Genomic DNA, 56,373 nt, shown 5'->3' on the forward strand with positions numbered 1-56,373 from the left:
CTTCTCCAGGCCCGTGACGTCGCTGAACACCGCGCGATAGGTGTGCTCGGGGGTGAGGGAGATGTTGACGATGGTGGCGGCGAGCAGGGCCGTCGCCAGGATCGTCACCAGGGCGAAGAGGCTGAACTTGATCAGCGGGGCGGCGGCCTGCCGGGCCCCTGACGTCCTCGTGGACCTCGTAGTCCTCGCGGTCTTCATGATCCTCGTGATCCTCATGCGACGCTCACCGCCGTCCCGCGCGCCATCGGTCCGAACAACAGCGTCGCGACCGGCGGTACCTCGTCGGCGGGCACGCCCATGACGGGCGCGACGAGCGAGCCGACGGCGCGCTGCTCGGCCCGGGTGGCGGAGACGCCGCCCGGGCCTGACGAACTGCCCTTCGCCGAACCGTCGTTGAGGTGGACCCCGGGCGCGGGCACCGGCGGATGCGGCAGGTCGCGGCAGTTGGGCCCCGACCGATCGTCGTAGCGCGGATACTCGCCGGGTTCGTACGCCCCCTGCTGGCGGACGACTTCGAGCGTGATGTGCATCTTGCCGCCCCGGAAAGCCTGCTCGGATGCCTGCTCCTCGCGCACCAGGCCGGCGAAGAGGCAGGGGTACTCGGGCGAGTAGCGGGCGAAGAGATCGAGCGTGGGGCGGGAGACCCGGCCCAGGGTGATCAGCCGGTCGCCGTTCGCGTCGAGGAAGTCGTCCGCGGTGCCCGCGGCAGTGGCCGTCGTGGTGAGCGCGGACGCGAGCCGGTCCCGCTGCTCGACCAGGGTGCGGCTGGTGGTGACGGTGTTGCGCAGGATCGCCATCAGGTCGGGAGCCGCGTCGCCGTACACCTCGGCGACATCGGCCAAGCGGGCGAAGTCCTCGGTGAGGGACGGCAGGTGCGGATTGAGCCGGTGCAGATAGTCCTCCACGCGGGTGAGGTTGTCGCCGATCCGGTCGCCGCGCCCCTCGAGGGCGGTGGCGAACGCGGAGAGCGTGGCGTTGAGCTTGCCGGGCTGCACGGTCCGCAGCAGCGGCAGCAGGTCGTTCATCAGCTGCTGGAGCTCGATGCCGACGCGGGTGCGGTCCTGGGTGATGACGTCCCCCGCGCGGATGGGCCGGGCCGAGGAGCGCGCGGGCGCGACCAGGTCGACGTACTTCTCGCCGAACAGGGTCTTGGGCAGCAGGCGTGCGTGGACGTCGGACGGGATGGACGCGACGTACTCCGGCTTGAGCGCGATGTCGAGCGTCGCCTTCGTCCCGTCGGCGTGGACCGCGCGCACCTCGCCGACCAGCAGCCCGCGCAGCTTGACGTCGGCGCGGGGATCGAGTTGGTTGCCGATGCTGTCGGCCTCCAGCTCGATCCGTACGGCCGGGGTGAACACCTGTTGGTACACGGCGACGGACAGGGACAGCAGCAGCGCGAGCACGGCGAGGAACACGACGCCGTACAACCGCAGTCTCAGCACTCTCATACGGCTCACCCCGCAATCCGTACGGTCGTGCTGGCGCCCCAGATCGCGAGCGACAGGAAGAAGTCCAGGACGTTGATCGCGACGATCGAGGTCCGTACCGCGCGGCCCACGGCGACGCCGACGCCCGCCGGGCCGCCGCTCGCGTAGTAGCCGTAGAAGCAGTGCACCAGGATGATCAGGACGGCGAAGACGAGTACCTTCCCGAAGGACCACAGCACGTCGACCGGCGGCAGGTACTGCTGGAAGTAGTGGTCGTAGGTGCCCGCCGACTGCCCGTAGTAGCCGGTGGTGATGGTGCGGGCGGCAAAGTACGAGGACAGCAGCCCGACCACGTACAGCGGGATCACCGCGACGAAACCGGCGATCATCCGGGTGGTCACCAGGAACGGCAGCGAGGGCACGCCCATGACTTCGAGGGCGTCCGTCTCCTCGCTGATCCGCATCGCGCCCAGCTGCGCCGTGAACCCGGCGCCCACCGTCGCGGACAGCGCGAGCCCCGCCACCAGTGGCGCGATCTCCCGGGTGTTGAAGTACGCCGAGAGGAACGCCACGAAGTTCGAGGTGCCGAGCTGGTTGAGCGCGGCGTAGCCCTGGAGGCCCACCTCCGTGCCGGTGAAGAACGACAGGAAGGCGATGACGCCGACCGTGCCGCCCACGACGGCGAGGGCGCCGCGTCCGAAGCTCACCTCGGCGAGCAGCCGCAGGATCTCCTTCTTGTAGCGGCGTACGGTGCGGCCCGTCCACGCCAACGAGCGGCCGTAGAAGGACAGCTGGCTGCCCAGTTCCTCCAGGCGATTCAGCAGCGCCATGACTCAGCCCCTCTGCGGAACGACTTGGAAGTACACGGCGGTCATCACGAAGTTCGTCACGAACAGCAACATGAAGGTGATCACCACCGACTGGTTCACCGCGTCGCCCACACCCTTCGGGCCGCCCTGCGCGTTGAGTCCCTTGTACGAGGCGACGATCGCGGCGATCGCCCCGAACACCAGCGCCTTGATCTCGGCCGCCCACAGGTCGGAGAGCTGGGCGAGCGTGGTGAAGGAGGCGAGATACGCGCCCGGAGTGCCGTTCTGCAGGACGACGTTGAAGAAGTAGCCGCCCGCGACGCCCACCACCGACACCAGGCCGTTGAGCAGCACCGCCACGACCATCGACGCCAGGACCCGCGGGACGACCAACCGGTGGATCGGGTCGATGCCCAGCACCTGCATCGCGTCGATCTCCTCGCGGATCTTCCGCGCCCCGAGATCCGCGCAGATCGCCGTGCCGCCGGCGCCGGCGATCAGCAGCGCGGTGACGATCGGCGAGGCCTCCCGCAGCACCGCGAGGACCGAGGCGGCCCCGGAGAAGGACTGGGCGCCGAGCTGCCGGGTCAGGCTGCCGATCTGCAGCGCGATGACCGCGCCGAAGGGGATGGACACCAGGGCCGTCGGCAGGATGGTGACGCTCGCGACGAACCAGGCCTGCTGGATGAACTCCCGCGCCTGGAACGGCCGTCGGGGGATGGCCCGGACGACGTCCAGCGCCATCGCGAAGAGGTTTCCCGAGTGCCTCAGCGCCCCGGTGGGTGACAGTCTCATGCGCCGGTCACCGCCTTCCGGTGCAGCTCGGCCTCGCGTCTCGCGATCGCCTCCCAGCGGGGTGGACGGGCGATGCTCGGGCCCGGCATCAGGCGCGGTGTCATGTCGTTGCCGACGTGGCGGGGTTTCCGGTCCGCGTCGCCGAGCCGCGCCAGCTCCTGCTCGACCTGCGCGGCGTCCTTTTCCTCCGCCATCCCGATCGGCCCCTGCATCCGGCCGTTCAGAAACTGCCGTACGACGGGCTCGTCGCTGGTCAGCAGCTCCTCACGGGGCCCGAACATGACCAGCTCACGGCGGAACAACAGCCCGATGTTGTCCGGCACCTGGCGGGCCGAGGCGATGTCGTGCGTGACGATCAGGAACGTCGCGTTGATCTGCGCGTTGAGGTCGACGATGAGTTGGTTGAGGTACGCGACGCGCACCGGGTCGAGGCCCGAGTCCGGTTCGTCGAACAGGATGATCTCCGGATCGAGGACCAGCGCTCGTGCCAGCCCGGCCCGTTTGCGCATCCCACCGGAGATCTCGCCGGGCAGTTTCCCCTCCGAACCGATCAGCCCGACCATGTCCATCTTCTCCAGCACGATGCGCCGGATCTGGCTCTCGGACTTGCGGGTGTGCTCGCGCAGCGGGAAAGCGATGTTGTCGTACAGGCTCATCGAGCCGAACAGCGCGCCGTCCTGGAACAACACCCCGAACAGCTTCCGCACCTCGTACAGCTCGTGCTCGCGCAGCTTGGTGATGTCCCGGCCCGCGACCTTCACGGAACCCCGGTCCGGCTTCAGCAGTCCGACGAGCGTCTTGAGGAACACCGACTTGCCCGTGCCCGAGGGGCCGAGCATGACCGAGACCTCCCCGGCGGGCAGCGTCAGCGAGACGTCCTGCCAGATGACCTGGTGACCGAAGGACTTGGTCAGCCCTTCCACACAGATCTCGACACCCATCCGGTCCACCCTTCGGCCGTGGAGCAGCTCCGACATCTGCTCTACGGGGAGGGGCCGGGCGTCCGTCGCGACGGAGGCGGATTTTTTTCGGGGGTCTTGCGGCCAGGTTTCCGGCGGCTCGACGGCCGCCCCTTTTTCGCTGGTTCTACGGCAGTCCTTTTTCCGGCGGTTCTACGGCAGCTTTCCGGCGGGTCTACGGCAGCGCGGTCGGGGTCGGTACGTCGACCGGGGCGGAGGACGTGGCGGGAGCCTCCGGGAGGGCCGGAGGCGTCGTCGGGACCGTGGACGTGGCCGGCAGATCGGGGAGGCCGGGCACGCTCGGCAGGTCGGACACGCCGGGGACGTCGGGGACGGACGGCACTGGTGACAGCGAGGCGTCCGGCAGCGGTGGCACCGACAGCGGCAGCAACGACCGGTTGTCATCGCCGGGCGGCACCGTCGGCGTCGCCGCGTGGGACGCCGAGGCGGCCGACAGATCACGGGCGTTCGGGGCGGCCACCCGGCCGACGCCGTCGGGCCGGACGGTCTGCGTGGTCGCCTGGGCCATGCGGGACACGGAGGGTCGGGGAGCCGTGCCCTGCCTGTCCCCGTCGTGGACGTACGGCAACACGAACCCCGCCACCACCAGGGTCGCGGCCGTCGAGGTCACCGCCACGGCCTGCGCGTGTCCGCCCGCGCGCAGCTTGCCGCGCCCCCACAGGAACAGGGCGAGGCCCAGCGTTCCGGCCAGCGAGTTGCGCAGCGTGCGCCGGGCCCGGGCGAGCAGCGACTCGACGGTGCGATAGCTCAGCCCCATGCGCACGGCGACCTGTCCGACGTCGAGGCCCTCGGACTTCAGCCGGAGCGCCTCGGCCTGGCGCGCGGGCAGCTCCCCGCTGCGGACGGCCAGCCACCTGGCCTCGGCCCGGTCGCACACCGCTTCCTCGACGGGCACCGGACCCGGCGCGGAGAGCGTGGGGCTGCGGTGTACCTCGGCCTCACGGTTGACCTGGCGATACCGATCGACGCACAGCCGCATGGTCACGGTCGTCAGCCAGCCGCCGAGGCGCTCGTCGTCCAGGTCGGGGCGCTCCGCGGCGCGCAGCATGGCCTCGTGCACCGCGTCCTCGGCGTCCTCCGGGCTCATCGACCTGCGCCGGGCCACCTTGAGCAGTTGCTCGCGGTGGCTCCACATGCGCTGCCAACGGTCGTGGGCCGCCTGTATCTCCGCAGGCATGTCCGGCATGTCCGTCGCCATGAGGGCCCCTTTGCGCTCACCCGCCGGTCCTGTGCCGTCCGGCGGGTGGTGACATTACCCCCCGGTAGTCGCGGTTGTGGAGGGGGCGGAGGTCGTCGAGTCCCCGCTGTTACTGGTCAGCGGACCGCCGCTGGGCAGCAGGTCGTCGCCGGGCAGTTCGATGTCCGCGCCGGGCGAGGGGAGTTGGGGCTCCTCCGTCGGAGTGGCCCCGCCCGCCGGACGGGACGTGCCGGGGGTCGGCGAGGGACGTGCGGACGGTGTCGGGGAGGGGGCGGCGCTCGGACGGTCGGACGGTGTCGGCGAGGGCTTCGGCGTGGACGGCGGCCGCGACGGTTCCGGGTGCGCCGAGGACTTCGCGGAGCTGTCCGGCACCACCCGGTACCCTTCCAGGAAGTACGCGTACCAGGCCCTGACCGTGCGCAGATACGCCTCCGAGTGGTTGTAGCCGAGGACCGCCCGGTCCAGCTCGGCCGGGTCGGAGAGGTCTCGTCCGCCCGCACACAGGTAGCGCCCGGCGGCGAGCGCCGCGTCGAAGACGTTGTCCGGGTCGGCCCGCCCGTCGCCGTTGCCGTCCGTGCCCCAGCGGGCCCAGGTCGACGGGATGAACTGCATCGGTCCGACCGCCCGGTCGTAGGCCGCGTCCCCGTCGTACGCGCCGCCGTCGGTGTCCCGCATGACGGCGAAGGCGCCGCCGTCCAGCCGCGGCCCGAGGATGGGCGCCACGGTCGTACCGTCCGCCGTCACCCGACCGCCGCGCGCCTGCCCGGACTCCACCTGGCCGATCGCGGCCAGCAACTGCCACCGCAGCCGGCAGCCGGGCGCGGCGCGTGCGAGTTCCGCCTCGGCGTGCCGGTAGGCGGCGAACACGCTCGCTGGCAGCGCGGCGCCCGCCACCGACGCCTCGCCCTTGCGTTCCCGGGCCCGCGGCAGCGGGAGGTCGGTGCGGTACCGGGTGTCGCCCGACACGCTCGGCCCCTGCTCGGCGGGCGCCTGCCGCGGGGGTACGGAGGCCCGTGCCGGGACCGCCCCCGGCGCCTGTGACGCGGTCAGCGCCGCCATGGCCACCGCCGCGATCGCCGCACTCCTGGCGCCTCTGACTCTGTGCCCTGCCACGTCGCGCTCCCGTCCCTGTGAGCTGATGTCGTCTGCTCTACGGGGCGGGGCGGCGGGTCCGTCGCACGGAGCGGGGCGATTTCGGGAAACGGGGTCCGCACCGCGCGTCCGTCAAGATCTTCCCGAGCGGCCGGGGCGGCGCGGTCTCGAGGATCCGGCGGACGCGTGGGTGCCGACGCGAGGGCTTCGCGGTGTCAGGCCAGTGGTTCCAGGCAGGTCGCAGCGGCCTGCGGACTTCGAGGCAGCGACTGGCGTGTGGGGACTAGGCAGCGACTGGCGTGCAGGGACGAGATGGCGAACGGCGTGCAGGGACGAGGCGGCGGACGGCGTGCAGGGACACGGACCGGTCGGCGGGCCGGAGCGGCTGGACGCGACCGAGCGGCATTCGAACTGGTTGACCCTGGTTGACCGGGTTTGCGTGGCCCGACCGAGGGCTTGACCCCTGCAAGCCGCATCGAGCCCGGCTTGCTCGATGAGATCCTCGGCCGCGCGTCCTTGATCGCGGATCCGCCCTTCCCCATGACGCCTTCCATAATCAGCTTGCTGACTCTGGTGCAGCCCCGGTTGAGGGCTGAGCGGCGGATGCGGAAGCAGTGAGCACAGGGCGTGGAAGACCGATCACCGCCCACACGACCTTGCCGGACGGCGGCCATGGCGCAGTGCCCCACCGGGCCGTGAGCACGTCGACGAGGAGCAGTCCCCGCCCCGTCTCGTCGGTGGAACTCGCGGTACGACGGGCCAGGGGCCGGCGATCGCCTCGCGGGTCGGCCACTTCGATACGGAGCGTGTCCGAGGCCTCGGCACTGAGCGTGAGCCGGAACCCGCGCCCCTTCACCTGCCCGTGTGTGACCGCGTTCGCCGCCAACTCGGCGACGACCAGCGCAGCGGACTCGCTCACCTCGCAGCTGGGCGGCCATCCCCACTCGTCGAGTTGTTGCACCGCCAGCAGCCGCGCTAGGCGGGCGCCGCGAGGCGTGGCGCTGAGCAGTTGGGTGAAATGCCGGGTGGAGATTTCTGACTTCATGTCACTGAGCGTGGCCGCCTCGCTCTACGCTGACCAGGGAATCCCTCGGTACGCAGAGTGTGCGTACCGGTACGGACGGTGTCCTGTACGGGATGTCGGCCGTGACCTGGTGGGGTGCGGGACGGCAGGGCGGGTGTTGGGATGACGGTGACGGAGCCGCAGGAGACGTACGACGACGGCGAGCAGGCCGGCGACCTGAACCGTGCGATCGGCAAGCAGGTCAAGGTACTTCGGGAGCGGGCCGGGCTCACGCAGAAGGAACTGGGGGACCGGCTCGGATACAGCGAGGATCTGGTCTCCTCGCTGGAGCGGGGGAGGCGGACGCCGCAGCGGGAGTTCCTGGAGGCAGCGGATGAACTGCTGGATGCCGGGGGGCTGTTGACGGCCACGATCGAGGACGTGGAGGCCGCCAAGGCAAAGGCGAGGGTTCGGCATCCGGCCTGGTTCAGGGACTATGCGCGGCTGGAGGCGAGCGCGGTTGAGATCAACTTCTTCAGTACCCTCGCGCCGCCCGGGTTGTTGCAGACCGAGGATTTCGTCCGGACCCTGCTGAACGGTCGACAGCCGCTGTTGTCCGAGGAGACCATCGAACAGCGGGTGGTCTCTCGGCTCGCGCGCCAGGAGATCCTGACGCGCTGGCCGCTGCCCATGGTGACGGCCGTCATCGACGAATCCGTACTGCGGCGCAAGCTCGGTGGACGCAAGGTGAGACAAGGACAGTTGGAGCACCTGCTGAAGTCTGGTCGCCTGCGCAACATCACCCTGCAAGTGCTGCCGTTGGACTGCGAGGAGAACTCCGGGGTGGACGGACCGTTCGTGCTGCTGACGCCCAAGGGGAAGCAGCAGCTTGCCTACCTGGAGGTGCAGGGCGTCGGCCAGTTGATCACAGACTCGGAGCAAGTGCGTATCCTGGCCGCGCGCTACGGAAGCATTCGTGGGCAGGCCCTTACCCCACGTGAGTCCCTCGCCCTGATGCAGGAACTGTTGGGAGAGCCATGAGTACTGACGAAGCCTCACCCGAACTCGCCTGGTTCAAGAGCAGCTACAGCGGCGCGGAGGGCGGCGAATGCCTGGAGATCGCCGCAGCTTCCCGCATCGTCCACGTCCGCGATTCCAAAGAACCCACCCGCGCTCAACTCGCCTTCCCTCCCTCGGAGTGGGCCGCGTTCGTGGACTTCGCGGCAGGGCGCTGACGCGCAATGAGGGGCTATGAACGTGCGGTTCGTAGCCCCTCCGTATGTCGGCAGGTCAGCCGAGTACCAACAGTTGGGGCGCACCGTGACTTGCCGCCGCGCGGCACGGGACGCGGTCACGGCCTCGGGAGCTGTGTGCGCAGGTTCGAATCCTGCCGGGGGCACCCTTCATAAGGTGCCCAAAGACCCCGTGACCAGCGGAAACGCTGAGGCCGGGGTCTTCGCGTATGTGCAGGCGTATGCGGCCCGAAGCGGCTCTATGTCGGGGTCTGTGGACGAGGCGTGGACGGGATCTTGGGACATTGCCGCAGGTGAGCCCGGGAAATGGCGACCCGGCCCGGACGATCGTTACGCCGTGGGACACCCGCGGCTCTAGTGGGGAAGGCCGGCACCACACCGTGGCTCACGGGATCAGTCTTGGCGCCAAGCCTGGCGATGACGAGCAACGCTGTCACCTGCTCGACCTGCTCGGCCGTCAGCACGCCTGAGAGCGGCGCCAGTGCCGCTACTTGGCGTTCCCTGTACACCCGCACGGTGGGCTGTGTGGCGACCACCTTCAGATCCCTGACGCCGACGAAGACGAGGACTGGATCCACCGGTACGGGAAAGGCGCAATAGCGCTCAAGCACTCGGACCACGCGATTGGCCTCCGTCCGACTCTTGCGGGCATAGGGCGCCGACTTTCCGTGATCGACTCTCACGGCGTCGTCGCCGACCCACATGGCCTTCTTGTGGTGGTGCTTTGTATTGATGGTGAACACCCCACCCGGCCCGATCAGCAGGTGATCAACGTCGACTTTGTCAGCCAGGGGTATGGAGTGCAGGACACGCCAGCCGTGGCGCGATAAGCGGTTCAACTCGGCTCCCACGCGCCGCCCCCCCGCCAATCCCTTTCGCCACGAGTCCCACTCCGAGGAGCGCCGCAGAAGCCGCGGACCATGACGGCGGTGCCTGCTACCGCCCCCGGCACCTCACCAAGCAAGCGGAACCCCGCACGATGCAGCGCTGCTTCGGCTGCGCAGCACGATGGAGGCCGAGTCGTCGCAGCCACCATCGTCGCGGGCCCAGGCATCCAACTAGCTGGTGCTTGCTCTGTACCAGAACGCGACCGACAGCATTCTCCGCAAGTGTCAATGCCTCAGTCAGGTCCGTGGTCCGTAACACGGGCCAAGCATGCGTGTTCCCCCATGACGGCGTCCTGCCAGGGTGATCGTTTTGCCTGCTGAGAAAAACATCCAACTGAAGCAAGCAGCTCAAGCATCGACCGAGGCCGGACAGCATCCCAGCCGAAGCCTGAGTAACAACTTTCTCTACTGGTTCAAGGCGCCGCGCTCCTCGCGCGGCGAGGCGTCCGCCCTGGGCCGCGCCCCGCCGCTCATGTCTTCGCCCCGTTCCGGCGCACGGTCCCGGGCGGACGCCGGAGCGGGAGAACGGCACGACCTCAAAGCCAGTGGGGCTCCGCCCCAAACCCCGGCACTCCCTCGAAGGAGGCGTCTCCTTTTACCTACCGTTATGAGGTGGTGGCTCACATAGGCGATCGGCTGGGTCCCTTGTCGGTCGGCCACCAGGGGCGCACCAGGAACCCCCGGGGGCCACCAAGACCAAGCGCAAGCGTCACGGAGTGAGCCTTGGTGGCCCCCGGAGAACCCTGGTCCGGCGCAGCTGCCCGACCGAGGAGGGACCCACCCCCTACTGCCTGTGACCGGTATTTACAAAGACGCCCCTCCTAAGCCTGCAACCTGAAACGATGCGGAGGTAACAACACGGCCACCGAAAAGACGAGACAAGGGGACTTACATGAACGAGGGCGAGCTACGGGACGCCGAAACACAGCTTCGAGCACTGGTTTCAGACATTGGGATGCAATGGCTGCTAAACGAGATCGATGAGGCCATAGCTGCCGGAACGGCGGTCGAGAAAGCGCTTAAGCCGAGACGCCGGAGGACCCAATCGCGCGTTCCCGCCGGGACCCCGGAACCGCCCCCTTTCATTACCGAGCGCTTGGAAGATATGCCCGAAGCGGAATCTGATGTTGTTCGCCGCAATCAATCGATTGTCATCTCGACCCGGCCGCTGAGCCGAAGAGAGCGCGTCGCGTTGCTAGTCAGCGCCCTTCGCCGAATCATGATTGTACTGCCTGAAATTGAAGACGCGACCGTGAGAATGCTCCTGGAACCGCCGCGTAGCGAAAATCGTCCGCCTATCCGGAGTATGCAATTTGCGCCAGATCCAGAAAATGAACACCTAAACGAAGAAAGCTACCGAATCGACGGCGATCGCCGCGAGGATCAACAAATTCTCTCCCACCTGTTCGACGATGTATACGGAGAATTGGGCGAATGACGCACATGGACGAACTCATCGCCGAAATCAGGCGCACCGCGCACCATAGAGGAATCTCCTACAACTCAGCTTCGAAAGCTTATGACGTCTACGAAGGCTACCTATTCTCTTTGATTGTTGCTACCGCGGCAAAACATAAGGCAAGAGTGGCGTACGAGGATGTTTACGGCAATAGCGTGCAGGATTTGGTATTTCGCACCAGCCCCGGGCATTTGTTCAACAGAAACGTGCCATACACCCACGCTCTGATGAAATTTCAGGGAGCCCCAGCCTTGGAAGTCCATGTGGGTGTCCGTGTACAAGGACGTTCTGGGGTCCTTCATGAATGCGATGTCCTCGTACTACCCGCGGACGAGGCACACCTTAGCCGATCCGAACATATCGCCCCTCGAGGCAGCAAATGCCTGCTTGCAATCGAATGCAAATACTACGGCTCTAATTTGAAGATTCGAGACGCTCGGAACTTTGAGGGTTTGCACGCCGACTTGGGAGCGACTCACACTCTGTTCGTCTCGAATGTGGGGGCCCCTAACGTCACTAAATATCTAGCGTCTCGAAACCGTTGGGAGGAAAGGGAGGTCGTGCCTAGCAATATGGATCAGGTCGGGTACACAAAGAATAAGATCCGCGAGTCGTTCAAGTGGTATCTAAGTAGACACTCCCCGTCCACGCCAATTTAAGCCCCGACGAAGAGCGAGTCAGCGGAACCATGAGGTAAGCGCACGCGAGAAACTGCCCCAACCAACTACAGGCAGGTCGGGGCAGTTTGTAAGGCGACAGCCACGAGAGGGAACCGCTCCAGAAGTGATACCTCAGGAAGTCCCCGACACATGAGTTAGAGCCTGTGCAAGCGACGAGAAGTACTCCGGCGCCGGCGCCCGATTCTTGCGAGGCCGCGCCACAGTCCAGCCGTCGTTATCAGAGATCGACGACCAGTCGCTCGCGACCTGCCCACGAGCTAGAAGCACGATGCGAGGCTGATCTATCGTCAGTAGCTTACCTCTCACCTTCGCGTTCAGAATGTGCTTGCCGGTGGGGTCCAACGCGAAGCAAGTATCGCCAACCCACCAAAGGAAGTCCGGATAGAAGGTGGCTGAGTCTCCGACTTTCATGGGTAGCTGAATCCCGTACCCAGACCCACGTGAGGGATTGCGTAGCCAAACTCCCTTATCCAGGCTGTCCAGAGTCTTGGCGAACTCCAACTCGTCCGCATTGAACGACCTCGTCGAGTACCGCTCATGTGCACTATTCCGGAAACTGGTCGTCTGGCTGGCGGTTGGCTGGTGTGGACCGGCAACCCACATCTCACCGCCGATAATCTTAACGGGAACCAACTCGACCGTGGTTTCAAACGCTTCGACTACGTGATCAGCTCGCTCGGCCAGAATCCCTTGCGCAACAGATCCACTACAAGAACGTTGGTCGAATGCTGGCCCCGTGAAGATTTCCGGTTCGAGAAGGTGCACGCAATGCCGACTGCGGGTCTGAATTCTTCGATGGAGATACTCTCCGTTTCTCCGGCGGAGACTCGCGGCCAGGATCTCGTAGCGGGTGTCGTCGTCCTCTCCGCGGAGAGAAATTTTCATGACCCGGCGTTGGCCAGGAGCCAATAGATCTTCATCAGCGAATGGCTGTTTCGACAACGCTCGAATCTTTTTAATCTCTCCTTCAAGTTCCGCTTCGCCCAGCTGATAATTCGGAAGTTTCAGCACCCCACCGTAGTTCGGTCTGAGAGGCACCGCAGGCAGAGGATCACCCTTAGTTCGCACGCGCACTGCGATTGAGCCCACTGGGTCGTCGTCATCCGTCGCGTATAGGCTCAGCTCCTGCTTAAGCCCCGCCACTATCTCTTCGAATCGCTTATTCGGCACTCGAACGAAGAGAGTCGCAGTGTTCAATAGGTCGTCGACGAAGTGCTCGGCCCCGGGTTGTCGTAGTGCCCGTCCAATCACCTGGGCGATGCGGACATAAGAGTTTGACTCGTCATCGAAATACTCGATGTATGCCTCAGGATCGTCCCATCCTTCCTGCAGGGCCCGATTGCAGATGATGTGCCGGTGATGAGGTTGCAGCTCAGACAGTGACGAGACCCTGACGGCGTCATCAGGCACGACCTTGGTCTGCGTATAGATCGCAATTTCTTCAGCCGGTACTCCACGAGCTCGCAAGTGCTCCCAGATCGCGACAGGTCTAGCAACGAGTTCGTCCTTAACCGGGTTCGACTTTTCTACAACATACAGGACCTTAGGGTTGATGTTGGCACCGCTGTTTTCGGCCGACTTTACTAGCCGGCGGTGCAGCACGATGCTTGCATCCAACAACTGGTCAGGGTCCGAGTCGAAATTTTCAACTGCGATAGTATGCTTGAGGAGCTGGTTCTCTACTATGTCTTTCGTTGAGATCCGGACACGCGCCTTCTCTGCAATTGGCCGCATCTCAGGATCTGCATCAATAACCTTCGCGAACTCGGCGAACTGAGAACTCATCGGGGGCGTCGCCGAGGCCAGTAGGAACCCGATAGGCTTGAGCCCTATCAGTTGGTCGAGCTGTGCCGGTGTTTGATTGTGGCTCTCGTCGTAAACAACCCAAGTGGGCCGGCGGAGCTCAGTTCGCAGTTGTTCCCACGGCGACATATCCCCACCCCAATCAGGGTGGGGGCGGTGCATATTCAATCGAGCCGACTCGCTACCGCCAGCCGTTGCCGCATCGACTTCGTTCCAGGAGCCTACGGTCGTGACCCAGATGGTGAGGCCACGCTCCGCCTCGATAAGTTGCTCCCACTCGCCCTTAGAAGGCCGCTCACGAAGAATTTGCGTATTGCCTGGCAGTAGATGTCGGTACTTTCCGACCAAATTCCTGTAGGTTTGTTCGACAACCGCACTCGACTTCGACGTCCATAGAACCAGTGCAGGTTCAAGGTTTCCTACCGTCTTGGCGAGAATCGGAGTTTTTCCCGCTCCGGTCACCGCTTTCAGATGAGCTACAAAGGGGATAGGTAATGTGCCGTAGTAGCGGACACGCTTGGAGAATGCGTGAGTCCACTCCTCAGCGGCCTCCGTCAGCCTTGCGGCAGCTTCCTCTTGGAAGTCAAAAAGCGTAATTGATTGTGACACGACTTCCCCTCGAATCAGGTGCCGTACAAGCTGACCACGTCGTCGTCTTCTTCTGGGTCTTCCAGGTTGAGGTTAAGAAGTATCTCATCCGGAATCTGTTTAAACGTGAAGGCCGAAGTTTCGCTAACTGTGCATGTTGTGCCATAAATCTGCAGCTTGGCGCTGAGGCCGATCTCACGAGCTTCCGCAATCGCTGCATTGATTGATTCCACGTCCACCCGACTGTTCGTCGGTCCTTGCCAGACCAAAGCCAGTGCTTCGCCTCTTTGGTTCGCGCCAATAACCCATTGTTTCCCGGAAATTGCCCTGATGCCAGTACGGACGCCAGACCGGTCTGTTTGACAGATGAGGGCAGCGATCTTGTCTCGTTCTAGACCTAGGATTGCCTTGCGATCCAGCTGCTTACCAGTTGCTAGGAAGGTGAATCCCCCCGGCAACCCGTCCACCTCAATAGCACGCCGAAGGCGAGGGACTACTAGAGTACGGGCGTATAGGTCTTCCCCGTTGCCCTCCTCTATCAAGAGGAATTTCCTGGAACCGCCATCGCGCTTGTTAAGCTGCAACACTGCTTCGCCCGTGGTGCCGCTACCCGCGAAGCAGTCGAGGACCAGCGCATCCTTACCTCCCGCCGCCCCGACCAGCATCTCTATAAGCTCCACAGGCTTGGCATTGCGGAAGCCGTCGAAGTCTTTGCCGAAGAGATTCTTCAAGCGGTAAGCACCCGCTCGAGCATCGAGTTCAATTACACTGCGCAGGCTTCCACGGTAATCCACCAAAAAGTCCTTCATTTGGACAATTTGGCCCCGATTCTTCGGGAAGACTATGCGCCCCTCCTGGATATGCCTCTCCATGGTCTCGGGTTTGAATCGATAACCGTTGAGCGGCATGGCGTAGGCGCGAGGATCAGAGGCTGAAACCACCCCATCTTCGCAGACGCCGTAGCGGTATCCACCAGGCTTTGGGTTATGCACGCGGCGAGCCGATTGATAAGGCCCCTTAACGGGATCAAGTTCCGTGTAGTTCCCCAACCGTCCAACAGCTTCTTTGTTGGCCTTCACGAGCTGGGCCCATCGTTTTTTTCGCTCGACGTAAATGTCAGTCTCTAGGCAGATCGCGTCATATTGCTCCAGAAGTGCATCGCGCACGTCATCGTTGGGGGTCGTCCATTGCTTCGCGACCTTCTTGATGCTTTTCGCATAGCAAACAATGTACTCATGTTCAATCGCGATGCGTGATGGATTGTTATCTGCAGACCCCTTCCAGGCGATTACGCCAATTCGATTGCTTTCGTCGAAAACTTCATCCATGAGCATCAGCAATCGGCCAAGCTCAATGTCATTTATGGATACGAAGACGACTCCGTGATCGGCCATCAAGCGCTGAATCGTGACGAGCCGTGGAGCCATATAATTAAGCCACTTAGTGTGTCGCCCGCCATCCTCATTGGTGATGTATACGGCGTCACTCGCATCAGCGTCAGGATCCTTGTAACGCGCGTCGCTATAGCGAAAATCGTTACCACCCCTGTTGTAAGGGGGATCAATATAAACGACATCTACAGTGTCGTTGTACTGCGATTGAAGGGAGACCATCACCTGAAGGTTGTCACCTTCGATCACCAGATTCGGGGATTGCTCCCCATGGCTCAAGTCCGACTCAGGCTCCAGGACGCGAGGAGCGGGTACGAGCGACCGATAGGAACGCCGCCCCTGCCAATGGAGGTGGAGGCCTGCCTCCTCGCGGACGCTTTCGACCCAGTGCCGAGCGGACTTCACGCGATCACCCTGACTACAAAGGGCGCGCCAGACGGCTACGTCAGGGCGCGCATGACGGCTACACGTGCTTCCCGGAGGCGGCGCGTGTTGAACTAGCCTAGGGAGCAGCGAAGTTGGCCTCCCGTCAGCAATGAGCAGCTTACGCACGAGATCAGATACTTCTAGCCCTCTCGGGGCAAGAGGTGGGTGCGATGGTGGGCAACAGCGACTCTCGCAGAGGCGTTTGGCCCGCAGCGCCTTCATCTCTGCCCGCCACGCGGCCCTGATCTGCTGCGACGAGGCCCGGCCTGGAGTGGAGCTAGAGCGTCTCACCGCGAGGGTGTGGACTTCCGACGGCGAGTGGTGCAGCCGCTTGGTCCATCCACTGCATGCGCTGCTCCCCTGCGCGCAGTGCCGTGGCGGGGTGAGGTGAGCCCGATAGGCGGTGATGACACGACAAGAGCGTCAGGGAGCCTGGGCCAGCAGACGGCGTGGACCATTCGTGGACGGGAACCTGCTCTAGGTGCCGATCGAGGCCCCTGACCAGCAGGTTCATGACGGCCCGAAGTGGCCTCCGGGGCCGTGTGCGCAGGTCCACGCAAACCAGTGAGCGCTTCGCTCGCAGAGGGCTCGTGGTCCTGCCCATCCCTAAGCTGACGGCACATCAAGTACGTAACCTGGGCAGGGTGGATAGAACTAGGCGCAGCCTCACCGAGGCGAACCTCAAAGCGCTGGCCGGCGCCCGTTCTTTCGAGCGCGGGCTCGGGTACCTCGACGCAGTGTCCGGGGTCGAAGTAGGTGACGGCTGGGTCACCGCGACCGTCCACGGTACGGAGCGGTACGAGGTGGAGCTGACCTTGGACGGGCCGGGCGGGCTCGGCGGCGAATGTGACTGTCCGTACGGCCTGGAGGGCAACTTCTGCAAGCATTTGGTCGCTCTCGGTCTGACAGTGATCGCCCAGTCGGAGAGCCTGTCGCGGCAGCGCGAGGCGGCCCGGACCCGTGTGCGGGACCTTGACGTCTGGTTGTCCGGCCTCTCCAAGGACGAGTTGCTTTCCCTGGTGCGGGAACAGATCGACGATGACCGGCAGTTGCGGCGTCGGCTGGAGCTGCGGGCCGCGAGTGTGCGTGGGGACCTCGTCGCGGTCCGGGCGCGCATCCGTGAGCTGCTCGACATCGGCCCGTTCGCGCAGTACGGGTACATCGAGTACGGCGATGCCCGCGCCTACGCCGACCAGGCCGGGCAGGCGGTGTCCGCGATCGGGGCGCTCGCCGGCTCGGGGCGGGCCGCCGACGCGATCACGCTGGCGCGGGAAGCGATGCGGCTGCTGGCCGAGGCGGTGGAGAGCGTCGACGACTCCGACGGCGGGCTCGGGCAGGTCGGCGCGGCCCTCGCCGACGTCCATCTCGACGCGTGCCGTGTGGCGCGCCCCGACCCGGAGGAGCTGGCTCGCTGGCTGGTCGGCCATGTGCTCGGCGACTTTGACGGCATCACCGATATCGATCCGCTCGACTACGCGGATGTCCTCGGCGAACACGGGATGAATGTCCTGCGGGAGCTGGCGACGCGGGCGTGGCGGCGCAAGCGCACCGGCTGGGCGGAGAAGTACCTCATGGAGCGGCTGGCCAAGGAGGGAGGCGATGTCGACGCGGTGATCGCCGTGCACGCGGCCGACCTTGCGGCGAACGGCCACACGCATCTGGTCATCGCCCGCGAGCTGGACTCCGCGGGGCGCTCCGACGAGGCGCTGCGCTGGGCGGAACGCGGCATCCGGGAAGCCCGGGACCTCGGCGCCGTCGACACCGCCCTCGTCGACGATCTCTGTGAGCGTTACGCGCGGGCGGCTCGGCTTCCCGACGCCGTCAGCCTGCGCCGCGACCACTTCGGCGCCCGCCGCACCTTGCTGGCTTACCAGCAGCTGCGCGCCGCCGGGCGTGCCGCCGACTGCTGGCCGGCCGAACGCGCGGGTGCGCTGGCGCTGTTGCGCGAGGACGCGGGGCGACGGCACGAGGGCTGGTACGGCGGGCCCGTCCTGGTTGACGCCCTGCTCGACGACGAGGATGTAGAGGCCGCCTGGCAGGCCGCGACCGAAGCCGGTGCTCATGACCGGCAGTGGCTCACCCTCGCCGAGCAGGCCCGTGCAGTCCGTCCCGCCGACGTGCTCGGCGTTTACCTGCGCTTGGCCGAGCCGCTTACGCAGCAGACCGGCAACGCGGTCTACGAGCAGCTCGTCAGCCTGCTGCTCGGCATGCGCGACTGCCATCGCCGTCTGGGCACAGCGGACGAGTTCACCGTGTACGTCACCGCCCTGCGCACCGCCCAGAAACGTAAGCGGAACCTCATGCGCCTGATGGAACAACACGGTCTGTGAGCAGGGACGGCGGTAGCCGCACCGGCAGTACTCGACCAGCCTGGCCGCGCCCTGGGTGGCCTCAGCCCGAGGTGCCCCGGCCGGCCTCCTGGCCCCCCGCCGCCCAGGACGCGAGGAACCGCAGGCCCTCCTGGGTGGGGGTGTCGGGGGCGGCGGTCCAGATGATGAGTTGTTGGTCGGGGTCGGTGCCGGCCGTGAGGGTGTCCCATTCGAGGACGAGGGTGCCGGCGATCGGATGGTTGAGGGTCTTGGTGCCGGTGGTGCGCGCGGCCACGTGGTGGGCGGCCCACCAGCGGCGGAAGTCGGGGTCCTGCTCGGAGAGGTCGTTCACGAGGGTGGTGAGGCGGGGGGAGCCGGCGTTGTGGGCGGCCTCCATGCGGAGTCGGGCGACCGTCGTGCGGGCCGTGGTCTCCCAGTCCGCGTACAGCTTGCGCATGGCGGGGGAGAAGACCATCCGGGCGTAGTTGCGTTGCTCCGCCGGGATCCGGGCGAAGTCGCCCACCAGGGCGGCGGCCAGCGGGTTCCAGGCCAGTACGTCCATCTGGCGGCCCAGGACCATGGCGGGGATGGAGGCGAGGTCGTCGAGCAGCCGCCGCAACTGCGGCTGGACCTGCTGCACGCCTTGCGGGCGCGGGCGCGCGGGTTCCTTGCCGGCCAGTTCGAACACGTACGCGCGCTGGTCCTCGTCCAGGTCCAGGACGCGGGTGATGGCGTCCAGGACGGGCTCGGACGCCTGGATGCGGCCCTGTTCCAGGCGGGTGTAGTGGTCGGTGCTGATCGCGGCCAGCATGGCCACTTCCTCCCGGCGCAGGCCCGGCACCCGCCGGACGGTCCCGCCGGGCAGCCCCACGGAACGGGGGGTGAGCTCCGCACGCCGGGCCCTGAGGAATTCGCCCAGTTCGGTGGATGCGTTGCGCGTCATGGCCCCTATTTTCGCAACTCTCGCAGGAACCCGGGTGGTTCACCCCGGAGGGGGCTTCAGGCGTGGTGTTCGGACAGTGCGTGTGTCGCGGTGGTCAGGAAGTCGTTCAGGTGTCCGTCGCGGCGGCCCTCGAGTACGGCGAGGCAGAACTCGGTCGGCGGGACGTCGGTCATCGGCCGGTGTACGAGGTCGGGGCGCGAGTAGGAGCGCGCGATACTGCGCGGCAGCAGCGCGATGCCCTGCCCGGCCGCGACGAGTTCGAGTTTCTCCTCCACCGTCGCGGTGCGGCGCGCCTGGAAGTCCAGGATCGTCTCGCCTTCGAGCGCGGCCAGGGTCAGCCGGCGGCGGGACGCCAGGGGGTGCGTGGTGGGCAGGCATACGACCTTCGGTTCGCTGCCCACCGGGATGGTGTGGAGCCCGTCCGCGTCGAAGGGGTGTCGCAGGAAGCCGACGTCGGCCCGGCCGTCCCGGAGCGCCTCGCCCTTCTCGTACCAGTTCAGGTGGAGCAGTTCGATCTCGACGTCGGGGTGGGTCCGGGTGAACGCGCGGACCGCGGGGGAGACGCTCAGACCGGGGGCGAAGCCGACGACCAGACGGTCGGCGCGGGCGGCGCCGTGCACCCGGCGGGTGGCGGCCTGCGCGGCGGCGAGTACGCCCGGCGCGTCTTCGTAGAGTTGTCGGCCGGCCGGGGTCAGACGCACGCTGCGGGTCGTACGCACCAGCAGCGCGCAGCCCAACTCCTCTTCGAGCGCGCGGATCTGACGGCTCAGCACGGGCTGTGCGATGTGCAGTTGCCGGGCGGCGCGGCCGAAGTGCTCGTGCTGCGCGACGGCCGCGAAGTACCGCAGTTTGCGCAGGTCCAGATCCATACCCTGAGGGTATCAATGTGCCCGAAGAGGTATTGGACGCGTGACGTCGGGCGAGCGCAGAGTGACGGGGCACGGTGTTCGGGCAGCCCGTTCGCCGGTTGTCAGGAGGTTCCTTTTCGTGATCGTCATTACCGCGCCCACCGGGCAGATCGGCAGTCAGGTCCTGGACCGCGTCCTCGACGGCGGGGAGTCGGTTCGGGTGATCGCGCGCGACCCCTCCCGCCTCTCGCCGCGGGTGCGCGAGCGGGTCGAGGTCGTGGTCGGCTCGCACGGTGACCCCGACGTCGTCGACGCGGCGTTCACCGGAGCGGACAGCGTCTTCTGGCTGGCGCCGCCGAACCCGCGGGCCGAGCGGGTCGAGGACGTCTACGTGGGCTTCAGCCGGCCCGCGTGCGAGGCCTTCAAGAAGCGGGGAGTCCGACGGGTCGTGGGGATCTCGGCCCTGGGGCGCGGAGTGCCCGGGAACGCCGGGCTGGTGTCGGCGTCCCTGGCCATGGACGACCTGATCGCGGGCACGGGCGTGGGTTACCGGGCGCTGACGCTGCCCTCGTTCATGGACAACCTGCTGCGCCAGGTCGAGGCGATCAGGAGTCAGGGCGTGTTCTTCCAGCCCGTCGCCGGGGATCTCAAGGCGCCGACCTGCGCCACCCGCGACATCGCCGCCGTGGCCGCCGGGCTGCTGCTCGACCACTCCTGGAGCGGGCAGGGCGAGGTCCCGGTGCTCGGGCCCGAGGACCTGTCCTTCGAGGACATGGCGCGGATCATGTCCGAGGTACTGGGGAAGCCGGTGCGGTTCCAGTACGTCCCCGTCGAGTCGTTCAGGGACACGCTGACGCGGCGGGGGATGTCCGAGGCGATGGCGCAGGGCATGGCGGACATGGCGACGGCCAAGGACCGTGGCCTCGACAACGCCGAGCCGCGCACCCCAGGGGCCACCACCCCCACCACGTTCCGGCAGTGGTGCGAGGAGATCCTCAAGCCGGCTGTTCTCGCCTGACGGCCGCAACGCACGAGGGTCGCAACGCACGAGGGCCGGACGGCGGCCCCGAGTCTTCGGGCGCGCCGACCGGCCCTCCCGCGTCCGGCGGTCAGGCCTCGCGTACCTCCTCCAGGCGTACGGGACGGTGCTCGGCCAGTGAAAGGGCGCAGGCCTCGGCGATCCAGCCGGCCTCGATGGCGTCGGCGACCGTGCACGGCGAGGTGGCGCGGCCCGCGACGACCTCCGTGAAGGCGGTGAGTTCGGCGCGGTAGGCGGGGGCGAACCGGTCCATGAAGAAGTCGTGCGGCGGGCCCGCCGGGAAGGTGGCGCCCGGCTCGACGGAACGCAGCGGCAGCTTGTCCTCCAGGCCCACGGCGATGCTGTCGCGCATGCCGTGCAGCTCCAGGCGGACGTCGTAACCCCGCGCGTTGTGGCGGGAGTTGGAGACCAGGGCGATGGTGCCGTCGTCGAGGGTGAGGATCGCGGACGCGGTGTCGACGTCACCCGCCTCGGCGATGTACTCGGCACCCCGGTTGCCACCGGCCGCGTACACCTCGACCACCTCGCGGCCCGTGACCCAGCGCACGATGTCGAAGTCGTGCACGCTGCAGTCACGGAAGATGCCCCCGGAGACCGCGACGTACGCGGCGGGCGGCGGCGCCGGGTCCAGCGTGGTGGACCGTACGGTGTGCAGCTTGCCGAGTTCGCCGCTCACCACGGCCTTGCGGGCGGCCACACAGCCCGCGTCGAAACGCCGGTTGTAGCCGATCTGCACCTCGACACCGCTGTCCCGGACGCTTTCCAGCACGTCGAGGCTCTCCTCGACGGTCCGCGCCACCGGCTTCTCGCAGAACACCGGGATACCCGCCTTGACCGCGGCGAGGATGAGCGCGGGATGCGCGTCGGTGGCGGCCGCGATGACGATGCCGTCGACCCCGGAGGCGAGCACCGCTTCGGGGGAGTCCACCGCCGTCGCCCCGAACCGCTCCACCGCCGCCGCGGCGGCCGCCGCCACCGGGTCGCTGACGACCAGGGTGTCCACCGCGTCGAGCCCGGCGAGGGTCGCCGCGTGGAAGGCGCCGATCCGGCCCAGTCCCAGGATGCCGATACGCATGAGATTGCTCCTAAAGCCAGTGAGGGTGTGCCCGCCGAGAGGGAGGGGCGAGAGGGGAGGGGGAGGCGAGAGGGGAGGGGGAGTGCGGCGAGGGACAGGAGATCAGTCGAGTCCGCCGAAGACGATCTGGTCCCAGTCGATCACCGAGCCCGTGACCACGCCACTGCGGTCGGAGAGCAGGAAGACGACGAAGTCGGCGATCTCGTCGACCTGACCCAGCTTGCCCATCGGCTGGGTCTTCGCCGCCTTCTCCCGCCAGTCGTCGCCCGCGCCGTGGAAGGCGCGCTGGATCTCCTCCTCGCCCTCGGTGTCCGTCCAGCCGATGTTGAGGCCGTTGATCCGGACCCGGTCCCAGCGGTGCGCGTGGGCCGCGTTGCGGGTGAGGCCCATGAGCCCTGACTTGGCGGCGACGTACGGGGCGAGGAAGGACTGCCCGCCGTGGGCCGAGGACGTGATGATGTTGACGACGGTCCCCGGCGCCCCACGGTCCACCAGATGCTGGACGGCGGCCTGCATCGCGAAGAACGGGGCCCGCAGGTTGATCGCGATGTGCGCGTCGAACAGTTCCGGCGTGGTGTCCAGGAGTGTGCCGCGTGACGTCAGCCCGGCCGCGTTCACCAGGCAGTCGATCCGCCCGTGGGCGGCCACGACCTGCTCGACACTGCCGCGCGCCTGCGCGGGATCGGTCAGATCGGCCCGTACGAACGTGGCGCCGGTCTCAGCGGCGAACTTCTCGCCGAGCTCGGTGCGGCGCCCGGTGAAGGCGACCGTGGCGCCCTCGCGCAGCGCCGCGCGCACGATGCCCGCGCCGACGCCCTGGCTGCCGCCGTTGACGAGGACGACCTTGTCCTCGAGCAGTTGGTTCATGAGTGTGCTGCCGCCTTCCGGCGCGGTGACATTTCTGCCAGTCTCATGAGGCCGGGACCGTCAATCAATCCGCAGAGAACCATCAAAAACCCCTCATTGATCTCCTCGATCACGGGACGCAGCGAAGGAAGCCATGGGACATCCGTATACGATCCGCGAGATCGCCCGGCAGGCCGGCCTGAGCGAGGCGACGGTCGACCGGGTCCTCAACCATCGCGGCGGCGTGCGCGAGAGCACGGCGCGGGAGGTGCAGCAGGCCATCAAGGACCTGGACCGGCAGCGCACCCAGGTCCGCATCGGCGGCCGCACCTTCATGATCGACATCGTGATGCAGACCCCGGAGCGGTTCTCCTCGGCGGTACGTGACGCCCTGGAGGCCGAACTGCCGTCCCTGCACCCGGCGATCGTCCGCTCACGGTTCCACTTCCGCGAGACGGACCCCGCGGCGGAGCTGGTGAAGGACCTCGACAGGATCGCCGCGCGCGGTTCTCAGGGAGTGATCCTCAAGGCCCCGGAGGTTCCCGAGGTCACCGCCGCGGTCGGCCGGCTGGTGGCGGCCGGCATCCCGGTGGTCACGCTGGTGACGGATCTGCCCAGCAGCCCGCGGCTCGCGTACGTCGGCATCGACAACCGGGCCGCCGGAGCCACCGCCGCCTACCTGATACGCCAGTGGCTCGCCGACCGTCCGGGCCATGTGCTCGTCACGATCAGCCGGGGGTCCTTCCGCAACGAGGAGGAGCGCGAGATGGGTTTCCGCAGCGGGATGCGCGGCGGTGGGCCCATGCGCCGACTGGTCGAGGTCACGGACAGCGACGGGCTGGACTCCACCCAACGGGCCCTGGTCCTGGCGGCTCTGGAGCGGGATCCGGAGATCAACGCCGTCTACTCCATCGGCGGCGGCAACACCGCGACCATCGACGCCTTCGCGGCGCTCGGCCGGGGAGTGCTGGCCTTCGTCGCGCACGACCTGGACCACGACAACACCCGGCTGCTGGCGGAGGGAAAACTGTCCGCGGTGCTCCACCACGACCTGCGCCAGGACATGCGGCGCGCCTGCCAGACCATCATGCGGGCCCAGCAGGCGCTGCCGGACGAGGGCCCGTTCCTGCCGTCGGCGATCCAGGTCGTGACGCCGTACAACATGCCGCCGTACAACGTGCCACCGGTGTGAGAATCCCGTACCCGCGGGGGGCGGATCCCGCATCCGCGGGGCGACGGATCCCGCACCCGCGGGGGACAGGCGGGCGTCTACGCGGTCGTCGGGCCCAACGGCTGCCCCGCGGGGCCGCTCTCCCGCGCGTGCGCCGCGCCGCCGATGTCCGTGCCCGCCCAGGACAGCGCCGTCCAGCCCTCCTCGGGGGAGCCCTCCAGGATCACGATGTCGGTGTTGTCCAGCCGGTGTTCGGCCGCGAAGGACATGTCGACGTTGTGCGCCCGAGCCGCCGTCCACACCCGGATCGCGGCGCCGTGGCTGACCATGGCGACACCGCCCGCGCCGGTCGCCGCGGCCTCCGCGACCACCGCGTCGAACCGGCCCAGCGCCTCGATGCCGTTCTCGCCGCCCGGCATCCGCAGCCCGGTGTCCCCGTCCACCCAGGCGAACGCCGTCGTGAAGTACGTCCTGGCCGCCTCGGTGTCGCCGCGCATCATCTCCAGGTCCCCGGCCTCCAGCTCACGGATGCCGTCGCGTACGACCACCTCGAGGCCGCGGGCGGCCGCCAGCGGGGCGGCCGTCAGCTGGGTACGGGTCAGCGTGGAGACGTACAGCAGGTCGATGTCCACGTCCGCGAGCGTCTGGGGCAGCGCGGCGGCCTGCTTCTCGCCGAGGTCGGTCAGACCCGGGCCGGGGACGGCGGTGTCCAGGAGGAAGGCCACGTTGGACGGGGTCTGGCCGTGGCGGATGAGGATCAGGCGCATACGGTCACCTTCTCAGACGGCGCTACGACGGACGCGGCGGCCCGGGCGGTCGGGGCCGCCCTGCGGGGAAGCGCCGTCCTGCGGGGAAGCGCCGTCCTGCGGGGAAGCGCCGTCCTGCGGGGAAGAGCCGCCCCGCAGGGAAGAGCCGCCCGCAGGACGGAGCAGCCCCATGGCCCGGCCGCCCGCCCCCGCCTCAGCCGCCGATCGTGAACCAGGTCGCCCGGGACTTCTTCCACTCGGGGTGGGTGAGGTCCTTGGCCTCCGTGCCGTCGCCGTACAGGTCGGCGGAGCCGTCGTCGGTGATCAGCTGGGCGCGGGCGCCGGGAACGGTGAGGTCCGGGACGTCGACGACCGACTCCCAGCCACCCGGGTCCGAGGTGGGCAGGTCGAGCCGCTTGACCGGTGCGTGCGCCGGGTCGCCGTCCCAGGAGTAGAGGGCGTACGGGTCGGAGTTGTCGTCGGCGGCCCAGGAGCCCGCGACGATCAGGTACTGGTTCGCGGCGTTCTTGCGCAGGTCGCGCACGGAGAGGCCGCCGAGGTCCAGCTCGATCGGCGTCCCGAAGACGGCCGTGGCGCCGCTGCCGACCACCTTGTCGATGTTCGTGACGGGCACGAGGAGCGCCTTGCCGTCGGCGACCGCCGGGGCGAGCGGCGCGCGGAAGCCGAGGTACGCGGTCGTCGTCGACCCCGGCGCGAACTCCAGCCCCTCCACGTTGAACCCGTCGATCTGCTTGGGGACCTGGCCGTCGGCGGTGCCCGCCGCGAAGCCGTAGCGGTCGCCGTGGGCCTCGTCCCAGGCGACGAGGTCGTCGCGGAGCTTCCCGTACGAGCCGCCGTACGACAGCGCGGTCGCCGCGCCCGAACCGGTGACCTTGGTGGTGAAGACGGTGTTGCGGGCGGACTTGTACTCGCCGTCCTTGTTGTTGCCCAGCGAGCCCGTCCAGTAGATCGTGTCGCCGACGCGCGTGGCGCCCTCGATGTCGATCTCCTTCGAGACACCGATGTTCGAGCTGAAGTCCCAGGTCTTCACGGGCGCGCCCGAGGCCGAACGGTCGTACAGGCGCAGGGTGTTGGACTCGTCGTCCGCCACCACCGCATAGCCGCCACCGACGTCCACGGCGGCGGAGGCGTCGCTGGAACCCGTGAAGTACCTGCTGTCCGCGGCCTGTTGGACGGCGGCCGACGCGGCGTAGTGCAGGGTCTTGGTGGCGGTCTGGCCGTCCACGCCGGTGACCTTCACGGTCAGGTCGGTGTAGCCCCGGCCGCGCGCGGCGATGGCGACCTGGCGGGTGGCGCCGGTGCCGGTGACCGTGACGTCGGTGGTGGTCGCCACGGAGGTCTTGCTGCTCTTGGTCACCGTGACCGTGAGCGCTCCGGCGTCCGCGCCGCTCTGCGCGACCGTCACCTTCACGACCGGATCCCCGCTCGCCCCCACCGCGCCGGACAGATAGGCCGCCGACAGCGACAGTGTCGGCGTCCCGTAACTCGCCGCTCGGGCCTGGCTTCCCAGCCCCGTGACGGCGAGCGCGAGCACCCCAGTGGCAACGGCGAGCGTCCTGCGGCCACGGGGGAGAAGGTAGTCCTGCACGGGGACCCTTTCGTCGGCGTGATGTCGACGAGAAGGCTCGGCCGTCCCCACCAACTGCCGACGGCCCGCACACGTCCACGGGGTGAACAAGTGCGGGCGCGGCTCACGGAGTTGGATCCGCCCCGAGCGAGCGCTCCGTGACTCCCGCAAGATGGCGCATGAAGACCTCGCGCGCGTCCGGCGTCAGCGTGCGCAGGGCGACCAGGGCCGTGATGACGACGTCGCAGAGCTCGGACCGTACGTCGTCCCAGGTGTGACTGGCACCCTTGCGCGGGTTCTGGCCGGTCGCGCCGATCACCGCCTCGGCGACCTCGCCGACCTCCTCCGACAGCTTCAGGATGCGCAGCAGCAGGCCCTCCTGGCCGCCGTGCGTGCGGTGGGCGTCCAGCCAGGTGCACAGACGGTCGATGGATTCCCAGACGTCGTCATCAGCCATGGGGCAAGCTTCCCGCACCGGCCGAGGGTCCCACGCCACCTGTACGGCCACGGGTACGCCCACGCCCACCCCCTCTGCGCCTACTCCTCGAACTCTTCGAACAGGGCCTCCTGCTTGCCCTCGGCCGCCTCGCGCACCCTCTTGTTCCGGGCGCCCACCACGGCCAGCGTGGCCGCCGCCGTCACGCCGAGCGCCACGGGGACCATCCAGCCGCGGTTCACGGCGTGGCCGAGCGCGTGGTCCAGCGAGAGGCGGCCGGGGCCCGCCACCGCGAGGCCCGCCGCCGTCAGGGCCAGCGACGCCGCGTGCTCGTAGCCGCCGTTCATCGCGAAGAACCCGTTGGGCAGATGGACCGCGGCCGCGCCCACCATCGCCCCGGCCGCAGCCGCGCCCGCCGCGGGGGTCGCGAGGCCCAGCGCCAGCAGGGTGCCCCCGCCGGCCTCGGCCAGCCCCGCCGCCGTCGCGCTCGCCTTCCCGGGCGTGTAGCCCATGGCCTCCATGGCGGTCCCGGTCCCCTCCAGGCCGCCCCCGCCGAACCAGCCGAACAGCTTCTGCGCCCCGTGCGCGGCCAGCACTCCGCCCGTGCCCAGACGGAGCAACAGCAGTCCCAGATCACTTCGGTCGTAACAGGTCATGGTGGCTCCCAGAGCAGACGGCCGGCGGCAACGGTCAACGGTCCCTCCCGTGTCTCCACCGTCGCACCGATGACGCGTGACCGGCGTGTTCGGGGTGTCGTTCGGGTGGCGGGCGCACGGGACCGGTGTGAGGGTGACTCCCATGACGATTCAGGTAGCGAAACTCAGCGACCCGGCCGTCCGGGCCTTCGTCACCGCTGTGAACGCCCATGACCGTGCGGCCTTCGAGGCCGTCCTCGCACCCGGCGCGACCATGTCCGACGACGGTGCCGACCGCGACCTCGCCGACTGGACCGATCGGGAGATCTTCTCCTCCCGCGGCCACATGGAGGTCGACAACGAGTCGAACGGCGGCCGTGCCCTCATCGCCCGCTACAGCAACGACACTTGGGGCGAGATGAAGACGAGGTGGAGCTTCACCGTCGACGACGGCGGCAGGATCATCCGCTTCGAGACCGGCCAGGCGTAGCCCGACCGTCCCCAGCCGCACCTCTCCGACGCCGACGCGGAGCGAGCCGCCCAACTCCGCGACACCTGTGAGGAGCTGGTACGGGAGGAGCTGATCCGGTCGTACGCCTGGAGCACCGACGACCCGGCGCGGGCCGCCGTGTTCGCGCGGGGCCCGCGCTGCGCGGCCGTACAGCACCGTCTCAACGTCCTTCAGGACGCGCCGGAACTCCTCGCGCTCTGCGAGGAGTCGAACCTCCCGAGCATCAACCGCAGCCCGCTCGCCATGGGGCCGCTCACCGCCGCGCAGCCGGCCGAGGCCGACCGGGTGCTGGGACGGTGAGCGGCCCCGGGGCGCGCCTACTGCTGGACGTACTGCTGGGACAGGGGGCGTCGGCCCCCCTGCTCGGTCAGTGTGATCTGTCCGGCCTTGATGGTCGCGAGGCGCGGCGCCCGGCGGGCGATCGACGAGTCGTGGGTGACCATGATGAAGGTCAGCCCGTACTCGTGCCACAGCCCTTCCAGCAGACCCATGATGTCGTCGCGGGTGCCCTCGTCGAGGTTGCCGGTCGGCTCGTCCGCGAGGAGTACCTTCGGCTTCTTGACCAGCGCGCGGGCGATGGCGACACGCTGCTGCTGACCGCCCGACAGCTCGGACGGCGCATGCGTCAGCCGCTCGCCGAGACCGACCGAACGCAGCGCCTCGGCGGCCCGCTCGCGCCGCTCCGCGGGCTTCACCCCGAGCGGTACGAGCGCGGTCTCGACGTTCTCCTGCGCGGTCAGCGTCGGGATGAGGTTGAACGACTGGAAGATGATGCCGATCTTCTCGGCGCGCAGCCGGGTCAGCTTGGCCTCGCTGATGGAGGCGAGGTCGACGCCGTCCAGCTCGACGCTGCCGGCGGAGGGACGGTCCAGGCCGCCGATCATCTGGAGCAGGGTGGACTTGCCGCCGCCCGTGGGGCCCTGGATGACGAGCTGGTCGCCGTCCTCGATGGTGAGGTCGATGCCACGCAGCGCCTCCACCGTGTCCTTGCCCCGCGTGTAGCGCTTGGTGACGCCGGTGAGCTTGTACATGAGGTTCTCCGAAGATGAAGCAGGCGTTGAAGTGGGAGAGGGGAGAGGAAGAAGAGGAGAGAGGAAGGGGTAGGGCGCCAACGGGGCCGCCCGCAGGTGACTAGGAGACGCTGCGCAGCGCGTCCGCCGGACGCATCCGCGAGGCGCGCCAGCCGCCCATCGCACCGGCGATCAGACCACCCGCGATGGCCAGGCCCGCGGCGAGCGCGATGGTGGTCACCGAGACCGGCGCGGAGAGCGCGATCTCCATGGTGTTCTTGACCGCCTGCTGGCCGGGACCGCCACCGCCGGGGCCGCCGCCCATGCCGCCACCGCCACCACCGGTGTTGCCGAGCTCCGCGGTCAGCTTCGGGCTGATCGCCGTCACCGCGTACGCCGCGCCGAGGCCGATGGCGATGCCGAGCGCGCCGCCGATCAGACCGTTCACGATGGACTCGCCGACGACCTGCCGGGTGACCTTGCGGGAGGGCCAGCCGAGTGCCTTGAGGGTGCCGAACTCACGCACCCGGCGGGACACGGCGGAGGAGGTCAGCAGCGCCGCCACCAGGAACGCGGCCACGAGCACCGCGATGGACAGCCACTTGCCGACGCTGGTCGCCAGGTTCGAGGCGGTCGACAGGGAGCCGGAGACGGTGGAGGCGAGGTCGGCGGAGGTGGTGACCGTCGTACCCGAGATGTTCTTCTGGATGGTCGCCTTGACCGTGGTGATCTGCTTGGAGTCGGTCGCCTTGACGTAGATCGTGGTGACCTTGTTCTTCGCGTCGCCCAGCGTCTGCGCCTGCTTCAGCGGCAGGTAGACGTCGGTCGTCGACTCACTGCTGTCCGGCGTCGCGATCCCGATGACCGTGTACTTGGTGCCGGAGATCTTGAAGGTCTTGCCGACCGTGTACTTGTTCTCCTTGGCGTACGACTTGCTGACCACCGCGACCTTCGCGTCGGTCTGCGCCGCCGTGAAGGTCTTGCCCGAGGTGATCTTCGAGGTGGCGAGCGGGCCGAGGTCCTGGTTGGTGACGTCGACGCCCGCGACGGAGTACGAGTTCACGTCGAAGGAGGCGCCGCCGCCCTGCACCTGGGGCGCCCCCGTGCTGCCGCCGCCCTGGCCGCCGCCGGGGCCGCCCTGCTGGGAGGAGCCGCCGGACCCCGAGGAGGTCGAGGACTTCGCGGTGCCCTGGGTGAAGGAGCCGTCGACCTTGGTGACGTTCAGGGTCAGCGCGCCCACCGCGCTCGCCACGCCCTTCTGCGCGGCGACCTTGGTGACCAGGGAGGAGGCCAGGGACTGCCCGCCCTGCGTCATCACGCGGTCCGAGCTCTGCTTGGTAGAGCTGCTCGACTTGGCGTTGAAGTCGAACTTCGGTCTGCCGGACGAGTTGCTCGAAGGCGCCGCCTGGGCCTTGGTCACCGTCATGTCGGTGCCGAGCCCGTACAGCGACTTCAGGACCTTGTCCTGCGCCTGCTGCATGCCGGCCGACACCGAGTTGACGGTGATGACCAGCGCGATACCGAGCGCCAGACCCATGGCGATCACCAGGGCCGCCTTCTTGCGCCGGCTCAGCTCACGCTTGAGATAGATGCCAAACATCCCGTTCCCCAAAGGTTCTTGGCGCCCGCTGTGGGCGCGGCCACAAGCTATGGAGAAACCTTTGAGCGGGGCTGAGTAAGAGATGTGTGAGAGCTGAGAAAGTAGGGCCCGGAATCAATATTCCGTAAGACAGCTGATTCCTAAGGTCCGGAGGGGCTATTGCCAGGAAACCCCTGTTGGGTGGGGTGCTGAGGGCAGGAGTCGGCCGGACGTACGGGCGGGGGTGTTCCTTCGTCCTGCCTTTGGGTGCTCTGTGGCTTTTCTTTGGGACCCCGACGCGTGGCGACTTCGAGACCCCGGCGTACGGACCCGCGAACTTCTTTTGTACGGTCCCGGGATGCGCGATTCCTCTCCCGTCCCCCCGCGTGCCGCTCGGCTGTCCCGCCGTGCCGCCCTCGGCCTCGCCGCGGCCGTCCCGCTGGCCGCGGCCTCCCCGGCGTCGGCCGCCACGCCCGTGATCGGCGGTGAGCGGCTTGCCCGCGCCGGCGTCCAGGTGCGCGGTGCCGCGGGACTGCCCAAGCGGCTCACCGCCCGCTCCTGGCTCGTCGCCGACCACGAGAGCGGCGAGGTGCTCGCCTCGTACCACGCGCACACGCACCTGGCGCCCGCCTCCACGCTGAAGATGCTCTTCGCGGACACCGTGCTGAAGAACTTCGAGCGGACCGAGCGGCACCGGGTGACCGACGCCGACCTCGCCGACATCCCCGCGGGCTCCAGCATGGTCGGCGTCAAGCCCGGCATCACCTACACCGTCGAGCAGTTGTGGCTCGGCGTCTTCCTGCGCTCCGGCAACGACGCGGTGCACGTCCTCAGCCACATGAACGGCGGTCTCGCCAGGACGGTCGCCCAGATGCAGGCCAAGGCCCAGGACCTGCAGGCCCTGGACACCCATGTGGTCAGCCCCGACGGCTTCGACCACAAGGGGCAGGTGTCGTCCGCGTACGACCTGACGCTCTTCGCCCGCCACGGCCTCGCCGACGCCGACTTCCGCGCCTACTGCCACACGAAGACCGCGAACTTTCCGGCGGGCGGCAAGAAGACCTTCCAGATCCAGAACACCGACCGCCTGCTGACGGGGGCGTGGGGTGTGCCGACGTACGACGGACTCATCGGCGTGAAGAACGGCTACACCAGCAACGCCGGCAACACCTTCACCGGCGCCGCGACCCGTGGCGGGCGGACCCTCCTCGTCACCGTGATGCACCCCAAGAGCGGCGGCAGCGGCGTCTACGAGGAGACGGCCGCGCTGCTCGACTGGGGGTTCAAGGAGGGCGCGAAGGCCCAGTCCGTGGGTGCCCTCGTCGATCCGCTCAGCGAGGGCGGCGCCTCCGTGGCTCCCACCCGGAAGGCGGCCAAGGCGGCGGCCGGAGCTCCCGCGACGGCCGCGGGCGACGGCGGCTCGTCGTCGTGGGGGCTGGTCGGCGGGGCCGGGGGAGCGATAGCGCTGCTCGCGGGCGGGGCGTACGCGTGGCGCAGGCGGCGGCGTGTGGTGGGGGACGAGGCCCCGGAGGGACGCCAGGGACGTCAGGACGGTCAGGAACATCAGGACGGTCGGGAACGTCACCAGGGCTGACCGCGGTGGCCGCTGGGGGTCGGCCGTAATTGGGACAGCCGTTCCGAGGCCCGGAGCTCACCTCGCGGTCCCGCGCGAGGTCCGCCCCCCACCCAGGCCGCGGAACGGCTGCCACCACCCCCCTCGGTGTGGACCGTGGTCGTACCGAAGTCCTCCACTCCAAGTGTGAAGCTCTGGTGGAGAAGCCACGAGCATAAGCCCGCCACCGGCCCGAACGGTACGGAGGTTCAGCTTCCGTTTGTGTAGGTTGAGCCGTTGACGAGCCGTCGACGAGCTGTCCGGGGCCCGTCAGCCGCGCCCGACATACGGCATCGCGGTGGCCAGTACCGTCGCGAACTGCACATTCGCCTCCAGCGGCAGCTCGGCCATGTGCCGCACCGTGCGTGCCACGTCCGCCACGTCCATCACCGGCTCGACCGCCGTTTCCCCGTTCGCCTGCAGCGCTCCCGTCCGCATGCGCTCGGTCATGTCGGTCGCCGCGTTGCCGATGTCGATCTGACCGCAGGCGATCCGGTACGGACGCCCGTCCAGGGACAGCGACTTGGTCAGCCCCGTCAGCGCGTGCTTGGTCGCCGTGTACGCCACCGACAGCGGGCGGGGCGTGTGCGCCGAGATCGAGCCGTTGTTGATGATCCGGCCGCCCTGCGGGTCCTGCTCCTTCATCTGCCGGTACGCGGCCTGCGCGCACAGGAACGCGCCGTTGAGGTTCGTGTTCACGACGTGCAGCCACGCCTCGTACGGCAGTTCCTCGACCGGGACACCGCCGGGCCCGAACGTTCCCGCGTTGTTGAAGAGCAGGTCCAGCCGCCCGAAGCGCTCGCGCGCGGCGTCGAACAGGGCCGCCACGTCGTCGGGGCGCGAGACGTCGGTGCGTACGACGAGGGAGGGCGCCTCGGGGACGAGGGCGGCCGTCTCCTCCAGCGTCTCCGGCTTGCGTCCGGCGAGCGCCACCGACCAGCCGGTGCGCAGCAGTTCGACGGCCACCGCACGGCCGATGCCGGAGCCCGCGCCGGTCACCACCGCGATCTTCGCCTGCGAGGCGGGCAGGGCGTTCGAGTCGTTGAGGGCATTCATGGGCCCGCAGCGTAATCGGGAGGGGCGGCCGTGCGGTGTCGGCGTCCTGGTCGGACCGTGCTGGTCCGACCGTCCTGGTCCGACCGTCCTAGTCGGTCTCTCCGGGGTAGCGGACGCCGATCTGGGTGCGGATCGTGTCGAGCGTCCGCATCACGGCGAGGCTGCCGTCCAGGGGGACGAGCTGTGACTCCTTCTCGCCGGCCCGCAGGGCGCGCATCACCTCGGCGGCCTCGTGCTTGAGGCTGGTGCGCGGGCCGTGCGCCGGGTCGGCCGTGAACTCCTCGGGGTCGCGGCCGTCGCGGTGCAGCACGAGCCGGTCCGGGAAGAAGAAACCGCCCGGGATGTCGATGCGGCCCTGGGAGCCGGTGACGGAGGCGGAGACGGCGGTGCCGCCGTTGACAGAGCAGTGCACCGAAGCGAGAGCGCCGCTCTCCCAGGTGAGCAGTGCTCCGGTCTGGAGATCGACGCCCTCGTCGGAGAGCACCGCTCTCGCGGTGATGCCCGAGGGCTCCCCCAGCAACAACTGCGCGAACGACACCGGATAGACGCCGAGATCGAGCAGCGCGCCACCGCCCTGCGCGGGGTCCCGCAGCCGGTGCGACGGCGGGAACGGGCCATTTATCCCGAAGTCGGCCTGGATCGTGCGGACTTCACCGATCACACCGTCGTCGACGAGGCCCTTGAGCCGCCGGACCAGCGGATTGCAGTACATCCACATGGCCTCCATCAGGAAGCGGTCGTGCTCCTTGGCGAGCGCGACGAGTTCCTCCGCCTCGCGCACGTTCAGCGTGAACGCCTTCTCGCACAGCACATGGCGCCCCGCCTCCAGACACATCCCGGCGGCGGCCCGGTGCGCGGAGTGCGGAGTGGCGACGTACACGACGTCGACGTCCTCGTCCGCCGCGAGCGAGGCCCAGTCCCCGTACGCCCTCGGTATCCCGAACCGCTCGGCGAACGCCTTCGCCGAGGCGTCCGTCCGCGAGGCCACGGCCACGACCTCGGCGTCCGGCATGTCCACCAGATCCGCCGTGAAGGCCGCCGCGATCCCGCCGGTCGCCAGAATCCCCCACCGCACCCGCTCGCCCACGCCCGTCATTCCCGGCCTTTCGCTCTGCCACTTGCTCAGCCACTTGACGTTCTGTGACCCCGAACACTCCGTTCGAACTGAGAGCATAGGTGGCGGATTACTCGAAGAGGGAGGGGCTCATGCCCGAGCGCGGGCACACCAGGCGGGACCCGAAGGGCCCGGAGGCCCCGGAGGGGCACATACCGAACACGGCAGTGGCCGACGCACCGGCGGTGGCCGACGCACCGGCGACGCCCGAAGCGCCGGACCCCGGTGCCCTCCGCCGCACCGGACTCCTCGTCACCCTGATCCTCGGCGGACTCACCGCCACGCCCCCGCTGTCGATGGACATGTACCTCCCGGCCCTGCCGGAGGTCACCCGCGCACTGCACGCCCCCGCCGCCACCGTCCAGCTCACGCTGACCGCCTGCCTCGCCGGGATGGCGCTCGGCCAGCTCGTCGTCGGACCGATGAGCGACAAGTGGGGCCGCAGACGCCCGCTCCTCGTCGGCCTCGTCGTCTACGTCCTCGCCACCGCCCTGTGCGCCCTCGCCCCGAACGTCGAACTCCTCGTCGCCTTCCGCCTCGCCCAGGGCCTCGCGGGCGCGGCCGGCATCGTGATCGCGCGAGCCGTCGTACGCGACCTGTACGACGGCATGGCGATGGCCCGCTTCTTCTCCACCCTCATGCTGATCTCCGGCGTCGCCCCCGTCGTCGCGCCCCTCATCGGCGGCCAGATCCTGCGCGCCACCGACTGGCGGGGCGTGTTCGTCCTCCTCACGGCGGTCGGCATCGCACTCACCGCGCTCGTCTGGACGAAGCTCCCCGAGACCCTCGAGCCCGCGCAGCGCCACGGCGGCGGCGTCGGTGAGGCGCTGCGCGCCATGCGCGGACTGCTCGCCGACCGCGTCTTCACCGGCTACACGCTGGCCGGCGGCTTCGCCTTCGCGGCACTGTTCGCATACATAAGTGCCTCTCCTTTCGTGATCCAGGAGATCTACGGCGCGTCCCCGCAGACCTTCAGCCTGCTCTTCGGGATCAACTCCGTCGGCCTGGTGATCGTCGGCCAGATCAACGGCAAGATCCTCGTCGGCAGGGTCAGCCTCGACAAGGTCCTCGCGGTCGGCCTCGCCCTCATCGCCCTCGCCGCGACGGCGCTGCTCCTGCTCGCCACGGGCGTCTTCGGCGAGGCAGGCCTCGTCCCGGTGGCCGCGGCCCTCTTCGTCCTCATGTCCGCCATGGGCCTCGCCATGCCCAACACCCAGGCGCTGGCCCTGATGCGGGTACGGCACGCGGCCGGTTCCGCGTCCGCGCTGCTCGGCACCTCCTCCTTCCTCATCGGCGCGATCGCCTCCCCGCTCGTCGGCATCGCCGGGGAGCACACCGCGGTCCCGATGGCCGTCGTCCAACTGGCGGCGGTACTGGTGGCGATCGCCTTCTTCGTGGGACTGTGCCGTCCCTGGCAGACGGGACACACCGTGGACGGAAAGGCGGCGGGCAGCTGAGCGCACCGAGACTGCGCGTGGACACCCCGGAACGGGCCGGACTCGACCCGACGGAACTGCGCCACCTCGTACGAGACGTCCGCACCCTCACCCGTGGGCCGCGCCCCTGGACGGCGGGCCTCGTACTGGTCGCCGGCCGCGGCCCGGTCATCGCCGTCGAGGAAGCGGCGGGCTGGGCTGTGCGCTACTCCTCGTACGACGAGAAGACCGACACCGGGGTCGAACTGCCGCCGGGGGACCGGCGGCCGATGACCGTCCACACCCCCTTCGACCTGGCCTCCCTCACCAAACTGTTCACGGCGGTCGCCGCGGTGCAGCAGCTGGAGCGGGGCACGCTGGGGATCGACGCGCGGGTGGGGGCGTATCTGCCGGAGTTCCGCGCGGCCTCCGCCCACGACATCACCGTACGACAGCTGCTCACGCACACCTCCGGGCTGCGCCCCGAACTCCCGCTGTACGACTGCCCGGACGACGCGGCGCGCCTCGCCCTGCTGCGGGCCGAGGCCCCTTCGTCCCGGCCGGGGGAGTACGTGTACTCCGACCTGAACCTGATCCTCCTCCAACACGTCCTGGAACGCGTCACCGGCCGCACGCTCGACGTCCTCGTCCGTGACGGGATCACCCGGCCGCTCGGGATGACCGCCACGTCCTTCGGGCCGTGCGCGGGGGCGGCGGCGACCGAGGACCAGCGGCGGCCGTGGGGCAAGGTGGACCGGGGGATGCTGCGGGGGCTCGTGCACGACGAGAACGCGTGGGCGCTCGGTGGGGTGGCCGGGCATGCGGGCCTCTTCTCCACGGCCCACGACCTCGCGATCTTCTGCCGGACCCTCCTCGCGGGCGGCTCCTACGGCCCCGCCCGCATCCTCGGCCCCGACTTCGTCGAGCTGATGCTCACCCCGCCGGGCCTCGGCTTCGCCGTCGACCAGCCCTGGTTCATGGGTGCGCTCGCCGGGCGGGGCGCCGCGGGGCACACCGGTTTCACCGGTACGTCCCTTGTGCTGGACCCCGCGACGGACACGTTCCTGGTGCTCCTCGCGAACACCGTGCATCCCCGCCGACGCACGCCGGACAGCGCGCCCCGGGCAGAGGCGGCGACGCGGCTGGCGCGGGCGGTACGGGGAGCGTGAGCCGGGGTTCTGTTCGCCTGCGGGTGCGTCGTGGCTGGTCGCGCAGTTCCCCGCGCCCCTACGGGATCGGGGCTGCGCCCCGGATCCCCCGCCCGCCCGATTCGTTTGGCTGCGGGCCGGTGGGGGCTGGTCGCGCAGTTCCCCGCGCCCCTAAAAGCCCTGGGTCGTCCGGCGTTCCAGGCCGAGGCCGGTGACCGCACCCCACCCACCCCAGCCCGCATCTTCAGCCCACCCGACGACTGGGGACGAGGCCGGTGACCGCACCCCACCCACCCCAGCCCGCATCTTCAGCCTGTCCGGCGTTTGAGGACGAGGCCGTTCAGGCCGATCGGGGGGTCTGGGGGCGGAGTCCCCAGGGATGGGACGGGTAGGGGCGGCGGGGGCGAGGAACCTGTTGCGGCGACCGTAGAATCGGCGGGTGAACGTCCCCGTACATCCCGCCGAGACGCTGCGTGCCGCCCTCGCCGGACTCCTCGACGGCCTCCCGCCGAAGGCGGCCACACAGGCGGTCGATCGGCTGATCGCGAACTACCGGGGAACGACCCCCACCCACACCCCGGTCCTCCGCGACCGCTCGGACGTGGTCGCGTACGCCGCCTACCGCATGCCGGCGACGTTCGAGGCGGTGCGATCGGCGCTGGAGGCGTTCGCGGACGCGGTCCCGCAGTGGACGCCGGCGAGCCACGTGGACGTCGGCGGCGGCACGGGCGCCGCGACCTGGGCGGTGAACGCGACCTGGGAGGGCGCCCGCCCCGTGACCGTGCTCGACTGGGCCGAGCCCGCCCTCGCGCTGGGCCGCGAGATCGCCGCGGCGAACCCGGAGCTGAAGTCCGCCGAATGGCACCGCTCTCGTATCGGATCGGCGCTCACCATCGAGAGCACTGATCTCGTCACCGTCTCCTACGTCCTCGGCGAGCTGACCGACGCCGACCGCGCCTCCGTCGTGACCGCCGCCGCGACCGCCGCCCAGGCCGTCGTGATCATCGAGCCCGGTACGCCCGACGGCTACGCGCGCGTCATCGAGGCGCGGGACCGTCTGATCACCGCCGGGTTCCACGTCGCCGCCCCCTGCCCGCACAGCGCGGCCTGCCCGATCGTCCCCGGCGAGGACTGGTGCCACTTCTCCGCCCGGGTCGCGCGTTCCTCCCTGCACCGTCAGGTCAAGGGCGGCTCCCTGCCCTACGAGGACGAGAAGTTCAGCTACGTCGCCGCCACCCGCTTCCCGCCGACCCCGGCCCCCTCCCGCGTCGTACGCAAGCCGCAGATCCGCAAGGGCCAGGTACTCCTGGACCTGTGCGGCCCCGACGAGGCCCTGCACCGCGAGACGGTGACCAAGCGTCACGGGCCGCTGTACCGGGCGGCCCGCGACGCGGACTGGGGCGACGCCTGGCCACCGCCGCCCGCGGAGGACTAGCAGCCGGGGCTCAGCTCCTCAGCACCTCCGCTCCTCAGCACCTCCGCTCCTCAACACCTCAGCTCCTGCGTGCAGCACTTCACGCTGCCGCCGCCCTTGAGAAGCTCGCTCAGATCGATGCCGACGGGCTCGAAGCCACGTTCCCGCAGCGGACCGAGGAGCCCCGTCGCGGCCTGCGGCAGCAGCACGTGCAGGCCGTCCGAGACCGCGTTGAGGCCGAACGCGGCGGCATCCTCGGCACCGGCGATCAGCGCGTCGGGGAACAGTCGCCGCAGCACCTCCCGGCTACCGGGGGAGAAGGCGGGCGGGTAGTACATGACCTCGTCCGTCGTGTCGTCGAGGACGGCGAGGGCGGTGTCGAGGTGGTAGTAGCGGGGGTCGACCAGGTCGAGCCCGATCACCGGTCGCGCGAAGAACTCCTGGGCCTCGCCGTGCGAGAGGGGGCTCGCGCGAAAGCCACGGCCGGCGAGTACGTAGGAGGCGGTGACCGCGAAGTCACCCTCGCCCTCGTTGACGTGGACCGGCTCGTGGACGTGCGGGAAGCCGTGCGCGCGGAACCACTCCAGGTGGGCCGCCGCCTCCGGTTCACGCTCGCGGTGCGCGAACCGGGCGCCCAGTACCCGGCCGTCGACGACCGTCGCCCCGTTCGCGGCGAAGACCATGTCCGGCAGGCCGGGGCGCGGGGTGAGTTCCTCGACCGTGTGGCCGAGCGCGCGGTAACGGCTGCGCAGGTCCTCCCACTGGGCGACGGCGAGCGGCACGTCGACCGGCTTGGCGGGGTTCATCCACGGGTTGATGGCGTAGGTGACGTCGAAGTGTGCGGGTGGGCACATCAGATAGCGCCGGGGTGTGGCGCGGCGGGGAGGCTGCAAGGAGGGCTCCTCACGTACCGCAGGGGCAGGTGATGCCCATGGTGCGGTCCGCGGGGCACGTCGGCAGCCTGGCGAACGGGTGGACTTCGCAGGGCCACGACGGTTCTCGCCCCCGCCGCCCCTACCCGTCCCGTCCCTGGGGGCTGCGCCCCCAGACCCCCCTGTCGGCCTGAACGGCCTCGTCCTCAAACGCCGGACGGGCTGGAAGATGCGCGCCGGCGCTCTCAAGGGGCGCGGGGAACTGCGCGACCAGCCCCCACCGGCCCGCAGCCGGCCACGAGACGCCCCGTCTTGTCATCCTGTTAGATTCGCCCCATGGCCCACACGCCCAGCCCCTCCGCCAAACCCACCCCCGACTCCGCCCGCCGCAGCGAGAAGTCCCGGCGTGCGATCTTCGACGCCGCCCTCGCCCTCGTCGGCGAGGTCGGCTACCCCAAGACCACGATCGAGGGCATCGCCGCCCGCGCGGGCGTCGGCAAGCAGACGATCTACCGGTGGTGGCCCTCGAAGGCCGCGGTGCTCCTGGACGCGTTCATGGACCTCGGCGAGCGGACCGCTCGTGAGGCGGGCCACGAGTCGTATGACATCCCCGACACCGGCGATCTCGCGGCCGACCTCAAGCTGGTCCTGCGCGCCACCGTCGACGAACTGCTGGACCCCAGGTTCGAGATCCCCGCCCGCGCCCTGGCCGCCGAGGGCCTCGTCAACGAACCGCTCGGCGCCGAGTTCGTGGCGGGGCTCCTCGAACCCCAGCTCCAGCTCTACGTGAAGCGGCTGCGGTCCGCCCAGGACAAGGGCGACCTGCGCCCGGACATCGACCCCCGCATCGCCCTGGAACTCTTCGTCTCCCCGCTCGCGCAGCGCTGGCTCCAGCACACCGGCCCCATCTCGTACGCGTATACGGACACCCTCGTCGACTACGCGCTGTACGGCCTCGCTCCGCGGGGATGAATCATGCCAAAGCGCCCCGGATGGGGGGCTCTGTCCATCCGGGGCACAGGAGGGTGGGACCATAGAGGTTGTTGAAGGCGTTTGTCAGCACGATTCATCGACGTAATCGACGTGAACGTGCTGGACGTGGACGCCGCGACACGACCGCTGTCGGCACAACTGCTTGGCGAGGGGATTGATGAGCGCAGAGTTCGGCCGCCGCTCCGGCGCGCAGGGCAGGATCTCCCAGTGGCTGCGTGGTCGCCGTCCGAAGGGTGCGACAGAGATCGCTGCCGACGGCGGGCGCGAGGCCCTGCTGATCGCCGCTGCCGCCGCGGGGCTGCCGCTCGCGCAGGCCGCGTACCCCTCCGGCTACCGCTGTTCCTGTGACCGCGTCGGCTGCCCCACCCCCGCGCGCCACCCCGTCTCCTTCGCCTGGCAGACGCAGTCCACGACCGATCGCGCCCAGATCGAGCGGTGGGTCCGGCATCAGCCGCAGGCCAACTTCATCACCGCGACCGGCATGGTGCACGACGTCCTCGACGTGCCCGTCGGCGCGGGCCGCGAGGCGCTGGAGCGACTGCTCGCCTCCGGTGTTGAGGTGGGGCCCGTCGCGCAGAGCGGCGACGGCCGCATGTTCTTCTTCACACTCACCCGCGGTACGCCCGAGGACGAGGACGAGTGGTGGCCGTGCGAGCTGGACTCGCACCCCGAGACGACGGACGAGCACCCCGGTCTGCGCTGGCACTGCCGAGGCTCGTACGTCCTCGTGCCGCCGGCCCAGCTCCCCGGTGGCCTGACGGTCGACTGGGTACGGGGCCCGGAACACCCCCTCCCCGACCCCCTGAGCCTGCTCGAGGCACTGACGGACGCCTGCGCCCGTTACGCGGGCGAGAACGAGGCGGACGACCAGCTGGCAGCCTGGCCCCACCGCAACTAGCGGGCTATCCGCCCTTCGCCGCCGTCAGCCCCTCGATCCGCCCCAGCACCGCCACCTGTTGCTTCTGCGCGCTCTTCCCGGGGTCCAGGACCGCCTGGTTGGAGACGAACTCCAGGGTGAGGGACTGCTTGATGTCACCGGTGGTCAGGGCCTTGACGTCCGCGCTGGGGGCCGGGATCTCGGTGCCCTGCGCGGCGGTCTGCTTCTCGTAGCGGCGGGTGGTGAAGAAGACCAGCGCGCCGCCGTCCGCGGTGCGCAGCCCCACCGGGGCGTAGTCGCCGGAGGTCAGCGGCTCGTCGATGTACTGCCGGGCGAGACCGGGCTTGGTGGCGTTCTTGGCGCGCTGGGTCCGCCACTGCGAGGTGTGGAGGCCCGGTGCGAAGGTGTCGCCGCCGCTCTTCAGATACGTGGTGTACGACTGGCTCAGTTTGTTCGGCTCGACGGCGAGAGCCGCGTCGTCCCCCGTGACGGGCTGCGCCCAACCGTCCTTGTCCTGCTGGAACTTCGGTACGTCGGTGGCGGCGAGGACGGTCAGATACGAGGCCTGCCACACGTCGTTCGCGCTGCCCCGGGTGAAGACGAGCAGCCAACGGTAGCCCGCCACGCCCTTGTTGGCCGCGGCGTCGGCCACGAACCAGCGCGGCCAGCCCGCCTTCGCCGGTATCGAGAACTTCGCGTCGGTCAGCGACAGCGGCGAATAGGACGGGTTGCCGCCCGGATTGTTCTTCTGCCCGGCCGTCAACTTCGCCCCGTCGATGGCGCCCAGGGCGCCGGTGACGCGGTCCGCGTCCAGGGAGCTGTCGTTCGCCTTGTCCGCCTTGTTGTAGGCGGCGGTGAAGTCCTTGAGCGCACGGGCGGCCTCGGTCCGGGTCGCCGTCGGTACGACCTCCCGCTCCCCGTGCACCACCACGCAGCCGCTCGCCGCCAAGGACAGAACGGTCACCGCCCCCGTTGTCAGGGCGAACCGGTTGAGACTACGAAGCCTTCGTGGGCTGCGACCCGCGCGATCCCTGCTCATCAGGTACCTTCACCTTCCCCTTCCCGGAGGCGAACCCTACCGGGGCGAGGAAGATCGCGAGTGTCGGGACCAGGTACAGCGCCCACACCGTGACCTGAAGGATCGTCGGGTCGGGCTGGAAGTTCAACACGCCCTTGAGGAGCGTGCCGTACCAGCTGTCCGGCGGGATCGTGCCACTGATGTCGAAGGCGAGATTCCGCAGCCCCGGGATCCAGTCGGCCTCCTGCAGGTCGTGGACGCCGTACGCGAGCACACCCGCCGCGACCACGACCAGCATGCCGCCGGTCCAGGTGAAGAACTTCGCGAGGTTGATCTTCAGGGCGCCCCGGTAGAAGAGCCAGCCGAGGAAGACCGCGGTGGCCAGGCCCAGGGCGACACCGATCAGCGGGCGCGGGGTGCCGTCGCTCGCCGCGTGCACCGACGCCCACACGAACAGCGCCGTCTCCAGGCCCTCCCGGCCGACGGCCAGGAACGCGGTCGCGACCAGCGCGCCCGTGCCCATCGCCAGCGCCGCGTCCAGCCTGCCGTGCAGTTCGGACTTCAGATGCCGGGCGGTGCGCCGCATCCAGAAGACCATCCACGTCACCAGGCCGACCGCGACGATCGACAGCGAACCGCCGAGCGCCTCCTGCGCCTCGAACGTCAGCTCCTGGGAGCCGAACTCGAGCGCGCAGCCGAAGCCGAGCGCGAGGGCGATCGCGACACCGATGCCCGTCCAGATGGGCTTCAGGGCGTCCCTGCGGCCGGTCTTCACCAGGTAGGCGATGAGGATGCAGACGACGAGGCTGGCTTCCAGCCCCTCGCGCAGGCCGATCAGATAGTTGCCGAACACGGGCTACGCCTCCTTGGAGAACAGCGCGCGCCCCCACCAGTCGTCCTTGTCGAGGACGCCGGGCGGGACGGCGAAGACCGCCGAACTCACGTGCTGGATGTACTCGTTGAGCGCGTCGGAGCGTGCGAGGCTGCGCTGCACCGGGATGAACCCCTTGCGTACGTCACGCTGGTAGGCGAGGAAGAACAGCCCGGCCTCCAGCCTGCCGAGGCCGTCCGTGCCGTCCGTGAAGGAGTAGCCGCGGCGCAGCAGGGTGACCCCGTCGTTGGAGTCGGGATGCGCGAGCCGTACGTGCGCGTCGGGCTTCATCGCCTTCAGGAACGGCTCGTCGCGCTCCTTGGCCTTGCCGACCGGCGCGCCCTCGCCCTTGTCCCGGCCGAAGACGTCCTCCTGCTCCTGCAGCGAGGTCCGGTCCCAGGTCTCGATGTTCATCCGGATGCGGCGCGCCACGAGGTACGAGCCGCCGGTCATCCAGGCGGGACCCTCGCCCTCGCCCACCCACACGAACTTCTTCAGCCGGTCCGGCTCGGTGCCCGCGATGTTGCGGGTGCCGTCCTTGAACCCCATGAGGTTGCGGGGGGTCTGGGCGTCGGGGGTCGTCGAGGAGGTCTTGCCGAAGCCCAGCTGCGACCAGCGGATGGCGACCTTGCCGAAGCCGATCCGGGCCAGGTTGCGGATCGCGTGGACGTTGACCTGCGGGTCGTCCGCGCACGCCTGGATGCACAGGTCGCCGTTGCTGCGCGCCTGCTCCAGGTTGTCGCCGGGGAACTTCGGCAGCTCGACGAGCGCCTCGGGCCGCTGGTCCGCCAGCTCGAACTTTTCGCCGTACTTGTCGAACAGCGACGGTCCGAAGCCGATCGTCAGCGTCAGCCGGGACGGCTTGAGGCCCAGCGCCTCACCGGTGTCGTCCGGCGGCGCCTCGGCCAGCCCGCCGTACGCGCCCTCGCCGACCGCGTGCCCGCCGGTCATCCGTCGCGCGGCCGCCGTCCAGTCCTTCAGCATCTGTACGAACTCGGCGCGGTCGTCCGTCTTCACGTCGAACGCGGCGAAGTGCAGCCGGTCCTGCACCGGCGTCGCGATGCCCGCCTGGTGTGTGCCGTGGAAGGCGACCGCGGCGCCGGTCTCGGCGCCGGCCGGGTCCACGTCGTTGCCCGTACGGGTCATGGCGACCGCGCCACCGGCCGCGGCGGCACCGAGCGCGAGGCCCGCACCGCCCCAGCCGATCAGTGAACGACGGGAGGGAGAGGGGGAGGAGCCGGTGGCGGTCTGCGTGGTGTCGGTCATGGTGCGCCTCGCTTACTTCACGACCGCGGCGGCGAGCTTGGACAGGGGCTCGGCGAGCGCGTTGACCGCGTCGGAGAGCTCCTTGCGATCGGCCTTGCCGACCTTGTCGTACGACGTGAAGTCATAAGACGTCTTGTCCGTGCGGTACTTGTCGAGCAGCGTGTTCAGCGCCGCGAACTGCTTGTCCAGCCCCGTCGTCAGCGCCGCGTCGTTCTCCTTGGCGACCGGCTTCAGCAGCTCGTACGCCTTCTGCGCGCCCTCGACATTGCCCTTGAAGTCGCTCAGGTCGGTGTGCGAGTAGCGGTCCTCCTCGCCGGTGACCTTGCCGGTGGCGACCTCGTCGAGGAGTTCCTTGGCGCCGTTGGCCATGGAGGTGGGGGTGATCTCGGCCTTGCCGACCCGCTTCTGCCAGTCGGTCAGGTCCGTCACCAGCTGGTCGGCGAGCTCCTTCTCCCGGTCGCCGATCTTCTTGTCCTGCCAGAGGGACTTCTCCAGACGGTGCCAGCCGGTCCAGTCCGTGGCCGGATCCTGGCCTTCCTCCAGGCCGTCCTCGCGGACGTCGACCTTCGGGTCGATGTCACCGAAGGACTCCGCGACGGGCTCGGTGCGCTCCCAGCCGAGCCGCGAGTCGGCGAACTCCTTCTTCGCCGCCTCGATGTCACCGGTCTTGACGGCCTTGGCGAACGCCTCGGCCTTCGGCAGTGTCGCGTCGGCCTGCTCCTGCGCGTACTCGCGGTAGGCGGCGACGGCCTTGTCGAGGCGCGGGTCGCGCTTGGCGACCGTGCCACCGGTCACGGCGAGCTTCTGGCGGACGCCGAGGCCCTTCATGCCGGGGCGGCAGGCTATCTCGTACGAACCGGCCTTGACCTCGGCGGTCAGCGTGTACTTGGTGCCCGGGCCGATGTTCTCCTTCTCGGAGACGATCCGGTCGTCCGGGAAGAGGATCTCGACCTCGGTGGCCTTCGAGCCCTTGTTCTCGATGTTCAGGGTGACCTGGCCGGCCGGGACGGACTTCGAGGAGGTCTCGCACTTGGAGTCGGCGGCGGTCACCTGAATCGCGTCGCCGGACCCGGCGTCGCTCTTCTCGGTGCAGCCCGTGACGGCGGCCAGAGCGGCCGCGGTCGCGGCGGCGGTGACAACTGAGAGTCGGACGGCTCGCATTCAGGCTCCAAGAGAACGACGGACAGACCAGGCGGAAGATCCCCGCTGGCATGGTGAGGCTGCCCTAACTTACCTGAGGCTTACCTCACTCTTACCCACCCCTACGGTGATTCAGCTCTCACAGTTGACGCACAGACACGGCCTGATCACGGTGGCCAAAAGTAGACGCCATGGAATAGTCAAGCATTGGTCAACCGTCCCGTCGGACCCCGTGAACCGGTGACCGGGTGAACGAGGGAACCCAACTGTCAGGCGGAGATGGAGATTCGAGCAACAGTGGCTCGGGCGGGTTCCTCCGTCCCGTCGGGCACCACGGGCGGCACGGGGGTGATCGGATCCACGGCGAGTGACGTGAGCGGGGCGCTCGCCTCTACCAGCTCGGAAGTCCCGGTCGGCGCGCCCGGCGCGGCGGCCGCGGGCGTGTGGTCGCGGTGCGCGGGCGGCGCACGGAGTGATCCGTCTCGGCTTCGTGCGTCCTGGCTCAATCCATTAGCAGTCGTACTGCCGCGTCCACCGCCGCCGCCAGATGTCCAGCAGGTGGGGAACGGCCCTGGATTGGTCGGTGATCGTCTTCAGGCATTCATGTACGGAATGGATCACTTGTTTGCCAATCGTTGACATGTGCCCCGGTGGGTGAGGCGACGGCGTTGGTTTCGGCTGGTCGAGATCATCACGCATGGGCCAGGGGTGTACGGCATGGGGAAGCGGGTGCGGGGCGGGAAAGCGCGTGAGCTGCGTTCCTTCCGCGCGCTGGCCGCCCCGTTCGTGGTTGCCCCGCCTTCCGGGTGTCGGATCCGGACGCGGCTACGCGTGTCGCCCGCGGATGCGGTGGTGCTGCGGGCAGTTGGGGAGCATCTGGGGGCGCTGGCCGGTGCGGACCTTGCGGTCCGTGTGCGTATCGGGACGGGGAGGCGGGGGCGCCGTTTGGGAACTACACCATCAGCATCCCCCCACCGACGGCACCATCACTGTTGTCCTGCCCGAACCCCTGCGCCGGCAGCACGCGAACGCACCGCGCGGCCGCTATGTCCTGGATGCGGCGGCGGTCTTCAACCATCGCGGTGAGCAGTGGGCTGACCGGGTCGGCGTGGGTGCCCCGGTGCGCTACGACATCACCTACGACCCCGTACGGAGGCGCTGGTACCTCGACGCCTCCTGGTCCACGGTGAAGAAGGGGCGACAGGTTCCCGTCCCGACGCTGGACGTCCTTCGCGCGCACCCGGTCCTGGCGGTGGACGTCAACGCCGACCACCTCGCCGCGTGGATCCTCGACCCGTGCGGCAACCCCGTCGGCGCGCCCCGTACCCTTCCCCTGGAACTGGCGGGCCTTCCCGCCACGACCCGGGATGCCCGGCAAAGCCTTCCGCCGCACGGTGACCGGGATCCCGACCGCGAAGTTCCGCGATCGGCTCGCCGGGATGGCCCATCATGCCGGTCTTTCGGTGATCGCGGTGGACCCGGCGTACACGAGCAAGTGGGGCGCCCAGCACTGGCTGGGTGCTTTGAAAGAGATCTCTACCGGTTCGACCACCGTCACGCCAGCCGTCCCCGAAACGCCGAGTCACCGCACCCCGGGCCGTACGGAGCGGACAGCTCCGGCCAGGACGACGCGCAGCACCACACCCGTGGTGCGTCAGACGCGAGCGCGCCCGCCCGAAAAGCACCCGCCCCACGGCCCCACCACCGTTCGGGGGCCCAGCGTTCCAGACCAGCAACTCACTCTGTTCGGGATGTCTGATAGGCCAACACCGGCCGATTAACATAGGAACGGTGACTGATTTCGACGTACTGCGCGTCTTCTGCGGGCCCGGTGGTGAACACGGCAACGAGCTCGGTGTGGTGCGCGAGGGTTCGGTGATGCCGGATCCGGAGGAGCGGCAGGCGTTCGCCGCGAAGCTCGGGTTCAGCGAGACCGTGTTCGTCGACGACCCCGAGCGCGGGGTCGTCGACATCTACACCCCGACCCTGCGGCTGCCGTTCGCCGGGCATCCCTGTGTCGGGGTGGGGTGGCTGCTCGACATTCCCGAACTGGTCACGCCCGCCGGGGTGGTGGGGGTGCGGCTGGACGGGGAGTTCAGCTGGATCGAGGCGCGGGCGGAGTGGGCGCCGGGGCGTACGTTGCGGCAGTACGTGTCCGCCGACGAGGTCGACGCGCTGGCCGTGCCGGAGCCGGGGGAGTGGGTGTACGCCTGGGCCTGGGAGGACGAGTTGGCCGGACGCGTGCGGGCCCGAGGCTTTCCCGGACGGGACGACGGCATCGTGGAGGACGAGGCGACGGGGGCGGCGGCGCTGCTGCTCACCGACCGGCTGGGCCGCGCCCTGAACATCGTCCAGGGCGCCGGCTCCCAGATCCTCACTGCGCCGCAGCCGGGTGGGTGGGTGGAGGTGGGGGGCCGCGTACGACTGCTCCGAACCTGAACGCCTCCCAGGTGCGGTTGTCGCCTGCGGGTGCGTCGTGGCTGGTCGCGCAGTTCCCCGCGCCCCTACGGGATCGGGGCTGCGCCCCGGATCCCCCGCCCGCCCGATTCGTTTGGCTGCGGGCCGGTGGGGGTTGGTCGCGCAGTTCCCCGCGCCCCTGAAAGCCCTGGGTCGTCCGGCGTTCCAGGACGAGGCCGTTCAGGCCGATCGGGGGGTCGTCGGGTGCCGGGTCAGGCGGTGAGGGGGAACTCCTCGCCCAGGGCGTGGAAGACCGCCGTGTTGAGGGCGAACGCCCGCCTGCACTCGGCGACGATCCGCTGCTGCTCCAGCTCGTCCGCCCGCACCCCGTCCAGCAACTCGCGATACCCCCGCTTGAACGCGGCCGGATTACCGATGTCCTCGAAGACATAGAAGCGGACGCCGTCACCCTTCCGAGCGAAGCCCCAGGTCTGTTCCGCCTTGCCCCGGATGATCTGACCGCCGGAGAGGTCGCCGAGGTAGCGGGTGTAGTGGTGGGCGACGTACCCGCCGGGCCACTTGCGCGCACACTCGGCGACCCGCGCCGCGTACGCCTCGGTGGCGGGCAGCGCGGTGAGCGTCGCCCGCCAGTCCGCACCCCGCAGATGCGTGAGGTCACGCTCCAGCGCACCGCGACGCAGCAACTCCGGCCGGATGAACGGCCCGGCCACCGGATCGGACGCCAACCGCTCGGCGTCCGCCTCCAGCGCCTCGTACACGAACCACAACTGCTCGGTGTAGCGCGCGTACGCCTCGACACCGAGCCTGCCGCCGAGCAGGTCGCTCATGAACGTCGAGGTCTCAGCCTCCATGTGCTGCTCGTGCGACGCGGTGCGGATCAGCGTCGAGAACGCCGTATTCATGGGACCTCCGGTGCCGAAGAGGACGAGAACCAGTCAGAGTCTTGTATGGTTAGGCTTACCTAAGTCAATGGCTTCTGGGTAGGTTCCCGACACCCTGTCGGTAAAAACGTACCCCGCCGGGCGACAAAAAAAGCCCGCCCTGTGATCAGGGCGGGCGAGGTGCGACGAGCGATGAACCACGAGCGATGAACCGTGAGCTACGGGCTATGAGCTACGGGCACGCGGCTACGGCAGCGTGAGGATCTCCGTACCGCTCTCCGTGACGACCAGCGTGTGCTCGAACTGCGCCGTCCGCCTGCGGTCCTTCGTCACGACGGTCCACCCGTCGTCCCACATGTCGTAGTCGTGCGTACCGAGCGTGAGCATCGGCTCGATCGTGAAGGTCATCCCGGGCTGGATGACGGTCGTCGCGTGCGGGCTGTCGTAGTGCGGGATGATCAGTCCTGAGTGGAACGAGGAGTTGATCCCGTGCCCCGTGAAGTCCCGCACGACCCCGTATCCGAACCGCTTGGCGTACGACTCGATCACACGGCCGATGACGTTGATCTGGCGGCCCGGCTTGACCGCCTTGATCGCGCGGTCGAGAGATTCACGGGTCCGCTCGACGAGGAGCCTCGACTCGTCGTCCACGTCCCCGACGAGGTACGTCGCGTTGTTGTCGCCGTGGACGCCACCGATGTACGCCGTCACGTCGAGGTTGATGATGTCGCCGTCCCGCAGCACCGTGGAGTCGGGGATGCCGTGGCAGATGACCTCGTTGACCGAGGTGCACAGGGACTTGGGGAAACCGCGGTAACCGAGGGTGGACGGATAGGCGCCGTGGTCGCACATGTACGCGTGCGCGACCCGGTCCAGCTCGTCCGTCGTCACGCCCGGCGCGATGAGCTTCGCCGCCTCGGCCATCGCCTGCGCGGCGATCCGCCCGGCGATCCGCATCACCTCGATGGTCTCGGGGGTCTGTACCTCCGGACCGGTGTACGGCGTGGGGGCGGGCTTGCCCACGTACTCGGGGCGCCTGATGTTTCCCGGAACGGGACGGGTGGGAGAGAGCTCTCCTGGTACGAGCAGCGACTGGCCAGACATGCCAGCGAGTCTAACCAGCGGGCATGGGGGCACTATGTCCGTGGCGAAAGGAGCAGGTCATGGCCCTCTTCAAGAAGCGGACCGTAGGGAAGCCGGGCGAGTGGTACTACTGCCTCGTCCACCAGAAGGTGGAGGAGGGCCCCGAGTGCCCCGCGAAGGACCGCTTCGGCCCGTACACCACCCGTGAGGAGGCCGAACACGCGATGGAGACCGCCCAGGAGCGCAACCTCGAGTGGGAAACGGACCCCAAGTGGCACGACGCGACGGGCCCGACCCCAGAAGACGACTGACAAGACCCACGACACCGGCCACCGAGCCGCTGGGTGCGCCGGCCGACGGGCGCTGAGGGGGCGGGCCGGTCGGGTGCCGGGCGCCGAGGCGCGGGTGCCCAGGCTCCGAGCCGCCGGGGCATCGAGGGGTTGGAGCAGCAGGCGCTGAGGCATCGAGAGCCCGGGCAGCGGGGCACTGGGCACCGAGGCGCCAGGTGCTCAGCCACCGGGCCACCGGGACGGCGTGAGGGCGCTGCGCCCTGTCGGCGCGCGGACCCGCGGGCGCCGATGGTGGCCGGCCCCCGCGGGCGACCCGCACCAGCCAAGCGACCGTCACGGGTGGTGCGGGTGGGAAAGAACAGCCTGGCCCCGAGCGGAGCGCATCCGTACCGCGTGCTCATTCGTCCGTACGTCGTACCTCATCAGCTGCGGCAGGCACCACGCCAACACCCCCACCGCTCCCACGCAGACCACACCCCCGGCCCAGATCGACGCCCGTACCCCCGTCCAGGCCGCCGTCCCGCCCGCCCGTACCTGCCCCAGCTGGGGCCCGACGGAGTACGAGAGCAGTTCGATCCCGGCGAGTCGCCCCCGTAGCTCGTCCGGAATCGTCTGGTCCCACATCGCGCCCCGGAAGATCCCGCTCACCATGTCGCAACAGCCGCCGAGGACCAGGAACAGCAGTACCAGCCACACGTCGTGCACGGTCCCCGCGCCCACCATCGCAAGCCCCCAGCACGCCGCCGCGAACGCCACCATCCGCCCGTGCCGGTGCACACGCGAGGTCCACCCGCTGGTCAGCGTCACTAGCATCGCCCCGGCGGGCAGCGCCGCGTACATCAACCCGAGCGACCACGCGGCGTGGAGCTCGTCGGCGAGGAACGGCAGCACCGCGAGCGGCATCGCGAAGAACATCGCGGCCAGGTCGATCACGTACGTGCCGAGGAGTTCCTTGCGGTTCCACGCGTACCGCGTGCCCTGGGCGATGGAGGCGAGCGACGGCTTCGCGGCCTCGTGCGCGGCCGGTGACGCGGCGAGTCCGATGATCAGTACGACCGACACCACGAAGGTCACCAGGTCCACGGCGTACGCCCAGCCGAGCCCGGCGTACGCCACCACGACGCCCGCGAGCGCCGGCCCCGCGACCCCGCCGACCGACCAGCGTAGGGAGTTGAGGGAGGCCGCGGCGGGCAGGTGCTCGTGCGCCACGATCCGGGGGACGAGCGAGTCGAGCGCGGGCCGCTGCACCGACCCGAGCGCGGAGGACAGCGCGGCGACCACGTACAGCGGCCACACCGCCGGACGCGGCATCAGCGCGTTGACGAGCAGTCCGCCGCACAGCAGCCCCTGCCCGGCCTCCGTGTAGAGGATCAGCTTCCGTTTGTCGAGGGCGTCGGCGAGCGCCCCGCCGTACAGACCGAACACGATCAGCGGTACGAGTTCCACGGCCCCGATCGCCCCCACGGCCACCGCCGACCCGGTCAGCACCTTCATCTGCACCGGCAGTGCGACGAAGGTCAGGAAGCTGCCGAAGTTGGTGATCAGCCCGGCCAGCCACAGCCGCCGGAAGTCGGCCGACGCCCGCCAGGGCGCGAGATCGGGCAACAGCGACCGCAGTCGCGCACCGGCACCGGCACCGGCGGCGGATTCGGCGTGCGCTGCTGGCAGCGCGGCGGGGGATACGGGGGCGTCGTCGGTCACGACGGCTCATGCTGAGCGGCCGCCCACGACGGCGGCAACTACTTTTCCGCCGCCCAGCCGCCCGCTGTGTCCTACCACCGCGCCGCCGGCGGAGCCGTCAGCTGGTCCGCGAGGCGGGAGAGCCGGTCGCGGAACCGGCGCCGCCCCCGCGGGGAGGGCAGGGAGTTCTCCCCGGCCGCCGCGCTGACGAGGTGCTGCACGGTGTCGAGGTCGAGTTCCTGATCCGGCGGCACGGTCAGCGACTCGTGCGCCATCGCCCCCAGCTCCCGGTCACCGGCGTCGAGCGCGAGCACGGTCGCCCCGGCCCGCCGCGCGTCGTGGACCCGCTCCAGGAGCGGCGCCCCGGGTGCGGCGGGCGACACCACGAGCAGCGTCTCGCCGCGCCGCGCCGCCTCGATACGGCCGAGGCCCACGGCGAGATGAGCCGGGTCCGAGGCCCGCGCCCCGTGCCGCACCAGCGTCGGCGACAGCTCCGGCGTCCCCGACCAGGCCGCCTCGTCCACCAGATGTGCGGCCAGGTGCCACGGCTCGTACTCCGCCGTGCCCACGAGGAGCAGCCCGCCCCCGTACGACACCACGGACCCTCGCAGGCCCTCCGCGAACCGCCGCGTGGCACCCAACCACTCGGTCCCGGCGAGGACTTCGCGCAGCAATGCGACCCGTACGGCATCCATGCGTACGCATCCTGCCGCAATCGGCAACTGATCAGGCGGAGTTCACCATGAATTCGCCCAAGTGGGGCAGATCCCGGCGCATGACGGAGACAACCGGAACCACCACGGCAACAACCGCGGTCACCAGCACCCCCTTCCACGCGGGCCGCGAAGGCTACGCGAGCTTCCGCATCCCCGCTGTCGTCGCCACCCCTACACCCACCACACCTGTCACCACGCCCGCCCCCACCCTGCTCGCCTTCTGCGAGGGCCGGGTCGACTCCGCCGCCGACCACGGCCACATCGACATCGTCCTGAAGCGGTCGACGGACGGCGGCCGCACCTGGGGCCCGCTCCGGGCCGTCGCCCGGAACGGGAACGACCTCGCGGGCAACCCCGCTCCCGTCGTCCTCGACACCGGCCGGATCCTGCTCGTGCACGTCCGCGCCGCCGCCGGCGCGACCGAGGACGCCATCCTGCGCGGCAGGGTGAAGCCCGCCGACGGGCGCTGCGTCTGGGTGCAGCACAGCGACGACGACGGCGTCACCTGGTCCGCCCCCAAGGAGATCACCGGGCAGGTGAAGAAGGCGGACTGGCGGTGGTACGCGACCACGCCCGGGCACGCCGTCCAGCTCGGCACCGGCCGGGTCGTCGTCCCCGGCAACCACACCCTGCCGCCCACCGGTACGGACACCGGCACCGAGGCGAAGTACAACAGCGGCCACTGCCTGCTCAGCGACGACCGCGGCGAGACCTGGTCCCTCGGGTACGTCGACGAGAACACCGACGGATACGTCAACGCCAATGAGACGACCGCCGCCGAACTCCCCGACGGGCGCGTCTACTTCAACACCCGCAACGACTCCCCGTCCCCCGGCAACCGTGCCGACGCCCACTCCACGGACGGCGGCAGGACCCTGGTCAAACCCTTCCGGCCGCAGGCGGGCCTGGTCACCCCCGTCGTCCAGGGCAGCCTGCTCCAGCTCCGCGACCCGGACCTGCTGCTGTACTCGGGGCCCGCCGACCCCGCCGGCCGCGCCCTCATGACCGTCCGGGCCTCCGCCGACGGCGGCACCACCTGGCGGCCCGCGTACACGGTCGACGGACTGCCCGCCGCCTACTCCGACCTCGTCCGCGTCGACGGGGCGACGGTGGGGCTCCTCTACGAGACGGGCGACTTCGGGCCGTACGAGACGATCACCTTCCGCCGAATCCCCGTGACGGCCCTCACCTGAGCACCCGAAGCCCCCGGGGCGAGAACCGCGACACGTAAAGTCGGCCCATGACCTCTACTGACAGTGCACAGAAGGCCCCCGCGAAGGACCCCTGGGACCTTCCCGACGTGTCCGGGCTCGTCGTCGGCGTGCTCGGCGGCACCGGCCCCCAGGGCAAGGGCCTGGCCTACCGGCTCGCCAGGGCCGGCCAGAAGGTGATCATCGGCTCGCGTGCCGCGGAACGCGCGCAGGCCGCCGCCGAGGAGCTGGGCCACGGTGTCGAGGGCGCCGACAACGCCGAGTGCGCGCGACGCAGCGACATCGTGATCGTCGCCGTACCGTGGGAGGGGCACGGCAAGACTCTGGAATCGCTGCGCGAGGAGCTGGCCGGCAAGCTCGTCGTCGACTGTGTCAACCCGCTCGGCTTCGACAAGAAGGGCGCCTACGCCCTGAAGCCGGAGGAGGGCAGCGCCGCCGAGCAGGCCGCCGCCCTGCTGCCGGACTCCCGGGTCGCGGCCGCCTTCCACCACCTCTCCGCCGTCCTCCTCGAGGACCCGGAGATCGACGAGATCGACACCGACGTGATGGTCCTCGGCGAGGAGCGCGCGGACGTCGAGATCGTGCAGGCGCTGGCCGGCCGCATCCCCGGCATGCGCGGTGTCTTCGCCGGCCGGCTGCGCAACGCCCACCAGGTCGAGGCACTGGTCGCGAACCTGATCTCCGTGAACCGCCGCTACAAGGCCCACGCCGGCCTCCGGGTGACGGACGTATAGCGGTCGTACGGGCATGGGGGACACTGGACGCCGTACGACCTCGTAGACCTCGTCCGAACCGTCCCGACAGGAGCCGACCCCCATGCCCCGCCTCGCCCTCTACGCCCTCGCCGTCTGCGTCCTCTCCGTCGTCGCGGCCGTCGTCTCATTCGTCCAGGGCAGCTGGCTGGGGATCGTGTGGGTGCTGCTGGCCGGACTGTCGTCCAACATGACGTGGTACTACGCGCGGCGCGGCAGGTCCGTCAGCTGACCGAGCAGAACTCGTTGGTGCCCTGCCAGAAGCGGTAGAACTCCTGACCGCAGTACGTCTGGATCTCGTTGATCCCCAGGCTGTTCAGGATCGAGTGGATCACGTCGAAGAAAGCCGTGTTCACCGACGGGATCCACAGCACCGCGAACACGAACAGCAGGCCGAACGGGGCGAACGGCTCCACCTGGCGCTTGACGTTGTACGACAGCCAGGGCTCGATCACGCCGTAGCCGTCCAGGCCCGGGACGGGCAGGAAGTTCAGGATCGCGGCCGTGACCTGGAGCAGAGCGAGGAACGCCAGCGCGAACTGGAAGTCCCGCGGCACGCCGTCCAGGGCGTGCAGCCAGAACGGCGCCGTGCACACGACGGCGAACAGCACGTTCGTCAGCGGACCCGCCGCCGAGATCAGACTGTGCTTCCAGCGGCCCTGGATCCTGTTCCGCTCGATGAAGACCGCTCCGCCCGGCAGACCGATCCCGCCCATGATCACGAAGATCACCGGCAGCACGATGCTCAGCAGCGCATGCGTGTACTTCAGCGGGTTGAGCGTCAGATAGCCCTTCGCGCCGATCGAGATGTCGCCGCTGTGCAGGGCGGTGCGCGCGTGCGCGTACTCGTGCAGGCACAGGGAGACGACCCAGGCGGCCGTCACGAAGAGGAACACGGCCACACCGGGCTGCTCGGCGAACCCGGTCCATGTCGCCCACCCGGTCACCGCCATCACGGCCACGATCCCGACGAAGACGGGGCTGATCCTCCGGTCGCTGCTGCGACGGGAAGCGGCGGTGGTCATGGGGCTCCTCGGACTGGTACGCATGGTGCTGGGCCTGCCCGACCGTACCGGGCTCGCAGGGAAAACGTCTCGCGATCGGTCATTGGTTCCGGAGAGGGTGGGGGCCTGAGACAGTCATGCCACCGGAGACAATGGACCCCGTGCGCTACCGGATCCTTGGCACCACCCAGGCACTCCGCCCCGACGGCACGCCCGTCGTGCTCGGCGGGGCGCGGCTGCGTGCCCTCTTGACCGTGCTCGCGCTGCGGCCCGGACGGACCGTGCCCGCGGCCGTTCTGGTGGACGAGGTGTGGGACGGCGATCCGCCCGCCGACGCACCGGGCGCGCTCCAGGCCCTGGTGGGACGGTTGCGCAGGGCGCTCGGGCCGCAGGCGGTGGACTCGGGGGACGGCGGCTACCGGCTGGCCGCGGGCGCCGACGACATCGACCTGCACCGTTTCGAGCGGCTCGCGGGGGAGGGCGTACGCGCGCTCGCCGACGGCGACCCCACGAAGGCGGCCGAGGCCCTCGACGACGCCCTCGCCCTGTGGCGCGGGCCGGCCCTCGCGGACCTCCCGGACCGGGCCGCCGAGTCGGCCCGCTGGGAGACCCGCCGTCTCGACGTACGGCGCGCCCGGTTCGCGGCGGCCCTCGCCCTCGGCCACGCCGAACAGTCCCTGCCCGAACTCACCGCCCTGTGCGACCTCCACCCGCTGGACGAGCCCCTGCACGTCCTGCGTCTGCGCGCCCTGCGCGACGCCGGCCGCCCCGCCGAGGCCCTCGCCGCCTACGAGTCCGTACGGGAGCTGCTGGCCGACCGCCTCGGCTCCGACCCCGGCCCCGAACTGCGCGCCCTGCACGAGGAGTTGCTCAGTCCGGCCGACGACGGCGGCAGGGCGCACGCCCAGCGCCCGCGACCCCGCTCCGCGGACCGGACCGAGAGCCGGACCGCACCGGCCGGGCGCGGCCACCCTGCATCCCCGCCCCCCGGCAACCTCCGCGCCCGGCTGACCTC

At 69.3% G+C, this 56,373-nt stretch carries 52 protein-coding genes and 1 pseudogene (2 of these 53 running past the window's edge); 20 read left to right on the plus strand and 33 right to left on the minus strand.

From position 1 onward, the window contains the following. The 8 genes from KVT44_RS02325 to KVT44_RS02360 all read right to left on the minus strand — a co-directional run. Nucleotides 1–198, minus strand: the beginning of a protein-coding gene (locus KVT44_RS02325) for an MCE family protein (protein ID WP_217565870.1). The gene continues 867 nt to the left of window position 1, outside the view; only the first 198 of its 1,065 coding nucleotides appear in the window; the start codon lies at nt 196–198; the stop codon falls past the left edge of the window. Between the two features lie 14 nt (nt 199–212). Further along, complete coding sequence (locus tag KVT44_RS02330; RefSeq protein ID WP_217565871.1) at nt 213–1,448, minus strand: MCE family protein; 1,236 nt, start codon at nt 1,446–1,448, stop codon at nt 213–215. A gap of 5 nt (nt 1,449–1,453) precedes the next feature. Further along, entirely contained in the window at nt 1,454–2,257 is an 804-nt protein-coding gene (locus tag KVT44_RS02335) for an ABC transporter permease (protein WP_060899958.1), read from the minus strand. Nucleotides 2,258–2,260: 3 nt separating this feature from the next. Beyond that, the gene (locus tag KVT44_RS02340) at nt 2,261–3,031 is read right to left on the minus strand and encodes an ABC transporter permease (protein WP_217565872.1); all 771 of its coding nucleotides are present in this window, start codon (nt 3,029–3,031) and stop codon (nt 2,261–2,263) included. Further along, nucleotides 3,028–3,972 (minus strand): ABC transporter ATP-binding protein, encoded by a 945-nt coding sequence (locus tag KVT44_RS02345; protein ID WP_217565967.1) that lies wholly within the window; start codon nt 3,970–3,972, stop codon nt 3,028–3,030. The genes KVT44_RS02340 and KVT44_RS02345 overlap by 4 nt, the downstream gene beginning before the upstream one ends. 193 nt (nt 3,973–4,165) lie before the next feature. Further along, nucleotides 4,166–5,209: a sigma-70 family RNA polymerase sigma factor gene (locus tag KVT44_RS02350; RefSeq protein WP_217565873.1), complete on the minus strand. Its 1,044-nt coding sequence runs from the start codon at nt 5,207–5,209 to the stop codon at nt 4,166–4,168. Between the two features lie 54 nt (nt 5,210–5,263). After that, entirely contained in the window at nt 5,264–6,268 is a 1,005-nt protein-coding gene (locus tag KVT44_RS02355) for a lytic transglycosylase domain-containing protein (RefSeq protein ID WP_217565968.1), read from the minus strand. 589 nt (nt 6,269–6,857) lie between these two features. Continuing rightward, entirely contained in the window at nt 6,858–7,346 is a 489-nt protein-coding gene (locus KVT44_RS02360) for an ATP-binding protein (RefSeq protein ID WP_217565874.1), read from the minus strand. Nucleotides 7,347–7,487: 141 nt separating this feature from the next. Here KVT44_RS02360 and KVT44_RS02365 point away from each other — a divergent pair, with 141 nt between their 5' ends. Together KVT44_RS02365 and KVT44_RS02370 are read left to right on the plus strand one after the other, a co-directional pair. Continuing rightward, a complete protein-coding gene (locus KVT44_RS02365) occupies nt 7,488–8,345 on the plus strand; it encodes a helix-turn-helix transcriptional regulator (protein ID WP_217565875.1) in 858 nt (285 codons plus the stop codon). Continuing rightward, nucleotides 8,342–8,539: a DUF397 domain-containing protein gene (locus KVT44_RS02370; RefSeq protein ID WP_217565876.1), complete on the plus strand. Its 198-nt coding sequence runs from the start codon at nt 8,342–8,344 to the stop codon at nt 8,537–8,539. Before KVT44_RS02365 ends, KVT44_RS02370 begins: the two co-directional genes overlap by 4 nt. A 257-nt stretch (nt 8,540–8,796) precedes the next feature. On the opposite strand, the gene KVT44_RS02375 is transcribed toward KVT44_RS02370, so the two are convergent. After that, nucleotides 8,797–9,408 carry a nuclease-related domain-containing protein gene (locus KVT44_RS02375; RefSeq protein WP_308313894.1) on the minus strand — a complete coding sequence of 204 codons (612 nt, stop codon included), beginning with the start codon at nt 9,406–9,408 and terminating at the stop codon, nt 8,797–8,799. A 928-nt stretch (nt 9,409–10,336) separates the two neighbouring features. On the opposite strand from KVT44_RS02375, the gene KVT44_RS02380 reads away from it, so the two are divergent. Then, the gene (locus KVT44_RS02380; protein ID WP_217565877.1) at nt 10,337–10,882 is read left to right on the plus strand and encodes a hypothetical protein; all 546 of its coding nucleotides are present in this window, start codon (nt 10,337–10,339) and stop codon (nt 10,880–10,882) included. A gap of 812 nt (nt 10,883–11,694) precedes the next feature. On the opposite strand, the gene KVT44_RS02385 is transcribed toward KVT44_RS02380, so the two are convergent. Both KVT44_RS02385 and KVT44_RS02390 read right to left on the minus strand, forming a co-directional pair. Then, complete coding sequence (locus tag KVT44_RS02385) at nt 11,695–13,995, minus strand: hypothetical protein (protein WP_217565878.1); 2,301 nt, start codon at nt 13,993–13,995, stop codon at nt 11,695–11,697. A gap of 14 nt (nt 13,996–14,009) precedes the next feature. Continuing rightward, complete coding sequence (locus tag KVT44_RS02390) at nt 14,010–15,644, minus strand: site-specific DNA-methyltransferase (RefSeq protein WP_217565879.1); 1,635 nt, start codon at nt 15,642–15,644, stop codon at nt 14,010–14,012. Nucleotides 15,645–16,435: 791 nt separating this feature from the next. Between KVT44_RS02390 and KVT44_RS02395 the strand changes: the two genes are divergently transcribed. Beyond that, nucleotides 16,436–18,121 carry an SWIM zinc finger domain-containing protein gene (locus KVT44_RS02395; RefSeq protein WP_217565880.1) on the plus strand — a complete coding sequence of 562 codons (1,686 nt, stop codon included), beginning with the start codon at nt 16,436–16,438 and terminating at the stop codon, nt 18,119–18,121. Between the two features lie 61 nt (nt 18,122–18,182). Here KVT44_RS02395 and KVT44_RS02400 read toward each other — a convergent pair whose 3' ends face one another. Both KVT44_RS02400 and KVT44_RS02405 read right to left on the minus strand, forming a co-directional pair. Continuing rightward, nucleotides 18,183–19,043: a helix-turn-helix domain-containing protein gene (locus tag KVT44_RS02400; protein ID WP_217565881.1), complete on the minus strand. Its 861-nt coding sequence runs from the start codon at nt 19,041–19,043 to the stop codon at nt 18,183–18,185. A 56-nt stretch (nt 19,044–19,099) separates the two neighbouring features. Beyond that, nucleotides 19,100–19,912, minus strand: a complete 813-nt coding sequence (locus KVT44_RS02405; protein WP_217565882.1) for a LysR family transcriptional regulator — start codon at nt 19,910–19,912, stop codon at nt 19,100–19,102. A 118-nt stretch (nt 19,913–20,030) separates the two neighbouring features. Between KVT44_RS02405 and KVT44_RS02410 the strand changes: the two genes are divergently transcribed. Then, nucleotides 20,031–20,909 (plus strand): NAD(P)H-binding protein, encoded by an 879-nt coding sequence (locus KVT44_RS02410; RefSeq protein WP_217565883.1) that lies wholly within the window; start codon nt 20,031–20,033, stop codon nt 20,907–20,909. A 91-nt stretch (nt 20,910–21,000) separates the two neighbouring features. Here the strand turns inward: KVT44_RS02410 and KVT44_RS02415 are convergent, their stop codons facing one another. Continuing rightward, complete coding sequence (locus tag KVT44_RS02415; RefSeq protein ID WP_190168590.1) at nt 21,001–22,005, minus strand: Gfo/Idh/MocA family oxidoreductase; 1,005 nt, start codon at nt 22,003–22,005, stop codon at nt 21,001–21,003. A 102-nt stretch (nt 22,006–22,107) separates the two neighbouring features. Then, nucleotides 22,108–22,872 (minus strand): SDR family oxidoreductase, encoded by a 765-nt coding sequence (locus tag KVT44_RS02420; RefSeq protein WP_217565884.1) that lies wholly within the window; start codon nt 22,870–22,872, stop codon nt 22,108–22,110. Between the two features lie 133 nt (nt 22,873–23,005). On the opposite strand from KVT44_RS02420, the gene KVT44_RS02425 reads away from it, so the two are divergent. Then, complete coding sequence (locus KVT44_RS02425; protein WP_217565885.1) at nt 23,006–24,043, plus strand: LacI family DNA-binding transcriptional regulator; 1,038 nt, start codon at nt 23,006–23,008, stop codon at nt 24,041–24,043. Between the two features lie 77 nt (nt 24,044–24,120). Here KVT44_RS02425 and KVT44_RS02430 read toward each other — a convergent pair whose 3' ends face one another. The 4 genes from KVT44_RS02430 to KVT44_RS02445 form a co-directional block, all read right to left on the minus strand. Further along, nucleotides 24,121–24,789 carry a histidine phosphatase family protein gene (locus KVT44_RS02430; protein ID WP_217565886.1) on the minus strand — a complete coding sequence of 223 codons (669 nt, stop codon included), beginning with the start codon at nt 24,787–24,789 and terminating at the stop codon, nt 24,121–24,123. A gap of 193 nt (nt 24,790–24,982) precedes the next feature. Beyond that, entirely contained in the window at nt 24,983–26,323 is a 1,341-nt protein-coding gene (locus tag KVT44_RS02435; RefSeq protein WP_308313898.1) for a hypothetical protein, read from the minus strand. Nucleotides 26,324–26,480: 157 nt separating this feature from the next. After that, nucleotides 26,481–26,813 carry a MazG-like family protein gene (locus tag KVT44_RS02440; RefSeq protein WP_217565888.1) on the minus strand — a complete coding sequence of 111 codons (333 nt, stop codon included), beginning with the start codon at nt 26,811–26,813 and terminating at the stop codon, nt 26,481–26,483. A gap of 80 nt (nt 26,814–26,893) precedes the next feature. Then, nucleotides 26,894–27,448 carry a DoxX family protein gene (locus KVT44_RS02445; protein ID WP_190168585.1) on the minus strand — a complete coding sequence of 185 codons (555 nt, stop codon included), beginning with the start codon at nt 27,446–27,448 and terminating at the stop codon, nt 26,894–26,896. Nucleotides 27,449–27,590: 142 nt separating this feature from the next. On the opposite strand from KVT44_RS02445, the gene KVT44_RS02450 reads away from it, so the two are divergent. Further along, complete coding sequence (locus KVT44_RS02450) at nt 27,591–27,917, plus strand: hypothetical protein (RefSeq protein ID WP_099925718.1); 327 nt, start codon at nt 27,591–27,593, stop codon at nt 27,915–27,917. Between the two features lie 12 nt (nt 27,918–27,929). Beyond that, nucleotides 27,930–28,196: pseudogene (locus KVT44_RS02455) on the plus strand (aldo/keto reductase); the annotation flags it as partial. Between the two features lie 59 nt (nt 28,197–28,255). On the opposite strand, the gene KVT44_RS02460 reads toward KVT44_RS02455, so the two are convergent. Further along, the gene (locus tag KVT44_RS02460; protein ID WP_054230873.1) at nt 28,256–28,969 is read right to left on the minus strand and encodes an ABC transporter ATP-binding protein; all 714 of its coding nucleotides are present in this window, start codon (nt 28,967–28,969) and stop codon (nt 28,256–28,258) included. Nucleotides 28,970–29,069: 100 nt separating this feature from the next. Beyond that, nucleotides 29,070–30,548: an ABC transporter permease gene (locus tag KVT44_RS02465; protein ID WP_217565889.1), complete on the minus strand. Its 1,479-nt coding sequence runs from the start codon at nt 30,546–30,548 to the stop codon at nt 29,070–29,072. 337 nt (nt 30,549–30,885) lie between these two features. Here KVT44_RS02465 and KVT44_RS02470 point away from each other — a divergent pair, with 337 nt between their 5' ends. After that, nucleotides 30,886–32,121, plus strand: a complete 1,236-nt coding sequence (locus KVT44_RS02470; protein WP_217565890.1) for a D-alanyl-D-alanine carboxypeptidase family protein — start codon at nt 30,886–30,888, stop codon at nt 32,119–32,121. A 288-nt stretch (nt 32,122–32,409) separates the two neighbouring features. Here the strand turns inward: KVT44_RS02470 and KVT44_RS02475 are convergent, their stop codons facing one another. Further along, nucleotides 32,410–33,195, minus strand: coding sequence for an SDR family oxidoreductase (locus KVT44_RS02475; RefSeq protein ID WP_217565891.1), 786 nt, complete (start codon nt 33,193–33,195; stop codon nt 32,410–32,412). A gap of 88 nt (nt 33,196–33,283) precedes the next feature. Beyond that, on the minus strand, nt 33,284–34,291 hold the full coding sequence (locus KVT44_RS02480; RefSeq protein ID WP_099922995.1) for a Gfo/Idh/MocA family protein: 1,008 nt from the start codon (nt 34,289–34,291) through the stop codon (nt 33,284–33,286). Between the two features lie 110 nt (nt 34,292–34,401). On the opposite strand from KVT44_RS02480, the gene KVT44_RS02485 reads away from it, so the two are divergent. The 3 genes from KVT44_RS02485 to KVT44_RS02495 all read left to right on the plus strand — a co-directional run bounded on the left by KVT44_RS02485 (nt 34,402) and on the right by KVT44_RS02495 (nt 38,307). Further along, nucleotides 34,402–35,766 carry a multidrug effflux MFS transporter gene (locus tag KVT44_RS02485; RefSeq protein WP_217565892.1) on the plus strand — a complete coding sequence of 455 codons (1,365 nt, stop codon included), beginning with the start codon at nt 34,402–34,404 and terminating at the stop codon, nt 35,764–35,766. Further along, a complete protein-coding gene (locus KVT44_RS02490) occupies nt 35,712–36,893 on the plus strand; it encodes a serine hydrolase (RefSeq protein ID WP_217565893.1) in 1,182 nt (393 codons plus the stop codon). The genes KVT44_RS02485 and KVT44_RS02490 overlap by 55 nt, the downstream gene beginning before the upstream one ends. Nucleotides 36,894–37,311: 418 nt before the next feature. Then, entirely contained in the window at nt 37,312–38,307 is a 996-nt protein-coding gene (locus KVT44_RS02495) for a small ribosomal subunit Rsm22 family protein (protein ID WP_099922998.1), read from the plus strand. A 50-nt stretch (nt 38,308–38,357) separates the two neighbouring features. Here KVT44_RS02495 and ddaH read toward each other — a convergent pair whose 3' ends face one another. Continuing rightward, nucleotides 38,358–39,179, minus strand: a complete 822-nt coding sequence (ddaH, locus tag KVT44_RS02500) for a dimethylargininase (protein ID WP_368857581.1) — start codon at nt 39,177–39,179, stop codon at nt 38,358–38,360. Between the two features lie 315 nt (nt 39,180–39,494). Between ddaH and KVT44_RS02505 the strand changes: the two genes are divergently transcribed. Continuing rightward, a complete protein-coding gene (locus KVT44_RS02505; protein ID WP_217565894.1) occupies nt 39,495–40,130 on the plus strand; it encodes a TetR/AcrR family transcriptional regulator in 636 nt (211 codons plus the stop codon). Between the two features lie 178 nt (nt 40,131–40,308). Continuing rightward, nucleotides 40,309–41,049 carry a bifunctional DNA primase/polymerase gene (locus KVT44_RS02510; protein WP_217565895.1) on the plus strand — a complete coding sequence of 247 codons (741 nt, stop codon included), beginning with the start codon at nt 40,309–40,311 and terminating at the stop codon, nt 41,047–41,049. Nucleotides 41,050–41,053: 4 nt separating this feature from the next. On the opposite strand, the gene KVT44_RS02515 is transcribed toward KVT44_RS02510, so the two are convergent. Genes KVT44_RS02515 through efeO form a run of 4 tightly spaced genes read right to left on the minus strand, consistent with a single transcriptional unit; the run spans nt 41,054 to nt 45,344 of the window. Then, the gene (locus tag KVT44_RS02515) at nt 41,054–42,067 is read right to left on the minus strand and encodes a hypothetical protein (RefSeq protein WP_217565896.1); all 1,014 of its coding nucleotides are present in this window, start codon (nt 42,065–42,067) and stop codon (nt 41,054–41,056) included. Then, a complete protein-coding gene (gene efeU / locus KVT44_RS02520; RefSeq protein WP_099923002.1) occupies nt 42,024–42,899 on the minus strand; it encodes an iron uptake transporter permease EfeU in 876 nt (291 codons plus the stop codon). The genes KVT44_RS02515 and efeU overlap by 44 nt, the downstream gene beginning before the upstream one ends. Nucleotides 42,900–42,902: 3 nt before the next feature. Then, nucleotides 42,903–44,183: an iron uptake transporter deferrochelatase/peroxidase subunit gene (efeB, locus tag KVT44_RS02525; RefSeq protein WP_217565897.1), complete on the minus strand. Its 1,281-nt coding sequence runs from the start codon at nt 44,181–44,183 to the stop codon at nt 42,903–42,905. A gap of 12 nt (nt 44,184–44,195) precedes the next feature. Then, entirely contained in the window at nt 44,196–45,344 is a 1,149-nt protein-coding gene (gene efeO / locus KVT44_RS02530) for an iron uptake system protein EfeO (protein WP_217565898.1), read from the minus strand. 1,770 nt (nt 45,345–47,114) lie between these two features. On the opposite strand from efeO, the gene KVT44_RS02535 reads away from it, so the two are divergent. Next, nucleotides 47,115–47,762 (plus strand): PhzF family phenazine biosynthesis protein, encoded by a 648-nt coding sequence (locus KVT44_RS02535; protein WP_217565899.1) that lies wholly within the window; start codon nt 47,115–47,117, stop codon nt 47,760–47,762. Between the two features lie 230 nt (nt 47,763–47,992). Here KVT44_RS02535 and KVT44_RS02540 read toward each other — a convergent pair whose 3' ends face one another. Both KVT44_RS02540 and map read right to left on the minus strand, forming a co-directional pair. Beyond that, on the minus strand, nt 47,993–48,643 hold the full coding sequence (locus KVT44_RS02540) for a heme oxygenase (biliverdin-producing) (protein WP_217565900.1): 651 nt from the start codon (nt 48,641–48,643) through the stop codon (nt 47,993–47,995). A 225-nt stretch (nt 48,644–48,868) separates the two neighbouring features. After that, complete coding sequence (gene map, locus KVT44_RS02545) at nt 48,869–49,726, minus strand: type I methionyl aminopeptidase (protein ID WP_217565901.1); 858 nt, start codon at nt 49,724–49,726, stop codon at nt 48,869–48,871. A gap of 59 nt (nt 49,727–49,785) precedes the next feature. Between map and KVT44_RS02550 the strand changes: the two genes are divergently transcribed. Further along, a complete protein-coding gene (locus tag KVT44_RS02550) occupies nt 49,786–50,016 on the plus strand; it encodes a hypothetical protein (protein WP_075026519.1) in 231 nt (76 codons plus the stop codon). A gap of 312 nt (nt 50,017–50,328) precedes the next feature. Here the strand turns inward: KVT44_RS02550 and KVT44_RS02555 are convergent, their stop codons facing one another. Both KVT44_RS02555 and KVT44_RS02560 read right to left on the minus strand, forming a co-directional pair. Next, complete coding sequence (locus tag KVT44_RS02555; protein ID WP_254648905.1) at nt 50,329–51,663, minus strand: MFS transporter; 1,335 nt, start codon at nt 51,661–51,663, stop codon at nt 50,329–50,331. A gap of 104 nt (nt 51,664–51,767) precedes the next feature. Beyond that, nucleotides 51,768–52,370, minus strand: coding sequence for a hypothetical protein (locus KVT44_RS02560; RefSeq protein ID WP_067363306.1), 603 nt, complete (start codon nt 52,368–52,370; stop codon nt 51,768–51,770). An 80-nt stretch (nt 52,371–52,450) separates the two neighbouring features. Here KVT44_RS02560 and KVT44_RS02565 point away from each other — a divergent pair, with 80 nt between their 5' ends. The 3 genes from KVT44_RS02565 to KVT44_RS02575 all read left to right on the plus strand — a co-directional run bounded on the left by KVT44_RS02565 (nt 52,451) and on the right by KVT44_RS02575 (nt 54,586). Further along, entirely contained in the window at nt 52,451–53,584 is a 1,134-nt protein-coding gene (locus KVT44_RS02565; protein ID WP_217565903.1) for an exo-alpha-sialidase, read from the plus strand. Nucleotides 53,585–53,631: 47 nt separating this feature from the next. Then, a complete protein-coding gene (gene npdG / locus KVT44_RS02570; protein ID WP_190168570.1) occupies nt 53,632–54,336 on the plus strand; it encodes an NADPH-dependent F420 reductase in 705 nt (234 codons plus the stop codon). 82 nt (nt 54,337–54,418) lie between these two features. After that, nucleotides 54,419–54,586 (plus strand): hypothetical protein, encoded by a 168-nt coding sequence (locus KVT44_RS02575; protein WP_180293024.1) that lies wholly within the window; start codon nt 54,419–54,421, stop codon nt 54,584–54,586. On the opposite strand, the gene KVT44_RS02580 is transcribed toward KVT44_RS02575, so the two are convergent. Continuing rightward, a complete protein-coding gene (locus KVT44_RS02580; protein ID WP_217565904.1) occupies nt 54,579–55,379 on the minus strand; it encodes a site-2 protease family protein in 801 nt (266 codons plus the stop codon). The two genes, KVT44_RS02575 and KVT44_RS02580, sit on opposite strands and share 8 nt — an antisense overlap. Before the next feature lie 131 nt (nt 55,380–55,510). Here KVT44_RS02580 and KVT44_RS02585 point away from each other — a divergent pair, with 131 nt between their 5' ends. Further along, nucleotides 55,511–56,373 carry the beginning of a BTAD domain-containing putative transcriptional regulator gene (locus tag KVT44_RS02585; protein WP_217565970.1) on the plus strand. The gene runs 2,470 nt beyond the window's last position, so 863 of the gene's 3,333 nt are visible here — the first part of the coding sequence; its start codon is at nt 55,511–55,513; its stop codon lies off the right edge, out of view.

The sequence above is a fragment of the Streptomyces sp. GbtcB7 genome (assembly GCF_019091445.1).
Taxonomy (GTDB): Bacteria; Actinomycetota; Actinomycetes; order Streptomycetales; family Streptomycetaceae; genus Streptomyces; species Streptomyces mirabilis.

Coding starts and splice junctions, on each gene's coding strand:
- KVT44_RS02505 (WP_217565894.1), top strand. CDS start 39,495: ATGGCCCACACGCCCAGCCCCTCCGCCAAACCCACCCCCGACTCCGCC.
- KVT44_RS02430 (WP_217565886.1), bottom strand. CDS start 24,789: ATGCGCCTGATCCTCATCCGCCACGGCCAGACCCCGTCCAACGTGGCC.
- KVT44_RS02360 (WP_217565874.1), bottom strand. CDS start 7,346: ATGAAGTCAGAAATCTCCACCCGGCATTTCACCCAACTGCTCAGCGCC.
- KVT44_RS02370 (WP_217565876.1), top strand. CDS start 8,342: ATGAGTACTGACGAAGCCTCACCCGAACTCGCCTGGTTCAAGAGCAGC.
- KVT44_RS02365 (WP_217565875.1), top strand. CDS start 7,488: ATGACGGTGACGGAGCCGCAGGAGACGTACGACGACGGCGAGCAGGCC.
- KVT44_RS02470 (WP_217565890.1), top strand. CDS start 30,886: ATGCGCGATTCCTCTCCCGTCCCCCCGCGTGCCGCTCGGCTGTCCCGC.
- npdG (WP_190168570.1), top strand. CDS start 53,632: ATGACCTCTACTGACAGTGCACAGAAGGCCCCCGCGAAGGACCCCTGG.
- KVT44_RS02465 (WP_217565889.1), bottom strand. CDS start 30,548: ATGTTTGGCATCTATCTCAAGCGTGAGCTGAGCCGGCGCAAGAAGGCG.
- KVT44_RS02405 (WP_217565882.1), bottom strand. CDS start 19,912: ATGGATCTGGACCTGCGCAAACTGCGGTACTTCGCGGCCGTCGCGCAG.
- KVT44_RS02440 (WP_217565888.1), bottom strand. CDS start 26,813: ATGGCTGATGACGACGTCTGGGAATCCATCGACCGTCTGTGCACCTGG.
- KVT44_RS02355 (WP_217565968.1), bottom strand. CDS start 6,268: ATGGCGGCGCTGACCGCGTCACAGGCGCCGGGGGCGGTCCCGGCACGG.
- KVT44_RS02550 (WP_075026519.1), top strand. CDS start 49,786: ATGGCCCTCTTCAAGAAGCGGACCGTAGGGAAGCCGGGCGAGTGGTAC.
- KVT44_RS02400 (WP_217565881.1), bottom strand. CDS start 19,043: ATGACGCGCAACGCATCCACCGAACTGGGCGAATTCCTCAGGGCCCGG.
- KVT44_RS02330 (WP_217565871.1), bottom strand. CDS start 1,448: ATGAGAGTGCTGAGACTGCGGTTGTACGGCGTCGTGTTCCTCGCCGTG.
- efeB (WP_217565897.1), bottom strand. CDS start 44,183: ATGACCGACACCACGCAGACCGCCACCGGCTCCTCCCCCTCTCCCTCC.
- KVT44_RS02480 (WP_099922995.1), bottom strand. CDS start 34,291: ATGACGGGCGTGGGCGAGCGGGTGCGGTGGGGGATTCTGGCGACCGGC.
- KVT44_RS02335 (WP_060899958.1), bottom strand. CDS start 2,257: ATGGCGCTGCTGAATCGCCTGGAGGAACTGGGCAGCCAGCTGTCCTTC.
- KVT44_RS02580 (WP_217565904.1), bottom strand. CDS start 55,379: ATGACCACCGCCGCTTCCCGTCGCAGCAGCGACCGGAGGATCAGCCCC.
- KVT44_RS02415 (WP_190168590.1), bottom strand. CDS start 22,005: ATGCGTATCGGCATCCTGGGACTGGGCCGGATCGGCGCCTTCCACGCG.
- KVT44_RS02565 (WP_217565903.1), top strand. CDS start 52,451: ATGACGGAGACAACCGGAACCACCACGGCAACAACCGCGGTCACCAGC.
- KVT44_RS02350 (WP_217565873.1), bottom strand. CDS start 5,209: ATGGCGACGGACATGCCGGACATGCCTGCGGAGATACAGGCGGCCCAC.
- KVT44_RS02560 (WP_067363306.1), bottom strand. CDS start 52,370: ATGGATGCCGTACGGGTCGCATTGCTGCGCGAAGTCCTCGCCGGGACC.
- KVT44_RS02485 (WP_217565892.1), top strand. CDS start 34,402: ATGCCCGAGCGCGGGCACACCAGGCGGGACCCGAAGGGCCCGGAGGCC.
- KVT44_RS02345 (WP_217565967.1), bottom strand. CDS start 3,972: ATGGGTGTCGAGATCTGTGTGGAAGGGCTGACCAAGTCCTTCGGTCAC.
- KVT44_RS02510 (WP_217565895.1), top strand. CDS start 40,309: ATGAGCGCAGAGTTCGGCCGCCGCTCCGGCGCGCAGGGCAGGATCTCC.
- efeO (WP_217565898.1), bottom strand. CDS start 45,344: ATGCGAGCCGTCCGACTCTCAGTTGTCACCGCCGCCGCGACCGCGGCC.
- KVT44_RS02575 (WP_180293024.1), top strand. CDS start 54,419: ATGCCCCGCCTCGCCCTCTACGCCCTCGCCGTCTGCGTCCTCTCCGTC.
- KVT44_RS02445 (WP_190168585.1), bottom strand. CDS start 27,448: ATGACCTGTTACGACCGAAGTGATCTGGGACTGCTGTTGCTCCGTCTG.
- KVT44_RS02340 (WP_217565872.1), bottom strand. CDS start 3,031: ATGAGACTGTCACCCACCGGGGCGCTGAGGCACTCGGGAAACCTCTTC.
- KVT44_RS02460 (WP_054230873.1), bottom strand. CDS start 28,969: ATGTACAAGCTCACCGGCGTCACCAAGCGCTACACGCGGGGCAAGGAC.
- map (WP_217565901.1), bottom strand. CDS start 49,726: ATGTCTGGCCAGTCGCTGCTCGTACCAGGAGAGCTCTCTCCCACCCGT.
- KVT44_RS02450 (WP_099925718.1), top strand. CDS start 27,591: ATGACGATTCAGGTAGCGAAACTCAGCGACCCGGCCGTCCGGGCCTTC.
- KVT44_RS02425 (WP_217565885.1), top strand. CDS start 23,006: ATGGGACATCCGTATACGATCCGCGAGATCGCCCGGCAGGCCGGCCTG.
- KVT44_RS02420 (WP_217565884.1), bottom strand. CDS start 22,872: ATGAACCAACTGCTCGAGGACAAGGTCGTCCTCGTCAACGGCGGCAGC.
- KVT44_RS02515 (WP_217565896.1), bottom strand. CDS start 42,067: ATGAGCAGGGATCGCGCGGGTCGCAGCCCACGAAGGCTTCGTAGTCTC.
- KVT44_RS02380 (WP_217565877.1), top strand. CDS start 10,337: ATGAACGAGGGCGAGCTACGGGACGCCGAAACACAGCTTCGAGCACTG.
- KVT44_RS02475 (WP_217565891.1), bottom strand. CDS start 33,195: ATGAATGCCCTCAACGACTCGAACGCCCTGCCCGCCTCGCAGGCGAAG.
- KVT44_RS02540 (WP_217565900.1), bottom strand. CDS start 48,643: ATGAATACGGCGTTCTCGACGCTGATCCGCACCGCGTCGCACGAGCAG.